We start from the raw sequence: 51,615 nt of genomic DNA, 5'->3' as shown, positions 1-51,615 counted from the left end.
GACCATCGAAAATAAGTTCATTCATCTGATACCTTTCTGCTATTGCCCATCGGGCATTGATAAGCCGGCACGTGGCCGGCTCGAATTCGATATTGCGAATTAAGAAAGCGTTGTGTCTTGCAAAAGAATCGTCGAGCGACCGGCGCCGGTACCGGCAGCATTCGGGCCGGCCGTGTAGTCGTATTGACGGATGATTTCCTTGTCGCCCGACTCGCCGCCGCCGAACACTTTCACGTATGGCATGGCGATGACGAACGCACCGCCGATACCGTCGTCGAGGCGGTTAATCAACGAGATCGACTGCTCCTGGTCGAAGTAGTCATCCATCTCGCCGTTCTCGTAGTACACGCTGATCTGGCCGGTGACGTCGATCATGTCCATGAACACGTCCGGCGTCACATTGGAGCCGACGACCTTGCCCACCGACGCGTTGCCGTTGATGTCGAGCGTGAAGTTCGTGCAGACCTTGGTGGCTTTGCCGTTGATGATGGCCAGGCCCGAAGGCGTTACCAGCATGTCGCCACCACCAGGCGCGGCCGGGTTGGTGAAGTATGCGGCGGTCGCCTTTTGGCGGTCCTGGCCCATGTAGGCGATCTCGGCAGACACCTTGTCGTCGGCTGCCAGGCCGATGTTCACCGAGGCCACGCGCTGGCCAGTGAAGCGGTACGACTCGCCCACCGCGCTGTACCATTTCTCGATGGTGTAGCTGTCGTTGGTATGACCGCTCTCGGGGATGAAGGTAACTTTGCCGGGCACGGTCAGGCCGATCGATGCGGAACTGGCGGCCGCCACGACGGTTTCGGCGACAGTGATCTCGGTAGCGGTGAGCGCGATGATCGTGTACAGCTTGCCGTTATTCGAAGTGGCGCCAGCGGTGAAGCCGGTGAATTTGACCAGCATGCCGAGGGCCAGGCCGTCGGCGATCCATGAGCCTGCGGATCGCACGAAGTGCGGCGCCGCGGCAGAGGCCGTCACGGTCAGGTTGTTGAGCGGAGCCACCGCCGTCCAGTCGCGGCGCACGACCGACGCCAGCTCGGAATCGATCAGGCCCAGGGCCAGCTCGACGCCGATGTTGCCGTCCACCGTGCGGCCGCCGTGGCGCGCCATCGGGCGCTGCGCATTGGTCTGAATCGCGGCCGACTGGATTTTGTTCTTCTTCAGCGCGATGCTGTCGCTGACCTTACGGAACTCGCGCGCGCCGGCGGCGCCGGGCAATACGCCGAAGGAATTCGGGCCTTCCTTCTTGCGAATCACCTTTGTCAGGACTTGGGTTTGAATAGCCATGGTGTAACCTTTCGGACGAAAAAAAAGCGCCCGAAGGCGCTGGTGGATGTTGCTGTGTACTGGGTTTAGCTGAAATCGTCAGCCGAATATTTGATGGTGATGGGCGTCATCCAGAAGCCATTGCCGTCGGGCCGCGACTGGGCGATAGATGGCGTCTGCATGATGCGCACGTTGAGGCCCTGTTTCGTCAGCACGGTCGGGCAGCGGAACAGCACTTCGATGGCCTTGGCCAGGTCGTCCGCGTCGCCCGTGCCGTCGTTCTCTGGCAGGAACACGCCCACCTGGTACATGCCGTGGTATCGGCGGTGCTGCGCGCCCTGGCTCGGGTCGTGCGTATCGCCCGGCAGCAGGTCGGCGCGCAGGTGGCGCTCGCCCACCGTCGGGGTCTTGCCGCGATTCTCAAGGAATACGGGGATAGGCGGCACCTGCGCAGCGGCCCAGCCCTTGAGGCGGCCTTCGAGCGCGGACCGGATAATTTTGTTGCTCATTGCAGGCCTCGTACGTAGTTTTCCAGCGCCGCTGGCAGGTTGGCCAGCGTGACGCGGACCATGCCGCTTGGCGCCTGCTGGCTGTAGCCGTATTCCAGTTTGCCGGCATAAGGCAGGTTGTTGACGACCCACACCTCCCCGCCGGGTTTTATTCCAACGGTCTGGCCAGCGATGCGCGCGATAGCAGCGGCGCCGGAAGTGTCGAGCGTGGGCAATACGCCCTGCGGCAGCACCTTGCCAAATTGCCAGTTGCCGCGGAAGCGGCCCGTGTCAACGGGGCTGCCCATCACCACGCCCTGCGCCACCAGGACAACGGCCATGCGGTGCGCCTTGTCGATGTTGCCGCCGGCGTGGCGAATGAAGCTAGTCAGGTCAGCGCTGAATGATCCGGCCATCAGTTACCTCGCAGCTGCAGGGTGAACAGAATCGCTATGTCGATCGGCTCGAGCTTGGCGACGTTGTGGATGGCGTAGCGGACCCCACCAATCAGAACCAGGTCGCCGGCAGTCGGTTCCGGCAGCGGCTGGCCGTTCAGCTGCAGCGGCGAGAGCAGCAGCTCCTGGTCGCCGGACTGGATCAGCGTGCCATCGATGCGGTCAGCGCTGTAGTTCAGCTTGACGCCGAAGGCCGTATATTCCGTGATCGTCTGCTCGGGCTTGCCGGTGTCCGGGTCGTCGTCACCAAGCACGATCCGGCGCAGTGTGACCGTGCCACCCTTCTTGCGCAGCTTGACGTCTGTCTCGCGTGCCTTCTTGGCGTAGCCGTTCATCCCCGCACCAGCTTGATCATGCCAGCGCCGCCAGACGCGCCGAAAAACGGCGCCAGCGCGGCGTCGACGGCGACGAACCGGAATGCGGCATCGGTGTTGTTTTCGAAGTATTCGGTTTCTAAGGGGCCGGTCTTGTCCCGCTTGACCTGGTTGTTGCCGACTTCGAGGTCAGGCAGCAGCTGCTCGCCGCGCCCTGCTCGCGCCGCCAGGTCAATGCACGCGCTCACGACTTCGCGTGGCACAACATCGCTGCGCACCGGCCATTCGTCAACGCACACACCGTAGCGCGGCCAATCCAGCGCCTGCGCTTGATGCACGCGGCGGCCGGCCCAGCGCAGCCGGTAGTTTGCGGCCATGAAGCGCGTCGCGTTGCGCAGCGCGATTTCCTTCGCGGCCTGGTCCAGTGGCGACCAGTCGGCCACACCAAGAGCTTCGAGCTGTCGATCAGCCTGCTCCACGCTGGCGTAGCTGTCAGCATCCGGCAGGCCGGCGCCGGTTTCAAGATTAAGCATGACCGTCCCTATTTCGTCGCCGCCAGATACTCGGCCTCTGTGATTTTCTTTAACGTTGCCCTCAACACTCCGCCCGCCCCCGGAAACTTCCATGCCACCAACTCCATCCAGCCGCCGGGAGGCCACGTGAACGCTACCGGCGCGCCATCGAGTGGAACGATTACGAGATCGGGCGCCACGCCGCCGCCGGCCTTCTGGCCGTGGACAACCATCTTGAGGCGCGCGCCGCAGTCGGAAGCCGTGGCGAGCTGCAGGTAATCGCCAGCCTGCGGCTTGTAGCGCTGGACGCGCAGGCCGGTACCGTCGCTGTTCTTGACGCTGACCAGCGTCGTATTGGCATCAAACCGCAGGCCCTGCGCCAGGGTGTCGTACAGCCCGCGTGCCACGGCGCCGGTCTTCTCGTGCTTCCACGGACCGCGCAGCGAAAGGATGCTATCCTCCGCCACCCCGTCCTCTTCGCCGGCGATGAACCCGTCCTGCGACATCACCTGGCGCAGATGCGCACGGATCAGTTCCAGCTCGTTGGCCATGTCGGTATCCCATGCGAGCGGCGACATCTTCCAGCCCGAGCCATTCTCCACGTAGATCACGAAGGGCGTGAATTCGTTGCGGTCGACGACACGGGCGCCGAAGACCTTGAGCGTCTCGGCCACCTTCTGGAGCAGCGGCCAGCGCGCCAGGCGCGCGGTGTCGTAGCTGGCCGGCAGCATGATCAGCGCGCCTTCGGGGATCTGGCCGGTATTGACTTGCGGGTTATAGTCCGACGAGGTGGCTGGCGGGATGAACGCCGGCGACGCGGACAGGCCAGTCTGGTCCAGCGAGCAAGCCAGCGCGTGCTCGAACATCGCTTTGCCATCGTTCACTTCGTGCGTGCGAATCATGCCAGCCGAGGCCGGCACGCCGGTTGCGCGGGCGCCTTGCGAGTAGTGTGCGGCGTCTCCGAAGCCAGTACCCTGCAGGGGCGCCCAGCCATACTGGCGCGCCGTGAAGCGCCCGGTGCTGTCGCTCTTGAGCTGCCAGAACGAATGGATCACACCGGCCTCCTCGTCGATGATGTCGCAGTGGCCATCCGAGCCGGTAGCGCCGACGGCGCCCGCCGGCCAATGCGGGATGGTGATCGCTGACTTCCACTCATCGGCGTCCGAGTCGAACACACCAGCTTGCCCGGACTGCGGGTAGACGGTCTGCGCCGGGTCGGTCGGCAGGGCCTGGTACACCCCGCTCGACCAGGCGCCGGCGGCGACCGAGGGATAGCATTTTGCAGTGCTACCCCTGGGCTTGAAGCACGGCGGGATCACCCACGTGTCCAGCACCGGATTGATGGGCCGGCTGTTCCACAGCGAATCAGCCGCAAACGGCCGGAAGAAAGTCCCGTATTTGCGCATATCCCCCCCCGGTCAGTAGTCAATAACAATGTCGTAGGTCTGCGAGGCGGCCAGAATTCCCGGGGCAATGTGAATGGCGCCCGGCTGGCACAGCATCACCCGGGCCTGCAACGATTGCACGCCACCGATCGAGGTGTTTGCGCTGACCGGCTCCATGCCGTCGGTCCAATCGAAATAATCGCCGTTGTCGCGGCGTGTGATTCGCACATGCTTCGGGCGCGCCGTGATGGCGATCCGGTTCCAGCGGGCCACGGCGGCGCCGGATGGGGCTGTGGTTTTGATCGCGAATCCGGGAATGGTTACGCGCGTAGCCGCGTTCACGCCCGACACGCCCAGCGCCGTCACCTGAATGTTCGCGTCGGCGCCGTTCAAGCCCGCGCCGGCCAGCGTCAGGTAGTCGGCGGCCGACTCGAAGCCGGCGGTAGTGACGACCGTCAGCGCGGTCTGGTTCGCGGTAGCGTCCGCAGTGGTGGTGGTCGTCACTTCCGGGTTGGCGTCGGTCGTGAATGAGCCCGACACGCTGCTGGCCTTGCCGACCAGCGCCGAAATACTGATGGTTGCTATTGGCATGTTTTACGCTCCGAGTTGGATGGCTGGCAGGCAGCGAGAGGTCATGTAGGGGATGCCGGCCGTGGCGTTCGGGTGCGTGTTGTCGCTGTTCGCGGTCACGATCATGCTGGCGTTGTCCCAGCCGTTTTCGATCTCGATCAGGTTGAACAGCGCGCCAGTTTTGCCAGCTTCAGCGCGTACCCAGTCGTTGATTTTTCGAATCGCGGCGGTCGCTGTCGAGTTGCCTGCATAGCGGGTGGTTTTGGCGGCGTAGCTAGTCCAGATGTACAGACGCTTGTTATAGACTCGGCACAGCTCAATGGCATCCTGCAGGCCGGCGATAAATCCATCGGCCAGCGTGCTGGTCATCGCTTGCACTTCGTTCGGCGAAAACGACGGAATCAAAATGTCGGTGAAGTAGTTTTCCTCACGCAACTGAGACTTGAGCAATTCCAGGTACTGCGCGGCGCGGTTGGTGCTGCAGCCAAAATTCACCACGTAAGCCGGCGCTTTCTGCGTGCTGAGCGCGTAGACCGCGTTCTGCCACCAGGAGTAGCCCTCTGTGATCGAGTCGCCGAACCCGGCAACCACCCGCGTCGGGATGCCATGCTCGGCGCAGAATGCGATGTTCTGCCAGATGCCGGTGTTGTACTGCGTCGGGTCGTACATCGTGGCGCCAGCGCGCGACAACGTCGGATCGGCCACGTGATCGCCAGCGCCTACGCTCGGTGCGACGAGAAAGCGCCCGGTCGCGGTGCCGTTGATGTAGGCGTTGTACATGGCGCCCAGCGTGCCCTGGTTGGCGTTCGAGCCGACGTCGCCGGCGTTGGCCAGGCCGTTGTAGCGGAAGACAACCATCGGCAGTTTGTTGTTGAGCGGCGTCACGCTGGCGCAGTCCACCCAGTCGGAGATCGCCGTGCTCATATGCGTGACGTAGCCCTGGCCTGGCGAGCTGACGCCTGCTGGCGCTTGGATCGGCGAGCGTGGCTGGCCGCCCCAAGGGACGCGGGCAAAGCCATACTGCGAGTTTGCCCGCAGCACACTGTACGCGACGCCGCCGACGATCGGGTCAACAGCATTCGAAATGCTCGACGCGCTGTCGGTCTCGGTCGAGGCAACCGAAATCGCGAATCCACGAGTAGGTGCCGCCTCGCGCTGGTAGCGCACCACACGCAGCTTCGTGAAGGGCGCTTCCATCTGGCATTTGCCGCCGCGCGAGCCGCTGGGGGCTGTCGTCGTGGTGGTGTCCATGCCGCCGGAGGTGAACGAGCTGACCACGCCGAGTGGTTTGCTCATGCCCACTGTATTGAGCGCGCGCGTGCCGCTCTGGCCGTTGTACGTCACGTCGGCACCGGTCCAGTTCCCGGCAGGATGCGCGGCGGTGAATGTGTACAGGCCACCGGCATACGTGACCTGCTGGCCAGCGGGAAATGCCACCGTGCTGTCGAACGGCACGACGGTCGGCATCGAGATGGGCGTGACGGGATCGGCCTGCGCAGATGCTGGCCCAGCGCCCTGAGCATTTACCGTGGACACCGTGCCGGTGTACGGCGTTCCGGCCGGCGCCGTGATCGTTTGCGGATTAGTGGTCAGCTGCGTGACGTTGCCGTTGATGTCGGTCCAGATGTTCCCGGTGGTAGCCGTGCTGCCGGCGGCGCCCGGCGTCCAGGCCAGGCTCACGGCGCCCGCCATAGCAGTCAGGACCGGTTTTGCCGGCTGGCCTGGCGTGGTTGGCGTCGGGGTCGGCGTTGGTGTCGGCGTTGTCGAGACAGAGATCGTCAGCACCGCATCTTTGACAGTCGCCGCGATCGAGCCGGCCGAGCACGTCACATGGATCAGCTGCGTGTTTTCGTACGGGCCAATGGCAGCCAGCGCTCCGGCGCCGATGACCCACGACCGCAGTGAATTGGTGCCGCCGAGCGCCTGGTCCAGCAAGTAGGCCACGCCGGCAGCGCCGGTCGAGCCTGTGAGAACCAGCGCCTGCCCCTCGGGCAGCGAAATGGTCTTGGCGGACTCGCCTACTTTAATCTTGGTGGTTGTGGACATTAGCTATCTCGGTGGCGGAATTGAAAAAGCCCGCACGCGGCGGGCTGTTTGTGGTGCTGGAGGTAGTGCTTACGACTTGTTCGCGTCGGCTGCAGCTTTGTCGGCGGCCTTCTTGGTAGCCTTGTCGGCAGCGTCGGAAGCAGTCTTCGCCTTTTCGGCAGCGGAGCGCTCGTCGGCCAGGCGCTGGGCCTCGACCTCGTTGGCTCGCGCCTGTTCGGTGAGGCTCTGCTCGAGGTCGGCGAGTTGGCGCTCGCGCGCGATCAGCTGGTCGCGGGCGGCCAACAGCTCGGCCATGGTCGGCGCGCGCTCTACGTCGCCCATGCCTTGGTCGGAGCCGTCGTCGTAAAGTTCGTGGAAATCTGGGTTGAAGTCGCCCTTTTCGATAATGACGAAAGGACCTTGGGTAGCAGGGTCGCTGGACTTGATTTTGATGGTTGGCATTGCGTTCTCGCAGGTTGCCCGGCGCCGTCCTGGCCGCCGGGTGGTGTTGATGGATTAGCCCAGCAGGATGCCGATGTGCTCGTCCTTGGCAGCGCCGACGCCCCACACCAGTGCGATCTCGTACTGGACCTGGCGGTACTGCATGTACATGCTCACCTCGAACGACAGGCCCGACACAGGGTCGGTGATGATGGTGCGGTCGGCGGCTGAGTCGCCCTGCGCTGGCAGCGCCGGAACGCGAGTTGCCAGCACGATTGCCGAGCGGGCGAAGAACATATTGCGGAAGCCGACGTTGGCGACGGTGATCGCGGTCGCAGCGGGCGGGATTGCTTGCAGCAGACCTGGCGCAGCGATGGTGATGGTGCCGCCATCCGCCGTGCTAGCGTCGCCGGACGAGACGACATATTTGTTTTCGGGATCGCCGGCGAAAGCGATTACGTCGCCCGCTATGAACGAACCGGTACCGGCGGCGGCCAGCGTGATGACTGTGGCACCGAATGCATAGCCGTTTGCGTTAGTGGTCGCGCCGGCGGCGGTGCCCTTCGCTGGGCGCTTGATCTGCGCAGACTGGCGCAGCGCCAGGCCTTGCAGACGGTCGGTGATGCCGTCGCGAAGCATGTCCTCGCGACCAGCCTTCTCGACGTTGAACAAGCCCGATTGCTTGCCCCGCATGTTCTGCATCGCGGCCGAGCCCAGCACCATCTGGAAGTCGAGGCCTTGGGCGCCGTTGTCTTCCAGGATGCGCAGGGCGCCGGCGGTGTCGCCGAGATCGTTGGCAATGCTGAAAGGCGCAGTGCCCGGGGTGCCGTAGGCGCGGGAGGCCTTGACGTGCAGCGCAGTCAGGTCCGATTCGACTTCATTGCACAGCGTGCGCATCGCCTGGGCGAACTGGTCTCGCAGGATGATGTTGTAGCTGTTACCGCTGTTGTCCAGAGCCAGCTTCTCTTCGCCGTTCCAGCGGATCGGCACACGGCGTGCCTTGGTCAGGGTTACCGACTTGTTGCCGATGTTCTGGTCGCCGTCATTCGGTGGCGTCACGGCCGGCGTGATGTCGGTCGCGGTTGCCGCTGGCGCGACTGGCGAAGTCACAACTTGGCCGACGGCAGCGCGGGCGAATGTCATGTCTGCGGACACGGCCGGGATCATACCCACCTGCTCGCGTGATACCACATCCATCGCGTTGTACAGCGTGGTGATCAGGCCGGTCAGGTTGTTCGAGCCCAGTGCCAGGCCGGTTTTGGTAGCGTAGTTCCAGATGTGGGCCTGGACCATTTCGCAGACGACCTTGGTACCGAATGCCATCTTGTCGGCGCAGGTGCTGACGGCCTGGGCCGTGGAGGTCAGTGCCATCGCAGCCAGGGCGACGATGGAAATCATCATTTTCTTCATGTTGGAATTGCCTTTAATTGGTGGTTTGAGGTTTTGAACAGAGAGGCCATCCAGCCCAAAAGCACCGACTTGCCCATCCAGGCGCCGGCAAAGCACTGCGGTACTGCGAAAACGAAGAAGCCCGCATGTAGCGGGCCTCGTGTGTGGAGCGAGCGGGATCAATCAACGATCGCGGCACCTTCTTTCATTGCGCCGGCGCGGGCCATGGGATCCATGGCGTCGTACTCGGCGCGCGTAATCTGCTTCTTGCCGCCTGGCGTCTTCCCGCCGTTGCCTTGGGCGCCACCACCGGATGCGCCCGAGCTTGCCAGAATCTGCTCCTTGAACGGGCAGGCGGCGACGAGCTGAGCCAGGCCTTCATCGAAGTCGGCAATCTCACCAGGGCGTGTCGGCGAAAAAATCTTATTACCAGCGGCGTCGTAAGGAACCATCTTGCCGTCTTCGACCTTGAAGTTGCCGCCGAAGTAGGCGCGCGCCATCTCAGGCGGGATTGCCAGCTGGCTTGGATGCTTCGCTTCTTTGTTGAACAGCTTGGAGCCAGTAAAGCCACCGCCGATCATGTGGTTGTTCAATTCATTGGTGCGCTTTTCCAGCGTCGCGGTCAGTTCCTGCAACTGCTGGGCGCTGGCTTTGGCCTGGGCGGCTACTTGCTCCTGCGCGGTCTTGGCGGCGGCATCCTGGATTTCTTTCACCTGGGCGGCAGTCTTCAGCTCACCGGAGCTCAGGCTCTTCACGGTGTTCAGGGCCGCCAGTGCCGCCACGCCGTCTTCGATGCCGTCGAACGACTTCAGCTTGGTCTCGGCCGCTTCCTTCGCTTCGCGATGCGCCTTCGCTTCACCGTTCAAGCGGGAGATGGTTCCGAGCGTGGCCTCGGCGTCAAATGCCGCCTCGGTGCCGTTCGAATGGATGAAGATCGGCAGCTTCTTGTCGTCCAGAGCGATCGTGCCGTCGGCGTTGTATTTGAATGGCATGGTATGACTTTCCGGGCATCCGCCCTATCGATGGCCTTCCGGCCGTGCACCGCGTCGCGTCCGCTTGCGGCATAAAAAAACCGCTCGAAGGCGGCTTGGTGAAATTCAGGTTGGTCTTACATTCGTTCCAGGCGCTCGGCCCGGGATATGTCGTCAGGGTGACTCGACAGCTTTCGGAGCGCGCTGGCCATGTGGCGGCCGTGCCCGTGAGCGACGGCGTAGTCGTCGGCTTCGATCTCCTGTCGGCGCCGGCAGCGCGCGCCCGGGGTCAGGAGCAGGCAGCGCAGCGCGAGGTTGGTCCAGACGTGCAGATGGTATCGGTGACCATGCTCGTGCGAAACCACCGCGGCAATCTCGTCGCTGGTTAGCAGTTCAGGCAACCAGGACGGCAACCGAGCGCGGAACCCGTCAAAGTGCGCTTGGTGGACTGGCAGCACTGTGGCGGCCAGAGCGACCATGAGCAGGTTGAACGCGACCCAGCAGCCCCACAGCCAGCAGATGATGTTGATGGCTATGTGCATATGGCCCAGGCATAAAAAAAGCCGCCAGGTTGCCCGGGCGGCCTTTAGAATAATTTTTGGAATATTTGTGGTCGATTTATGCGACGACCACGCGCTCACCATTCAGCATGCAGCCGAAGCAGACGATCTGCCGGGTGCCGCCCTTGAGCTTGCGCGCCTGCACCATGGCGCCAATCACCGTCTCGATGAACTCCCGGCCTTGGCAGCGCGGGCATTGCAGCATGTCGGCCGGCTTGCTGGCGCGGGCGCTACGCAGCTTCGGCTTCTCAGGTGCCGGAGTGTCAGGGACCAGGTGCAGCATCAGTCCGCCACACGAGGGTCATCAGGCTCGAGCACGTCAGACAGATCGCCATCGTAGAAGCAACGCCCGTCGTCCGGCCGAACGTCAGCACGGGTGCACCAGACTGGATGCCCCTTGCGCTCGACAATGACGTCGCCGATGTGCTTCTCCGGCCACTTTTGCGGTTCCATCTACGAATTCTCCCTGGTGTACTGCATGCCGAGTCGTTTCGCCACGCGCTCCCACAGGATGTGGGCAGTTTCGGCGGCCTTGAACTTCGCCTGCAGTTCGCCGCCCGTGACGCGATTGTGCACGTCCAGCTGGGCGTGCTTCAACTCAGCATTATAAGCCTTCTGGATGGTGCCAGGATCAGGCCAGGCCTTGCCCGGCATCATGCTGAACCGCTGCAGCGGTGTCACGGCTCGCAACTCAGCCAGGTTGAGATCTGCCGCATGGGCCACGTCGGCCAGCGAGAACGACGTGCCGCCTGGGTGGTTGTGCGTGAACACCGCGCCGGCCACGCCATCGAAATCCGACCCTTTGAAGGTTACCCGATCTGGCTGCCCCTGGCGCTGCGCCAGCACCTTGCCATCAGGCGCCACGAAAGCGCCTGTCTCCAGCGTGTCGTCTCGGATGCGCTCCTCGATTGCTACAGCTTGCTGGCGTGCCGGCGTCGAGGTGTCGGGCAGCGTGCGCGGATAGGTCGAATCGTACACAGTGAAGTCGCCGGGCGGCTGCCGGAAGGCGGCGCCGTCGCGCGCGCGCAATTCCTTTAGCGAGGCCATCCGGCCCTTGTCGTTCGTGAAGTCTTTGACGTCAAACTTGCCGGCGCGGTAGAGGTCGCCCCGCGCCGGGCCGATGACCTGGTCCTGCACGTCAGCGGTCTGCTGCTTGAACCAGTCCGAGTAGGCCAGGTTCGCATCGACCGAACCGCCAGCGGACGCACGCGCGCCCGTCAGCGACTTCTGGCCTTTCAGCAGCGCGATCGAGGACGAGCGGCAGCACCAGTGGATGCGGCCAGGGCCGGCGCGCCATGGTAGGTCGTGACCGACCGGCTGATGGTCGCCCCTGGTGTACAGCAGGTGGTCGCGGGCGCGGCACTCCGGGCTGGTGCGGCCGTCCAGGGTGCTGACCCACATCTCGTCGCCGAGGATGTCATCGTTTTCTTTCGTGAAGCGCGTGCGCGTGACCTGGGCCGTGTGGCTCAGCGCAGTGCGCACCACCGCGTCCACCTCCCGGCGGCTCGTGTCGAGCAAGCCGTCGGCGTAGTTCAGGGCTTTCGTGCCGCGAATCTCACGCACGATGTCGCTGGTCGTCTTGCCTTGGGTATAGCCCACGGCGATGGTGTCTTTGACGCGCTGCAGCCGGCTGGCCGACAGGTTGGCCGCCCAGTCCTTGAGCAGGCGGCCCTGCATCGGCTGCGCCATCGCGGCGGCGTAGACCTGCTCCGGTACCACACTGGAAATGCTGAACGTCGCCGGAACCACCTGCTTGTACAGGTCGTACTGGAACTGGCCTTCGTACTCCACGTAGGCCTGGAGCTCGTCGGCCATGGCGCCGTACAGCTTCGCGTAAGCCTGGGCATTCACTTCCCGCACGCTGGCCAGCAGCTTGTCCAGGCGCTGGACCTTGAAGGAGTCCGCGTCGACCTCCTCCAGCGCCGCGTTCAGGGCGCCGATCAGGTCAGCATCGGTAAGGTTCAGCACCCGGATCATTTTCGCCAGTACGTAATTGCCGTATTGGGCCATGTTCACCTGGTGGCGGACGGTATGGTCGAGCAGCGGATCGATCATGTTGCTTTAGGCTTGGCCTTCGGTTGCGGTGCCGGCGGCGCGTCAGGATCGGGCAGGTTTGCCAGTGCCGGCCCCTGCGCATCGATGCGCTCTTGCTCTTCCGCCCATGTGGCGTCGGGCCGGACGATGCCGCGCCGCTGCAACTCGCCATACAGCGATTCGTTGGACAGTCGGCCGGCCTGATTGACCTTCAGCAGCAGCTCGGCACTGGCCTCGGCCAGGGTTGCGGCGCCGAAGTCCTTGAACACGGTGATGTGGCCGCCTTGCGCCTCACCCACCCACTCAGCCATGAACTGCAGCGCCTGGTCGCCCGAGTCCTCGATGTTCTCGGCCACCTTCTGCAGCGCGCAAGCGCCCTGCTCGTTGTCGGCCAGCGTCTGGCTCTCGGTGACGTTGCCGGGCTTGATCACCAGCAGCTCGGCGCCGGCCTGGCGCATGCGGTCTTCAAGGTCGAGGATCGACAGGCGGCCGGCATCGATTGCCTTGCCGCTGTGCTCCACGAATTTAAGGTCAGCGTCTGGATGTTCAGCCTTTACCGCCGTGCCAGCACCAACCGAGATCTGGCTCTCGCCCAATCCCTTCCCGAACAGGATCGGCACGCGAGCGACGTGCAGGATGTTCTGCTGATCGCTCTTGCTCTGCCAGTGCTCGACGTTGGCATAGGCCAGCTCGAGCAGCGCCGGCCGAGCACGCATGAAGCCCAGGCGGTTGCCGTAGACGGGAACGAACGGGATGCCCTTGATGGTGGTCACACCACGTTCATGAATCTGCCAGTCGTCCTGCTTGTTGCCGCCCTCGACCTTGCGCCACGTCGCCCAGGCGCCGCGCGTCAGCACGCGCACCTGCTCGACTTCCTTCGTTGCGAATTCGCCGTCCTCCTCGGTGGCCGTTTCCAGCAAGCGCAGCTGCTTGAGGCCATTCCTGTCGGTCAGCCAGCCCAGGATGTTCTTGGGGTGAATCTGCACGAAGTACGGCCGTACCGCAGCGGCCTGCTCGTCCGCCTTGGTGACGTAGAGTTGCTTGCCGTCCTTGTCCTGCGTCGGCGGGTAGTCCACCAGGATGCCCGAGAAACCATAGCCCAGCGCCTCCTGGCCCACCTCAGCGAGGAAAGCATGCAGGTTGCGTCCCTGGCGATCGACGTCTTCGAGCCACGGCTGCAGCTTCGCGGGCACGTCCTTGCCCAGCGTGACCGGCTTGCTGAACGGCTTGGCGCCCAGCACCTCGATCGTGCGCTGGTAGGCCGGGAACAACGTTGCCACGGCCAGGCGCGTTTTGTGCGAATCCGAATCCTCTGCCGGCCAGCGCGGCAGGTACTGCTCGCCGGCGGCGCGCATGGCCTTCGTACCGCCCAGCAGCGCGTCGATCAGCGCGCAGTGCTCGTTGAGCGCTGTGGCCTCGTCGGATTGTTTGCGTACTGGGTGAACCATGGGAATTCCTTGTGATTACAGACGCAGCGACGACACCGAGGTCTCGCGCTTTACTATCGGGTACCGCTTGACGATGAAGTAGCCGTTGGCGTCGTTCGGGTGGTCGTGCCCAGACTTCTTATCTGGCTGGCCGTCCGCGCCCCACACCTGCTGTTCGAGCGCTTCGGTGGTGGTCGGGCACAGGTCAGTGTTGATCTTCCACTGCCGTTCGCCTGCTGCGTTTAGGATCATCGCGTTGTAGGCGTTGACACGGTCCTTCACCGCAGGGTTGGTGTGGTTCACCTCCAGTTGGAAGCCGGCCGCGCGCAGGATCGACAGATCCGATTCGCTGGCATTCTTGCTGCTGGTGTTCTGGCCGGAGGCATCCGGGTAAATCTTGATCTGGTGGCCCTTATTGGCGAAGTCCTCTTTCAGGATTCGGGCCATGGCCGGCGTGTCCCGCACCTTCACGCGCTCGGCCAGCGTCAACGGCATTCCCTCGCGGACCACGTTGATGCAGGCAGTCATGTTCTGCACGTTGAAGTCCAGGCCCACCTGCAGCGGCTCGCCCGGCAGGATGATCGCCGTGCTGCGGTTCTTGATCCGGTCGAAGTCCGGGTACACGCTACCGCTGGTCAAGTTGGTGAACTTGCCGCGCAGGTAGGCGTCGATCAGCGCCGGCGGGTAGCTGGCCAGCAGCGACGGGATATAGTCCGCCGGCAGATTGAGCTCGTTGTCGAACGTGCTCGCCTGGATCAGGCCGTACAGCGCCGCCAGCTCTGGCTTGTCTCGCACCGCCTTCACAAACTGCGCGTAGACGAACTTGAAGCCCTCCGGCGTGGTGGTCACGTCGATGCCGTTCAGCAGCCCTGGCACGTTGTAGCGCATCCGCGCGATGATCTTGCGCCAGGCCGTCTCAGCCTTCTTCATCGGCATCACATCGAGCTCGTCGATCAGTGCATGGCCGATCTTGAAGCCCACGATCGTTTCCGGCTTCTCCATCGAGCGGCAGATGACCGTGCCGCGGTAGAGCCGGCCCTCGTACACCTCGACTTCGTGGTCGCCCTGCTTGACCTTGATCTTCAAGCCCATCGCGTGGGCCACCTCCTCCATCGTGGGATAGAAGATGTCGCGAATCTGCGGATAGGTCGGTGCGAAGTAGCCCTGGCTGATGCCCGGCCACTGCCAGAAGTGCATGCAGATGCCCACGCAGCCGACGAATGTCTTGCCGGAGCCGAAGCCGGCCACGTAGGCCTTGTACTTGTGCGGCAGGTTTAGAAAGTTAGCCTGCGGGATGTTCAGTTCGAGGTTGGGTGTCGTCATGCCGCGCAGCGTCCTTAACGCCGATCACGATCTGCACAGGCGTCGGCTTGTCGTCCTCGGGCTTGATGTCCTTCGTAGCCTTGATCAGGTCCAGACCGATCTCAGCGGCGCCGTTGGCGAGCCGTGTCAGCGCGCCGATGTCGGACAGAGCGACCCGGCTTTCATCGTCCATCGGCTTGGCGTCATCGATCTCGGCAACCTTGGCGTGGGCAATGCCCGACAGGCGGTGCGCGGTGGCAGCGCCGAAGCGTGCGGCGCCAGCCAGGTGCATCGAGATCTCCTTGAGCTCATCGGCCAAGGTACGCGCTTGAATTTGCGCACTAATCGGAAGTGCGCGGAAGGCTGTCTCTGCTGCAACTAATTGATTTGCAACATCTTTTACTTGTTTCGTCTGCGCACCACAGCGCTTGCGTATGGCGGCTTCGGAGATGTCGAACTCGCGGGCGAGGGCTCTGCCCTTCTCCCCTGCGAGGAGGCGGCGCTCGATCTCCGACCACTGCTTTTCTGTCAGGGATGATTTACGCCCCATTTGTCCCTCGTATAGTCCTGCGGATAAAGCTAAATGCGCTTAGAATGGGTAACCCCCACCGAGTCAGAGGCTGTAAATGTTGCGAACCGAAGAATTTGTGGGGAATCTTGAAGCTGTTAGCGACGAAGGTGTTGTCTACGAGGTGCACATATTCCAGTCATACGTCGATGCCTGCGCGCAGTCCCAAGCCTCGACGGGCGGAAGGTTGCGGCGCTACACGCTGACCACTGGCGAAGAGGTGATTCCTATCTCCGACACCGAATTTCAAATCATCTGGACGCACGGGCGAGACACGCAGCGTATTACGCGCATTTAAGTCCTACGCGGGATCTACCGCGAGCATGACCGGCGGCATAGTCGAGCCAATCACCCACAGAGCGATAGAACCGCCTCCGGCCAGAATAGCCAGCTCGTTCTGTGAGGGTTTCCAGTAACTCACCACGGCGGGGATGCCGTCGCACTCGGTGCGGGTGATCGGTAAGGCGCTGCATGGCAGCTGTGCCTGGCTCCAGCCGAGCGGAGCGCCCAGCACGTCGTTGTTGCTGTGGTGCTGGTGCTTGTTCATAGTGTTCCTTGGCGTCGCCGCCCGCTCCAGGCTGGGACCGCAGGGCGCGCTGATCTGCGCCCGGCGGCCGGACCCACCCGGTCTTGTTTCGTCGGCGAACTGCACCCGCTTTTGCAAGCCCTGCCGCTGGAGTGCGATGGCAGGTACGCCCGTGTTCTAAATGCGCAGAGGGCTCAGGATGTTGCAGCGTGCAGCAGCGGCTTGAGCCAGCTCCACACGTGCGGCCAGGCCAGCACCACAGCGCCGGCAATGACGCCAACGAACGCGGCGCCGAGCAGCACGCCCACGATGAAGATGCCGCGGAAGTCGATACTGGGCATGGCCACCTCAAATAAAAAAGCCGCCAGCGCAGTGATGCGGCCGGCGGCAAAGGCGCTACAGGAGACATATGAGCCGCCCCACAGTCTCATCCTCTGCCGAAGCCTCGGGATTAATGCGGGTGCGGCGAATCGTTACACGAATGGCACCTGCTGCGCTGGCCGGGGACTCCCGACTGCAGATGCCATGCGTGTAGCGCCTCTTGCGAGGGATGCCGAGTTACAGCGTCTCGGCGGCCGGTTTGGCACGCAGCCCGTAGGCGGCGTCCGGCTGGGGGGGGGTTGGCCTTGCGACCCAAGCTGTCAGGTTTGCCTACTTCATATCGCACCTCCTGGGCGGCCAGCGTGCTGTGGCCTGCACTTTCAATCTCGTTCGTCGCGGTCCGGTTGGCAAATCGTCGGCAGTAGATGCCAGCCCAACTGGCGCCGGATCTCGTCAGGCGTCGGCGGCGGCTCCAGCGGCGCGTGCGTGCGGCGCTCCAGGTACTCGCGGACGAGTTCCTTCGGCGGGCGGGTCGTGTCAGGCATGGCCGCCTCGCGTTTCGAATGCGGAATTAGAAAAGCCACCGCACGGGTGGCTTGGGGTGCTCCAGCGCTATCTGCGAAGTGAGCGGGAGACACACGCGAGCGGAGGCACATCGGCTGGTCTACTCGCAAATTCATGCTATCGGTGCCGCAGAAGCGATCATTACGAGTGCAGGAAGTGTGTAGCCGCAAGTTAACATAGAAATTTTATTGTGCGCAATAGGGCTTTTGCAGATTCTGCAATTTGAGCTACATCAAGTGCCCATGGTCGCGTCGGCTGTATTGTAGGCACATGAAAAAACAACTACGCCTTTGCTTCGCTGCCCGCGCGCTAGCGGCCACCCACGGCATCCCGTTCGCCGCAGCGCTACTGCATGAAAACGGGGTGCCCTTCGACATGGCCATAAAATATCTGACGAGACCGCTCGCCGCGCTATCCTGTCGCTGCTTTTCCACCATTCGAACGGAGCGACGCGATGACCAGCATGCATGGATTACCGAGCGAGATACCATTACGTCGCGCTGCGGCTTATGTCAGGATGTCTACGGAAAAACAGACATACTCTACAGCGAATCAGATGCAGCGCATCAAAGAGTATGCAGCGGAGCATGACATAACCATAGTCGCGGTGTACGAAGATTCGGGCAAGAGCGGACTCACTATGCGGGGAAGGCCTGGGCTTCAGCAGCTGCTGGCGGATGTACAGACGAAGGACGACTTCACCTCGATCCTGGTCTACGATGTGAGCCGATGGGGAAGGTTTCAGGATGTCGATGAAAGCGCCCACTACGAATACATCTGCCGGCTGAATGGGGTCCAGGTCACTTACTGCACCGAATCGTTCTCCAACGACGATTCACCATATACATCGATCATCAAAGCGATGAAGCGCATAGCCGCCGCGGACTACAGTCGCGAGCTATCTTCGAAAGTGTTCGTTGCTCAGTGCCGAATTATCCGGATGGGATACAAATTGGGCGGGATGGCTGGATATGGGTTGCGCCGAGCGTTGCTTGACGCTGATGGAAAATTTTTACGACTTATGGAAAAAGGCGAGTGGAAGGCCGTTCAGACACATCGCGTGGTGCTAGTTCCAGGCCCGAAAGAGGAAATTGAAGTCGTCAATCTAATATTTAAATGGTATGCTGCCGACCAAATTGGTGACCGGCGCATCGCGGCGGTCCTCAACGAACAAAATGTCGCGTCAGAGTCTGGGAGGCCTTGGACGGGCGCGTTAATTCGCGGGATGCTACGCAACGAAAAATACATCGGAAATCTTGTGTTCAACAAGGGATCGTACAAGCTGAAAAAAACGGCAGTTCGCAATCCACCGCACTTATGGGTTCGCTGCGACGGCGCGTTTCCTCCGATAGTCCCGCTCGAGCTTTTCCACGCGGCCCGCGCGGAACGGTGCGACAGGAACTACCGGTACACCACCGAAGAGCTGATGGCCACCTTGCAAAGAATCTACCGCGAGCACGGTCGCATCACGAGCGGATTGATAGATCGTGATTCTGAAGCGCCGGCCTGCCAGCTTTTTAATCGTCGCTTTGGTAGCCTTTACAAAGCCTACGAGTTGGCAGGGATACCTGGAGATTTCAACGGTCAAGCACTCGCCACCCGAATCAGAACACTGTCGCTAAAGGCGATCATCGTTGACCAGGTAAAGGCGGCAATTGCTCTAGCAGGAGCAAGTTGGACAGAAACTGAAATTCCCCATACATTGCGGATCAACGATTCAGTAACAGTTTCAATCCGCGTCATCAGATGCGCGGTAGACAAAAGATGGGGCTATGTTCGATGGAGGATCAACAAACGGCTTGCGACGGGGTTCGATTTCCTGTTTGGCGCCGTGCTCGACGAGCGGAACGAGAAAATCGAGCGGTACATGCTGCTTTCTGCAGCCGACTTCCAAGACCGGGATATTTCATTTACTGATCTCACCCGGGAATCCATGCCACAAATATTCCGACCAAAACTAGAAGATTTTTTTCAGCCGGTAGCGCACTAGCGTAGAAGTACTGCTGAGCGAGCGTTGTGCGACTGGAGCAGTCCCTCCAGCTCGCTAACCATGTCAAGCGCCTTTTCGCGCTCGAAGCCGCCGCCACCGATCTCGCCTCGGCCACTGCCTTTGCATGGCGAACACAGCATGCGGTTTGCCGTACCGGTACCGTGGCAGGTGCCGCATTTCCCGTCGAGCCAGTAAGCCAGCGAGCGCTCGGCGACGCGGCGATACAAGGTCAGGGCGGCACGGACGTCCCACTCGGTGCCCTCCTTCACCCACTTGCGTTCGCGGCCCTTCTGGGTAACGCGCTCGGTCCAGATGCGTAGCAGTTGCGCTAGGTTTTGCGTGCCCGATTCGAAAGTTTTGCTGATCGATCCATCGGCGTACTTCACGCGGGTCAGCAGCGCACCGAACCCCGCGCCAGTCAGGTCGGCTAGAGCTGCGGCGGCCAACGGCTCGGCCGCGTGATGCTGCGCGTCGTCCTGCAACGTGCTGGCGCCCAAACTCATTACAAACCGATCTGCATAACCCATGTGCGTTCTCCCGTGGCGACGGCAGGACGTTAACACACGGAAATCCCAGAAACAATGGGCAGATTGGCAAAGTGTTGCAATTTCTGACGAACGGTTTCCTGCTGGCCGCAGTTTCAGCCGCGCAACTGCTCCAGCGCCTTGACGTGGGCCGCCGCGAGCGCTCCTACCTCGACCCTGGACAGCGCCCGGACGTAGTACGCGATCGACAGGCGAATCGCCGCGTACTCGCCAGTGGTGAGGTCGAGAAGCGCCGTCGGGCGCGCGCAGGCCTTGCGCAGCGCCTCCCAGGCCAACACCGACTTTTCGTACAGTCGCCGATTGCCTTGCTGCGACCACAGCGCCGCGCTGGTCAGCAGGTGCTCGGTGAGCGTGTTGGCCAGCGACGCCGGCGCTGCGCCGCGCTTGGCCGCGTCCAGCGCGATCAGCACCAGCAGCGCGATGCGATCGACGTCCTCCGGCTCGATCAGGCGCTTGGCGGCCAGGACGTCGAGCGGGTTGGCGACGAAGGTGTGGCGCGCGCCCATCAGGCAGCCCGCCGCGACCGGTACGATTCCCAGTCGCACACCACAAGCTGGCCGCCGCCCTCGCGCAACCGGTCGAACGCGCGCGCGCCGAGGTATTCCTCGAGCAGTTTGATCGCCAAGTTGCTGATGACGATCGTAGGGCGGCCAGCTTCGTATCGGCCATTGATGATCTCGAACAGCACCAGCTTCTCGGTGTCGCTGCCGTGCTGTACGCCCACCTCGTCGAGGATCAGCAGGTCCGGCTCGACTAGGTCGGCGATCGCCTGCGCTTCGGTCTTCGGGTTGCCCTTGGCATAGGTTTCCTTCACGGACCTGACCGCGCGCATCACCGAAGTGAAGACGGCCTGGCCGCCCTGCTCCAGCACCACGTGCGCCACGCCGACGGCCAGGTGGGTCTTCCCGGTACCGACGTCACCGCACAGGATCAGGCAGGCGCCGGCCTTGCGCACGGCGGCGAAATTGTCCGCATACCGAGTGACCATGCGCAGCGCCTTCTCGGCCTCCTCGCACGTCGGCACGTAGGTGCCCAGCCGGCGGTCGGAGAAGCGCTCAGGGATCGCCGCGCGGCCCAGCCGCGCCTCCCAAGCTCGGTTGCGAAGTTCGGCCTGCCACAAGGCCTGTGCGGCTGCCGTAGCCGCCGCCTCGGCCGCGTGCTCGCACTTCACGCAGGCAGACCAGCCGCCGGTCAGCAGCAGCGAGGTATATTCGCCGTGCTGCTGGCAGGTTTCGAGGATCGCGCTCATGAAGCGCGGGCGGCGCTCAGAATTTGCCATCAGCGCTAACCCCGGCCCGGTAATCCTGCGAAGCGAAGTTTCCATGTTTCGTGCCTTTCTGCGGCGTGCCGCGTTTGATCGTCAGTTGGTCCCACTTCTCGCGCAGCTTGGCGGGCGACAGCATGTTGGCTTTCCAGAAGTCGTCGTCCTGCGCCCAGCCGAACAGCTCGCAGATCTCGCGGTGGGACCGGTGGTCGCGCTCGCGCATCAGGCGCACCTCGTCGGCCCATACTTCGAAGTTCGGCGCCTTATGGCCGGGGTTGTTCGTCAGGATGCGGCCGTAGAGCCAGCGCGCGCACGTCTCGTCTTCAGGCGTGCTGCGGCGCTGCTTGCGGCGCTCCCTGCCCTCGTCGTCAATCTGCTCGTCGCTCGCGTTCGGCGCGTCGGGGCTCTGCGCCGACAAGGTTTTATTCTTATGGTTATTGGTTAATGGTTTATGGTTAGTTGACGGACGTTGAACGTCCGTTGAACGTCCGTTCAAATCTTGTTCAACGCCCGTTGGCTTTTTTGTTGTACGACTGGCAGCAGAAGCTCTACCTGCAGCCGAAGCTTTCTCAGCCTTCTCGTGAAACGCTCGAATTTCACTGTCGCAGCGCTCGTGGACGTACCCATCTGTTGTCTTTTGGAACTTAAATTTCAACAGACGTTCAACGGCCGTTCGCTCCTGTTCAACGGTCGTTCCAAGGATGTAGAACAGCTCTTCATGGTCCAAAGGCAGCGGTTTTTCGGTGTCGTAGTACATGTCCATCATGTCGCGGTATAGCCAGCGCTCCAGACGCCCCATGGTGAAAGTACCGGCGCGGAAGTCGCCAATGTGGTGCTGGTAATAGTTCATGGTCGGGACTCCACGGTGCTACCAAACATTGCAGCGACGAGCGGGTCGCGCGCAGCCTTGCGCTTGCGCGCCCGGCACTTAGCGAGGTGGAACTCGTACCGCTCAGCGTCTGCCCGCAGCTTCGCTTTAGCGCGCGCCTGGCGCTGCTGCCCGGTCCGACGTGCGGGCTTCTTCGCGTCCGCGCCGCCGCCCAGGGCATATGCGGCAACGCGGGTTGCGCGAGGCGTGCAACGCAGTGGCCATTTCGCGATGTGGGCCAGGCCTTGGGCCTGCATGAACTGCAGGTAACGGCGCGCCTGCTCAAAGCATAAAAATACTTTCGGCGCCAGGTCGTGCGCGCACAGCGGGCCGGCTTGGAGTGCTGCCGTGATGGCGGCGATTCGGCGTGCGGTGAGTGGGTGATCGGCCTTCACTTTTCATTCTCCAAGTCCAGGGCTTCGAAATCGAACAGCGTCGGCACCGACAGCTCGCGCTCCATAGTGCGGCAGTAGTGCACTTGGTCGGCGAAGTACGCCGGATTCAGTTCCGAGCCAGCGCCGCGCCGGCCCAGCTTCATCGCGCGCACAGGCACCGTGCCCAGGCCGCAGAAGGGGTCGTACACAACCTCGCCCGGGTTGGTATAACGGCTAACCAGCCGGTCCACAATGTCGATCTGGAAGGGGCATACGTGTTTCTCTACCGCGCGGGCTGACTGCTCGCCGTTTAGCGTCCTCATGCGCACGATGTCGTGCCACACCATCGGATCGTTGCTGCCCGGGGCCAGGCTCATATAGTCAGCCGGCAAAGCCTTGTTCGCCAGCATCGCCTCGGCCACGTCCACGTGGTACTCATAGTTGTAGACATTGGTTAGTGACAGCTCGGTGAACAACTTGGCCAACTTGGCCGGACCGTAGCTGGCCAGCTCCTGGGCGCTCAGCAGCCGGTCGCCACTGGTTTTCCAGTACGCATGCGCATCAAGCTGCCAGCGGCCAACGCTGTAGCCTGAGCCCGGGATCGGCGCCAGCTTGCGGTCGAAAGGTACGGCGGCGCCCTGCTCATCCAGACACATCGGCTTGGCCTTGGTGACCGGCACGTCGGCATAGCCACGGCTACGGTCGGTCTGCGGCTTGTGGAACAGCAGGATGTATTCTGGTGATCCGACGCCCATCTTCGTGCCGTCCTTGCAAACCTCGGAATAACCCAGGCGGTAGGTCTGATTATTTTCGCGCACGACGTCGGTTGTGACCGTGATCATGCCGATGTAGTCGAAGCCGTGCTTGATGCCATGGAACAGCGCCTCGGCGTGGAACGGGCTGACCGTGGGCACGCCGGCGCCGGTGACGTTGCCGAAATTGATGCGGTCCTTCACGTGGCAAGCGTAGATACGGCCCGGCTGCAAGATGCGCAGCAGCTGCGGCGTCAGGAAATCCATCTGGCGCCAAAAGTGGTCGTTGTTCTGCGTGTGGCCGAAGTCGTTGTAGCTCGGCGTGTATTCGTAATGGTTGGCGAACGGGATGCTGGTGATGATCATGCCCACCGAGTTGTCGGGCTGCTCGAGCGCTTCGAGCACGCAGTCGTTGTTTGCCACCTCGAAGCGGTCGCCGGCGACGACCTGGCGCTGCACGCCGATCGTGCGCGCCAGCGAATCCTGCATCGACAGTTGGTCGAGCCCGTAGGTGCGGATGATCTCGCCCATCTTGGCCTGCATTTCCTCGTGCTGTCGCCACTTCACCTGCAGGTCGGCCAGCACCTTGCGCTCGACCTCGGTATGCACGATGTCGATGATGACCGGGTGCGCCTGCTGGAAGCGCTGCACGCGGTGGACGGCCTGGATGAAATCGTTGAACTTGAATCCGATCCCCGCGAAAATCTCGCGGTGGCAGTGCTGCTGGAAATTGCAGCCGCTGCCGGCAATGATGGGTTTGGTGGACAGGATCTGCACCTTGCCGTCGCTGAAGTCAGCGATCCGCTGCTCGCGCTCGTCGATCTGCTGCGTACCCCACACGCTCACGGCAGACGGAATCGCCGCCTGGATTGCGTGGCGCTCATCCTCAAGATCGTGCCATACAAGAAAGTGATCAGCGGGATCGGCCGCGATGATCTCGGCCACCTTCGCCACGCGCGCGCCCATGCTGTCGCGCTTCTCGCCGGCGGCGGCGGACAGGCCCATGGCCACATTAGGGATCAGCAGGCCCTGGCCGTTCTTCTCGGCGCCGGCTGTGTCGTAGTTGCTGGGCACCTCGTGGTACCGGACCTCGATCGGCGGCAGGTCGTAGCCTTCGTCCGAGTGGCCCAGGTCGCTGGGCTTTTGGATGAAGACTGCCCAGCTGGCTACCCACAGCCAGAATTCATGCTCCTTGTGCGGGTAGAGTGTGAGATTGCCCGCCTTCTCGCTATCGCGCTGGAAGAAGCGCGTCAGGGCCTGGCCAGTGTCCATCACGCCCAGGTAGCCGGCGTAATGGATCAGTTCTTTGAACCGGTTGGGACTCGGCGTGGCGGTGTACACGAATTTGAACTCCACCGGCGCGAACATCGGCAGGAATTCTTGGTAGGTCTTGCTGCCGTAGCTGCGCAACACGCTGGCTTCGTCAAGGCCCGAGGCCTGCCACTTCGTCACGTCCACCTTGGCCTCGCGCACAGACTCGTAATTGGTCATGTAAATCGTGGCCGGGTCGTCTATTTCAGCGTCCGAGCGGATGAAGCGCAGGTCGATGGCCTGGTCGCCAGTGAAGCGTTTCGCCACCTCGCGCGAGAACTCCTGGCGCACGCCCAGCGGCGCGACTATGCCACGGATCCCGCCGGGCCGGTGGATGCCGATCTGGCGCATCACCTCAAGATTAGTGCTGGTCTTGTGCAGGCCAAATGAAGCGAAGACGGCGCGCTGGCCGCCGGCGAGTGCCCAGCGCACGATGTCGCGAGTGTGCGGCTTCAAGCCCGGGTGGATTTGCTCGAGCGGTACGTCGAAGCCTTTAGACGGCGCCAGCTTGATTTTGTCGCGGAGGAACTGGCCGTATTCGGCCTGGATCAGCAGTTTCTGTTCTTCGTGGCTAAATGCGCTCATGGTAATTTCCGTTGGTGATGTTGACGACGGCCGTCAGGCCGCCGCCTTGAGTTCTTTTAAAAGTTTTCGGTAGTGCGCGGTCATGGCGATCAGCTGGTCGGCCGTGTAGTGGCGCGGTTCGTTGTCGGCCTCCAGCGCCTCCACAGCTGCCTGGCCAATGCGTTTGATCAGGCCGATGCGGTAGTCGACCGCGCGGCCGGCGCCGTAGCGGTTGCAGTGCACCAGCTGGCGGTGCACGTTGTCCGGATGGAAGCGCAGGTGTGGAGCGCTGCCGACGCTGCGATAGTGGCCGGCATCCCAGCCGTGGGCGCCCAGGCCATCCACGCCGGTCAGGGCGCGGCCGCAGCAGATGCACGGCAGCAGCCGATCGCGAAAACGCACCCAGGCGTTGAAAGCCTTCTGGCAGTCGGCCACGTGGTCAGCCTTGCGCTTGAACTTGGCCAGCTTCTCCTGGCGGTCCTTGCGCTCGGCCTTGGCCGTGGCCTGGCGTTGCTTGTCGAGCTTCGCCAGCGCCACCACCGTGCCGCACTCAGGCGAGCACCAGGTCACGAACGGCTGCGGTCGAACGAACTCGGCGCGGCACGACTTGACCACGCACTTGTGCTTCTTCTCGCGCGCAGCCTTGGTGATGGTCTTCGTAACCTCACGCGCTTCGATACGCTCAGTGCGCGCGAAGGCCTGGCGCTTCATTGGGGAGGAGCCAGTTTTCATGGGTGTGCGGCGCATCATGCTACGATCCGCAATTTCACTGGGATAGCGAAATGTCCAAACTTAAAGCTGCAGTTCGCACGACGACGAATATTGTGGCCATCGCCTTTATGTTGGGGATATTTGCCTCGATGTTGTTTGCGCTTCGGCTTGTCATGCAGGATCCGAAAAAGGGATTGGCGTCGAGTGAGGCGGCTGGTTGGGTTCAAGCTATAGGCTCGGTAATCGCCATCGCTTCTGGTTTTGCGCTTGCAAATCGACAAGCTCAGAGTGCCGCAGCGCTCGCAAAAAGGGAAAGACTTGAGGAGGACGTTGAGCGACTCCTCTCCGCGTTTGCCGTGGTCGCACATGCCAAAGAAATTATCGACGAAGCATTCACCAATATGAGCAACAAGGGATCCTTCATGGGCTATTTCCTCGTCTCGTCCTATTACCTGGATTTTCACGGAGGGAAAAGGGCCATTGAGTTGATACCTCTGCATGAACTGCGCTCGACTGAAATGATTAAAGGGGTGCTCGGCGTACAAAACTGCCTTGCTTCGGCGTATCGCCTCACCGAATTTGGTCGCGAAAATCCCCATCTGGATAATCAAAACATTGACGAATGGTTCGCTCAGGTCGAAGAATTCCGCCTGGCCAGCGAAGACGCGTTTGAACGCGTGTCCAATGGAGTCGATCGCGCACGGGCTTTGCTGAGCCAAGAAACTTGAGCGCGATTTAGTTTTTATACTGCCGGGCCGAGTTTTAATGCTCATGAAGTAGCTCCAACGCGTGGCGTGCCGCGACTGCGCTCAAACCCGCCAGCTTGCAACCATCACGAGTGGCGTGGAAGTAGCGCAAGTCCAAAAGCATTGTGCCAGCGCGCACGAAGCCGCCAGCCACCAGCCGCTCAAGCGCAAGCAGGTCGCGGCGGTTGGCCAGGTATTCGTTGCGGAAGCCCCAGCGGGACTGCGGGTGGTGCCCGGTGGCGCCCAGCATGTGGTGAAGCACGTCGAGGTCGTCGTCTTGCAGCGTCGCGACGCGCGCGGCGAACAGGCAGGCGACGCAGTGCTGATGCTGGACTAGCTGCTTGGCCGGCGCGGCCTTGCCGCAGGCGCAGCGCTGGGGCCTGAGCACAGGCGCCGGCTTTTCGTTGGCGATGGCGCGGTGACGGCGCTCTTCGCGGGACAAGTCGTATATCATGATACGATTCCTTTTGGATAACTTTTGAGGTTTAAATGGACGCTGCAACCGTGGTAGAGCCCTACCGAGAGTTTGAGATCGAGATAAAAACAACCCCCATGCAGGACCACTCTTGGACCGCTCACGTAACAGTGAGATATCAAGGAAAACAAGTTGGGATGCCGAAGCTGGAGGGAAATTTCGCAAGCCAGAAAGAGGCTGCAAAGATGGCTCTTCTCTTGGGTCGCAACTTTGCAGAGACTTGGCGTGCAAAAAAATCTGCGGAACAAAGCACGACTGGCACAATAGTGCTTGTCGGTACCTTCTTCTACCAATTCCCGTCGGCTGAAGAAGCCAAAGCAGCGTTGCGATGGCTGTTTGATAGCAATGCCACAGCGGAAGAATTCGACGTTAGATTTGCCGAATTTCGGTACATGGCTATGAGTCTCGGCAACACATTCACGATCTAGTGCAAAAATATTCACGCTGCCACCCAACCCACGTCACGCTCATGCATAAAGTTTGCTTGTATCAGCGCGCGCGCCATTGGCGGGCAAACGCTGTTGCCGCACATGCGCACCTGTGCTGACTTCGTGAGCGAAATGCGCGGCAGATCCAGCGGGCTGCCTTCTACCTGGCTGCCGTCCTTGAATAGCAGCGCTGGATCCGGGATTTCGCGGATCACGTAGTCGGCTGGAAAGCCCTGAGCACGGTAAAGCTCGGCCGGGTCGAGCATGCGCAGACCGATATCCACGATCTGGTAGTCCACGCCTTGGATGGTGACCAGGCCATAGCGGTCTTTGGTGGTCACGGTGTGCAGCGGCTCCTCGAGGCGAGGATGCTGGTCGGTGCCGTAGTACTTGAGCAGGAAGGCTCGCACCTCGGCGTGATGCTGGCCGCCGGCGCTGATGGTGTGTAGCGGCTCCTCGACGCTCGCGGTGCTGCTGGTGCCGCGCAATTTCACCAGACTGCTGGTAACGACGCCAGCCGTGGCGCCGCTCGCGGTGATGGTGTTGATCGGCTGCTCGACATCACGGATTCCGTGGCTGAAACGTTTGCCGCCTTCCTTGCCTTCCCCATGGCCCATATGAATCAAGTTCGCCGTCACGACGCCCAGCGCGTGCGGCGCGCCGGCCGGGTTTTCTTTCGGGCCGGCCGTGATCGTCGGTACCGGCTCCATCATGTCGCTGCCAGTGGCGCCGGTGCGAAACTTCGTAATATGCGCGGTGACCATGCTGATGTGGCCGCCCTTCACTTGCGCGCAGATCGTACGCAGCGGCTCGTTCACCGGCATCACGCGCTGGTTGCTCGCGTTGGCGTGTTCGTTCAAGAATGCGCTGACCAACGCCGCCTTGCCGCCTCCGGCGGTGACGGTGCCCAGCGGCTTCTCTATGTCCAGCGCGCGCGGCGCTTGGCCCTCGCGCTCGCCGTAACCAATCTGCACCATCGAGGCCACGGCCAACGCCTTCTCGCCGCGCTGCGCGCCGGTGATCGTGCGAAACGGTTCGCTCACGGACTCGCTCCTGTCGCCGCTCTGATGGGTGACCGGGATGATGGTAGGCAGGACTACGGCGCGGTGGTTTTCGGTCGTGAGGGTGCCGAATGGCTGCCCGACAGACACTGGCTTGCCGGAATAGATCGGGCCGCCCTGCCCCACGATGAATGGCGCGGGCGCTTCCACCACGTAGCGCATGATGCCCTTGGCGATGCGACGCAGCGTTGCCGGCGCCAGCGGGCGCTTGCGCTCGAAAATCGACGGACACGGAATTGACCAGTCGATGCATTCGGCCGCCGTGCGGTGCGGCAGCAGCTTGCCCGCCAGCACGCCCGGCGAGGTCGGCGCACCATGCGTGGCCGCCGGCCAGCGGATCGGCAGGCCGTCGCGGCGCGCCACGAGGAAGAAGCGTTTGCGAATGGTCGGGGTGTCGTGGTCGCTGGCGCGCAGCTCGCGGTGGTCCACCGTGTAACCGTGCGCGCGCAGCTGGCGCAGAAAGCTCTCGAAGGTTTTGCCCTTCTTCGCCGGATCCGGCCGGAAGTTACCCTCTGCGTCCACCAGCAGCGGCCCCCAAGTCTTAAATTCTTCGACGTTCTCGAGCATGATCACGCGCGGCTTGCACTTCGCCGCCCAGCGCAGCGTCACCCAGGCCAGCCCGCGAATATTCTTTGCCACCGGAGTGCCGCCCTTGGCCTTGCTGAAATGCTTGCAGTCCGGCGACAGCCAGACCAGGCCCACCGGCTGGTTGTTCGTGACCTTGATCGGGTCCACGTCCCACACACTTTCGCACAGGTGCTTCGTGTGTGGGTGGTTCATGGCGTGCATTGCCAGCGCTTCGGGGTCGTGGTTGATGGCGATATCGACCGGGCGGCCGAAGGCTTCTTCCAGGCCGGTGCTGGTGCCGCCGCCTCCGGCGAAGTTGTCAATGATCAGCTCGTGGCCCAGGTCCAGCGACATGGTGAAGTCGTCGCGCTTCATGCTCGCGCTCCTGCAGCACGGCGAACGATGCGCACCGGTGCGTGATAGGGCGTCCCGCGGTATGCTGGACCAGCGACCTGGCCGGCAGCTGGCAGATCGCGAGACAGATCGGTCAAGCGGTAGAGCAGACCGTCAAAACTGACGTTGCGCCCGATCATATTGCTGACCATGTCGCGAACGGCATTTTCATCGGAGTTTTTTTCGATGTTCACGTTGGCGCGCTCGCAGAGCTGGTAGAACGTGGCGGGGCCTTGCTTCAGTGCGGCGAGCAGCAGCAACGTGCGGCTGCCGTGGTGGGGTGCGCGTTTGTGCGTCATGGCTGGCCACCCTCGCCTTTCAGCAGCTGGTCGGCGCAGGCGCGCAGCTTCTGCTCGTTGTGGCGGTGCTTCGTGCGTGCGCGGTCCTTCTCGGCCGGCGGCGCGGCGATCTTCGCCTTGTCAGTAACGCGCCAGTCCTTGACGGCGGCCAGGGCTTTGCTCTCGGCGTAGTTGATCGAGGTCGTCATGGTTCTGACCTCCGGGTGTAACGTGTTATCATGGTGCCCTCTGTAGTTGATTTGCTAAGCCGGCCTGGACGCCGGCTTTTCTATTTCCGCAATCGGGCCGTACTGTCCGGACCTCTCGCGGATCTCTTGAACGCCCATGCCGAAGTACTCATGGATGAACAGGATCTGCTTTGCCGAGAGGCGCTGTCGGCCGCTCACCAGGCGGCTGATCGTGGCGCCCGTCTCGCCCATTTCCCGGGCCAACTCGGCGTAATTTTTTAAACGGTGTTCGGTGATCAGGTAATCCAGCAGTTCGCGCACGCTGGGCGGCACGGGGCCTGCTGTCATGGGGGTGCTCCGGCCGAAGTCGAGTAGCTCATGGTTCGCACAGCTCCAGCGCCTGCTGCTCGGTAAAGCCTTCGGCCACCAACGCCAAATACTTAGCGCGGCTGATCTTCGCGCTGAGTTGCGCTATCTCGATGTGAGCGACCAGGTTCTCGCGCATTTCGCGAACCAGCACGGCCAGCTTGACGCGGCCTTTGTCTTCGTCGTGGTGACTCACAGTCCACCTTCTTTCTTTGGCGCCATGGTTGGCGGCAGGTACACCGCCTGCGCGTCAGCGCTTTGCTTCGTGGCCCACAGCGTGGTGCGGCACTGGCCGATGCACGGAATTTCCTGCGGCTCGACGTAGCCGGCCAGCTGCGGCGCGGCGCCGGGCTCAGGCTGTGCCGGCGCCGTGGTCATCGCCAGGTGCAGCGCGCCGGCGGAGGCCGGCGACAGCGTGATCGAGCGGTCCATTACCTTGGCCGTTGCCAAGTGGTCGCGCAGCTCGGGCAAGCCGATATCAGCTACGGCGGGCGCGAGAGCAGCATGCGGCAGCATCTTCACAATGTCGAAGGCGATGCGGCCAGCCGTGAAACCGTCGAGCACTGTAGTGGCGGCCAAATGCAGTCCAATACGGCGCTCGAGGTCCATTTCAGCAGCGATGTCCTCGATTCCTATCGCCGCTGCGCGCGGCTGATTGTTCGCTGGGCTATTCACAGGGCCACCTCCGCGAGTACCGAATCCTTCCACTTCACCTGCTGGATCGGCGTGCCATTGCCGTGGGCCTTGCCGGTGTCGAGCACGACGGCGTGCTGGCGCCCCTTCTCAGTCGGCACCCAATGGCCGGCGATGCTCTCTTGCAGGCCGGCGTCGAGCAGGCGCTGGTTGAAGCGGATGGCGCTCTGGCAAAAGCGCTTACCGAGCTCGGTGGGCGTGAAGCAAATTTTCTGGTCTGGCGTCGGCATGTGCTGCTGGCCGGCGAGCGCTAGAAGGTTCACGCCGGTCTGCGCGGTGATGATCTGGTTGGCGCCGATGGCGGCCGCATTTTTGTCGATGCCGAACGAGCGCAGCGCGCGTACAACCGTCGGCGCCATGCTGGCGGCAACCATCAAGGGCGACTTCGCAGGTACCGCGCGCGCAGGCTTTGCTGCTGGCGCCGGGAGCGCGCCGGTGACCAATGCATCAAACGTACGGATTACTTCCAGGTGGAACTTGGCGCTGATCCACATCGCGTAGGCGTAGACCAGTTCCTTGCCGGCGTAGGTGCCCTGGTTCAGGCCGCCCTTGATACTGACGACCGATGCAGGAATTCCTGCATCGCCTGCTTCGGCAGCGAGCTGCGCGACCAGGTCCTGGGCCTGCTGGTTTTCGAGCCAAAGCGGCGGGCGGTGGCGCGGTGCGGCGCCGGCTGCCTTATGCAGGTCGTTCAGCGAGTAGCGGCCGAGGTCGTCGGAGCGGATTGGTACGTTGGCAATGATCAGCTGGTTCACGGCTCTTCCTTTGGTTGCGCCCGGCGGGTGCGGGACTTGGTGGCGATTCAGGAACGCATCGGGCGCAGCGCGCCTCGCGATACCCGGCGCACGCCCTGGGCGTGGCCGGGGAACGAGAAGGCCCGGCGCAGGCCTGCATCAGGGCCTTCACGGCGGCCAGGCAGGCGCGTAACCTGCTGGTGTGCGGTTGCGATGCGCATGCCGGCCTTGCGCAGGAAGGCGCTCACGCCGATGTCAGCGGCGTGGCAGTGGCTCTGTAAGGCGGCATGCTCTTCGTCGCCGACATAGACCTTGATGACGTTCAAGCGGGGGCTTGGCTTATGGTTGGTGCTGCTCATGGTGTTGCTCCTATAGTGATGCGGACTTCAGGATGGAACCGGCAAGGTCTGAGCCGGCGATTTGCGAAATTGTTTGCGTCGGTCGCCGTCAGCCGGGAAGGCCGGATGCAGCGGCGCCAGTGGCGGGCTCGACTTGGGATGCGCGGTCGCCCTGCTTGGCCAGAACTTCCAGCAGCGTGGTGGCGCGGCGAAGTTCGGCAAGGATCGGGGCCTGAGAATCGTCAGCCACCAACACGGACTCGATGAACTCGCCGGCCTGCGCCATCAGCGCATCGTTGATAGCAGCTTCGGCACGACGCGCAGCCTCGGCAGCCTGGTCGAGCTTCGCTATCGCGGTGTCCAGCGGTGCGCTGTCGATCTCGAAGTCGAGTTCCATCGTGATGACGCTCGGCGCGAGCTTGGCCGGCGCCGGCACGTAGCCGAGCAGCGCAGCGATCCGGTTGAGTGCGGCTTTCATGCGGGTTCTCCGGCGCGGTTGAGCGAGGTCACGTCTGTAGGAGCGGCAGCGGCGCACGATGGCGCCAGCTCTGGCCAGATGTTCTGCCAATCGTCCGGGCGAAGGTCCTGACGCGTAACCTGGCCCTCGGTAGCACGCTCGATAGCGAGGCAGTGACGAATGGCAACCGGTCGAATTCCTTCGATCCACTGGTGTAGCAGCGCTGGCGAAACGCCGACGGAGCGAGCTAATTTCGCTTTCTTCACTTCCGCCTGTGCCGAGTATGTTTTGAGGTTCATGTGCGAACTATAGCGCCGCTACAGTTTAAACACAAGCCCTGCTACATTCTTTTTTAGATAGCATTGCTATATGAAGATATTGACTATCGAGGAAGAGGCCGCGCGCCTCAAGGAACGATTCGCGGGGGTGAATCGTGCGGAGTTCGCGCGTGTGCACGAGATCAAGGGCGGCCAGTCCATGATCTATCAGAACATCACTGGCCGGAGGCCCATAAGCATGGAGGCAGCAATGGCTTATGCGCGGGGGTTTGGCTGTACCTTGGAGGATATAAGCCCAAGGCTGGCCAAGGAGGCGCAAGCAGCTGCGAGCCATTTGGAACTGGTGCCACCAGCGAGTGAGTTACCGAAGGGCGCGATGAGAGTGGTAATCGATGACCCAGAAGATCAAAATTTCTACCATATCAAGAAAGTAAAACTTCAGTTGCGCGCCGGGGTAACTGGCTTTCAGACGGTGCCCGATATCTATGATGGTGACACGATAAGTTTGAGGAAAAACTGGGTAGATCGCAAAGGCATTCACCCTAGCACCCTACTCGCTCTTTCCGTAACGGGAGAGAGCATGGAACCAAGTCTTTACGATGGCGATGTTGTGGTGGTAGATACTGCCGACAGGATAATGAAAGACGGCGAGGTGTATGCCTTCAATTACGATGGCGAGTCGGTGATAAAGCGCTTGGTGAAGGAGCGCGGCGAGTGGTGGCTATTTTCCGATAATCCTGATCAGGCTCGCCACAGGCCGAAAGGATGTCGTAGTCGGGACTGCGGCATCATAGGAAGGGTTGTGCGGCGAGAAACAGATCACATTTAAATAATGGAATATTGGTCAATGCGATGAATAAACCGTCATCAACTTCTAAACGCGTCGCACTCCTGGTAGTGGTAGCAGCCGCCATCAGCTGCGCGATTTTTTGGCTTAAATATGAAAGCTGGGTGACGCTACCCAAGGCACGCGAGTTGGTCGCCGAGCGTGTAATAGACCCTACCACCATACTTTTCCGAAACGATCGACTCGTTGACTTCAACTGGCATTGCGGAGAGTTTAATTCCAAGAACAGAATGGGCGCCTACACCGGTTTTGAAAAATTTATTTCCGGCCGCCAGACCAAAACCGTGTATATCGAGAGTGAGGGTATGCTTGGCGAAGAGTCGCCCGAGGAGTTTTTGCTTGTATTGACCAAAGTTAATGAACGACTCGATCGGATTGCAAATTTAAGAAAGCAGTTCCCTAACATCCCAACGCCAAACGACTCTGTAGATACTCAGTACGAGCTCGCTCGGCGTGAGGTTTTTAAAGACCACTGGAAAGAAATCTGCGAAGCGAGTAGCCCGCCCGCATAGGACTCTCCACTGTCTCTTAACCAGCCCGCACATGCGGGCTTTTTTTCGTCTAAAGCTTTCCGATCGGTTCTTCGGGCTCCGAGCCTGACAGAATGGCCATCGTACAAATGAACGGCAGCCAAGTACCCATGGGGCTGCTGCGCGCCCCCGACCACCCGGTGAAAGCACCTTTTCTGTAGCAATGCTGCACATCATGCAAAAATAATTTTGAAGAACTGTAGCGCTGCTATTGCAAGTGAAATATAGCTGCGCTATAGTTCATCCATCGAAGCAAACACAGCGATGGAGAACGAAATGTCACCAGCCGAACTTGCAGCACTTGCCGAAGCCGCCCTCCGCGGTGAGGTCGCATACGCCGCCCAGCAGGTGGCGAAGTGATCGCCCTGATCGTTGGCGCGCCATCTGGCAGCGCCTTCCACTTCACCGAATTGGCTGCTGACCTGGCGCCGCGCGCGCCGCGCTTGAGCCTGGTCGCAGCAGCACCGGCAGACGGTCGCCAGACCGTTGCGCAGTTCTGTGCCGCACGCGGCATGACCCGTACCAACACCGAAATGAGCCGGATCGGTCGCCGCGCTGCGGCGCTGAGCCGCGCCGCAGGCCACCTGATCGGCCGCGTGTTTGAGGCGTACGGCGAGGTCAACACGTACGAGCCGGCAGTGCTGACCCAGGCCTTCGAAGCTGCCGAGGCTGCGTAATGAATGCTCCGATCAACTTCGCGCTGCTCCAGCGTGCCAGCGCGCCGGCCGTGCCAGCACAGCAGCCGACCGTGACACCCGGTACCCGCGTGCTGGTAGTGGGCTACGAACATGACGGCGTGCTGCTCGACCTGCACGGAACGCTCGACGCGGCCGGCTACGAAGTAACGGACGTGACGCTGACCGGCCACGACGTGGCGCTGACCGCATTCTTCAGGCGCCCCGTATTGCTCGAATTCGACGACTGGTGCAACCGCACGCTGCCGAGCGCGCACGAGCTGCGCCAAGTGTCGGCCGAAGATGCGCGCATCGAGCGCATGGAGTGGGAGCGCAACTTCAACGTGGAGCGCCCACCGATGTGACACGCGACAGGAAGTGAAGTCCTGCCCCATCCACCAATTTTAGGAGTTCATCGTGAAAAAAGTCATCGTTGTTGCCGCGCTGCTGATCGCCTCCACCCTGCAGGCCGCACCAGTTGAAAAGCAGTGCGCTGCACTGCAGAAGGTAGCTGATGTCGTCGTGCTGCTCAAGGCGCAAGGCGCGCCGGAAGCCGAGGTGCACAAGGAACTGAATGGCGAGCGGCCGAATACACAAGTCGCCCAGGCCATCCGCGCCGTGTACGCCGGCGCCAGCGCCGCACAGGTCAAAGCTGAATGCCTGGCTGATGCCGCGCCCGGCCCGCTCCGTCCTGGCCGCACAAGCACCGACCCGAACGGCGCGCAGTCGATCGGCGACGTGCTGGTCACGCACTAATCCGAATGCGGTCGCTGGGTGCTGCTACCACCTGGCTAGTCCTGGCCAGGCGACGAAATCGCGCCCAGTGGGATCTGGAATGCCCGCGTCGCACTCGCACCGTGCCGCCGGCCGGCGTATCCGGCCACCACCAACCATAGAAAGGCATCACATGAGTTCGTTCAAGAAAAATCAGGCAGTCACCGTCGTGGGCACCAAGGCAGCGCCAGAACGTCGCCCTGGCAAATACATCGCTACCCATCCGTCTTTGCGCGGCGACTTCATCGAGGTCCTGCTCGAAGGCTCGACGGCTACGACGAAATTCCGCGCGTCGCAGGTGGCAGCGGCCTGATCCTTTGGTGGCCGCCTGGCCGCCAGCAGCACCCGTCCCGCGCCGGGCAAGCGCGGGAACCACATCGAAGCTGTCGTCTAGCGGCTAAGGGCACCTATTCCGAGCGCGACGGTAACGGGGAACGCTGGTTCGAATCCAGCCGGCTTCGATGTGGTGAGCAACCCCATGACGATGGGCGAGAAACACGGTGGAAAGGCGCTGCAAGCTCAGCTATTCGCATCACGCCAAGCGGGTTCGAATCCCGCCATCACACGCAGCGACCGGCGAACGCGGTCCCCAACAACGAAACGAACAGGGAGAGCGACATGAGCATCACGAACAACGGCGGTCCGGCGTTCCCGAGTCTGGAGGCTACGGTAACCGGCATCGACAGCGACGGCCAGGAGCGGATCGACACCGAGGCATATGGCGGGATGTCGATGCGCGACTACTTCGCGGTGCGAGCGTTGGCGCCGATGATCGAAAACAAGACCAAAGGTAGTTGCGAATATAGGAACGAGCAGGAGATCGCCACCCGTGCGTATGCGTTCGCCGATGCCATGCTTGCGGAGCGTGCGAAGTGATCGCCCGCCACATCACCGCCGGCCGCGCCTCGCGCCTCGCCGTATCGAGCGCCCTCGCCTTCGACTACCAGGATAGCGGCTTCGAGGACGCGCTGACCAGCGGCAACCTCGACGCAGCTGAGCAAGTGCCCGCCGGCAGCTGCTGCAGCGCGCCGGCCACCGCTGGCCGCAACGCGATCCGTCTGCAGCTGACCTACCGCGAGGGAGCCGCATCGTGAAATATCGCTTCCTCCGCGCCATCCTGGTTGGGTCCGTCGCCGGCTTCGTGATGGGTAGTGCGGCCGCCGGCGCCCTCTGGTTCGGCGCTCTCAAATCGGTGGTGTTGCCATGATCTACCAGCTCACCATCAAGCACGAGGACGGCCGCATCGAGCACCGGACTGCCATCGGCGCCCTGGGCGCGATCTGCGACGCGCTGTACGACGCTGGCGCGCTGGGCGTAACCGCCATGGTGCGCACGTGAGCGCGCTGGAGACGGGCCTGATCGCCCAGTTGCCCAGGACGCCGTGGACGCCACATGAGCGTGCGCTGCGCCGCATCGTCAGCCTGTACACCGGCAACTCGATGATGACGGGCCACGAGCTGCGCGTGCTAAAAATTGCGCTGGAGGGTTTGGGCGTGCCGAGTTGGAAGAGACGCCAGGCTGTGCAAGCAGCGATCCAGCTCAAGCGCGACCGTGTCATGGCTGAGCGCGCAACGCCCCACGGAGGCACCGATGAATCTGCGTGAATTTCTGACCATCGCAGCGCTGCTGATCTTGATCGCGGCGACCTATGGACACATGCAGCAAGCCGATGCGCGCGCCGCGCAGCGGGAGCAAGAAATCTGGATCGGCAAAGGCGACAAGTAGCTGGCGCCCCAACACCGCGAAAATACCTGCCACCGGCGGCAACAACGAAGTTAAACAGGAGAGAAGCATGAACGCAGTCACCCGAGAAGCGCAATCCGCCATGCAGCTGTCGAGCGCCCCAATGGCGCCGGCCAGCACCGCCTCACTCGTCCTCGATGTCAGCAGCATGGAAAGCATCATGCGCCTGGCCGACATCATGGCCAAGGGGCGCGCGACGATCCCCGACCACCTCAAGAGCAGTGCCTCGGATTGCGCGGCCGTGATCATGCAGGCAATGCAGTGGCAGATGAACCCTTTTGCGGTTGCGCAGAAGACACACGTGGTCAACGGCGCCCTTGGCTACGAAGGTCAGCTTGTGAATGCGGCCATCGTATCGAGCGGCGTGACGCAAGACCGCTTCAACTATGAGTGGTTCGGCCCATGGGAGCGCATCATCGGCAAGACCAAGGTGGTCAGCGTGCCCGAACGCGGCAAAAAGGGCGACAAGGATTACCGCAAGGCCTATCAGTTCCATGCGCCCGACTACGACTTGAACGCCGAGATCGGCCTGGGCATCCGTATCTCGGCCACGCTGCGCGGCGAGACACAGCCGCGCACCCTCGAACTGCTGCTGGTGCAGGCCAGCGTGCGCAACTCCCCGCTGTGGGCCACCGATCCCAAACAGCAGCTGGCATACCTCGCCGTGAAGCGTTGGGCGCGCCTGTATGCGCCGGACGTGATCCTGGGTGTCTACACCCCTGACGAGCTCGACGAGTCGAGCCGCGAAATTCGCGACATCACCCCGGCGCCGCACCAGGCTGCCGCTGAGCCGCACACCATCGACCAGCTGCCGGAATGCACGGATGAGCTGTTTGCCGAGAAAACGCCGGTGTGGCGCGAAATGGTCTTGAGCAAGAAGAAGACGCCGGCGCAGCTGATCGCGATGTTGAGTACTCGCGCCACGTTCACCGAGGCCCAAAAACTGACCATCGACAGTTGGGCCCACGAGCAAGAGTAATCCGCAGCAGCACCACCGACCACACCCCGAAAACTACCAGGACAGAACATGCAACGCGAGACCACCCTCACCCGTGAAATCCACAACCTGCTGCAGGGCAGCGACGACTGGCACGCCTTCCGCTTCGCGCACCACGGCGCCAGCGAGGCGGCTGCCATGCTGGGCCTGTCAAAAAAGGTCACCCGATCAGAGCTGGTGCGCATGAAGGCAACCGGCCTCGCGGAAGAATTCAGCGAGTGGGTGCAGGAACACATCCTGGACTACGGCCACCAGGTCGAGGCCACGGCCCGCCCGAACGCCGAGAAAATCTTGGGCGACGACCTGTACCCGGTGACACTGTCGCTGGGGCGCGAGAGCGCATCCTGCGACGGCCTGACCATGGACGAGACCATCGGCTTCGAGCACAAGCAGTGGAACGAAGAGCTGGCCGCCGCCGTGGCCGGCAACGAGCTGCCCGACGACCACAAGCCACAGGTCCAACAGCAGCTGATGGTCACCGGTGCAGAGAAATGGATGTTCATGGTGTCCGACGGCACCGAGGAAAACATGGTCTGGATGTGGGTGTATCCGGACGCCGCCTGGTTCGACCGCATCCGCGCTGGCTGGGAGCAATTCGACGCCGATGTTGCCAGCTACAAGCAGGTGGACCATGCAGTGAAGCCGGAAGCCGCGCCGGCCGCCGCGCTGCCCGCGCTGGTCGTGCAGACCGAGGGCAAAGTGGTCAGCAGCAACCTTATGGCCTACCAGAAGGCTGCCGAGAAGTTCCTCGGCACTATCAAGACCGACCTGCAGGATGACCAGGACTTCGCGGACGCCGAATACAACGTGAAGTTCTGCGGTGAGGCCGAGGACAAGCTCGATCTGGCCAAGGCGGCCGCGCTGGCGCAGACCTCGACCATCGACGAGGTGATGCGCACGGTCGACCACATCAAGGCCCAGTTCCGCGCAAAGCGCCTGGAACTGGAAAAGCTGGTCAAGACCCGCAAAGAACAGATCAAGGAAACGATCCTCAACGAAGGCAAGCGCGATTACGCAGACCACATCGCAGGGCTGGAAAAGGAAATTGCACCGCTGCGCCTGGCTCTGCTGCCGCCCGACTTCGCTGGCGCCATGAAAAACAAGCGCACGCTGGCCAGCCTGCACGATGCCGTGAACACTACGTTGGCGAATGCCAAGATCGAAGCCAACCAGAAGGCCGGCGATTACCGCCTCAAGCAGGCATGGTGCAAAGAAAACGCCACCGGGTACGGCGCCCTGTTCATGGATATGGCGCAGATCATCGGCAAGCCGATGGACGACTTCCAGCTGGTGGTGCGCACCCGCATCGCTGATCACGAGCGCGCCGAGGCCGCCAAGCAGGAAGCGCTGCGCGCCAAGATCGCGGCCGAGGAAAAGGCCAAGGCCGAAGCTGCTGCGGCTGCCGAGCTGGCCGCCCAGCGCCGCGCCGATGCCGAGCGTCAAGCCGCAGCCGACCAGGCAGAGCGCGAGCGCGTCGCCGCTGCCACGAAGGCGCAGATGGAACAGCAGGCCGCCGCGCTCGCCGAACAGCGCGCCAGCCAGGCAGCAGCCGACCGCGCCGCCCAGGACGCGCAGCCAACCCGCGAAAGCGCCCTTGCAGCTGCACACGCCAGCATCGCGCGAGACCAGGCTGCAGCACTGGCCGAACAGGGCCGGCTGAGCGACCTCGCCAACTCGCAGGCAGGCACTGCTGAGGCAGATCTGTTCTCGACCGGCGCCGCGGTGAACGCGCAAACACCGCCGGCGCTGCGCCTAGGCCAGATCAGCGAACGCCTCGGCATCACGCTGACCGCTGACTTTCTGACCGCGTTGGGCTTTGCGCCGGCGGCCACCGACCGCGCCGCCAAGTTGTATCACGAAGCTGATTTCCCGCGCATGTGCGCTGCTCTGACCCGCCACATCGCCGCCGTGCAGACGAAGTACGCCGCATAACCCCATCACCACCAGGAGTCATCCATGAACGCAAATAGCATCGCCCTCACCCCGGTCAAATCCAGCAAGCTCGCGGCCATCGGTCACGACGCCGCCAGCCAGACTCTGGCCATCCAGTTCTTTGCCAAGGGCGCGCCCGGCAACGTGTACCACTACGCCAATTTCACGGCCCAGGAGTTCGCTGCCTTCGCCACTGCCGAATCGATCGGCAAGCACTTCATTGCGCACATCCAGCCGCACAAGGACAAGCACCCGTACACCAACATGGGTGTGCCGGCGGCGGCGCCGGTCGCGGCACCGAAGCTGAGCAAGGAACTGCTGGCCGTGACGCTGGACGGCCGCGAATACCCATTCGACATGACGAAGGAAGAGCAAGCCCAGGCGGCTGCCGCCGGCCTGGTGGTGATCTTCGGCGCCAGCGACGACCTGATGGAACTGCGCGGCGCCATCGATGATGAATTCGGCTGCTACGACGGTGGCACGGCGCTGATTGATGTGCAGGGCATGCTGCCTGGGCGCGAGAACATTGAAGACGACGTCGAGCTCAAGGACTACTTCTCGCGCGAACCGCTGGCGCGCAAGGTCGAAGCCCTGTGGTGCGCGGAAGATGACACCAGCTGGACCTACCGCACCGACGTGCCGCACGCGACCTTCGACATCATGGAAGACGGCATCGTGTACTGCCGTGGCATCGTCATCGACGTGGTCGACCTGGGCGTAGCGCCATGACGATGACCAAGGGCCGCATCGAGCGCGTAGGCGCCATCGGCTTCGGTGACGCCTACGTGTACATTCGAGAGGAAGGAATCTCGGCAGCGCGCGCCGCTGGCGGATGGCCGGCAGAAAAGGCATGGGAGCGACAGTTTAAGCGCGATGTGTTTGCACGGATTGTGCAAACCCTGCGCCGAATCGGATGGAGCGTCTTGCCTTGGGATGAGTCGGACCAATACAAGGCAATTGCGCTCAACCACCGCACCTGCTCTAAGGGCGACCTAAAGGGACAGCTCGAGATGTCGGGCCGCTGCATCAAATTCGAGATGTGGCAGGACGTCACGCTGTCTGAGAACCGCAACGGTGGGCGCTACGACTTCGGTAAGGAGGCGCGCATGCCATACCTGTTGCGCATCGAAATGGAACGAGCAAGGCTCCGCATACGGGACTACCTGCTGAACGCCTTCACCGGCTATGTGTTCGAGCCATCGGCCCCGAAGATCGGCTTGAACGGCGCAACTGCGCTGGAATATGCCAAGCATAGTCAGCGATCCTCGGGCCACTACGTCGAGCATCTTGGGCGCGCTTCTTTCAACAGCCCAAGCAACGGCTTCACACGCGACGGCGTTGCCATCGAAGATGGGGCAAAAGTCTATGCGATCACCCGCAAAGGGCGCGTGGTCTACGGCGCTGCGTACTACAGCCTGAATGGCCGCTGGATGGTCGTCACGGGTAAACATGGCGTTGAGTGGGCAGATCACCGGGAGCTTTACGCGGCATGCCCGGGCGACCCGCGCGTAAAGCGCAACGCGCGCCAGCGCCGCCAGCGGATCGAGGGTGAAATGGCGAGTGCGATCAAGGCGATGAAGTTCGAGCGCGCCGCCGTGCTGCGCGACATTCTGTTCCCAGGGAAGCCAGCACTGTTTGCCATATGGAACGAGCAGAACAGCCTGTACCACCGCGCCGGCACGTGCGGTTACACCAGCGACCTGTCGGAAGCCGGCAAGTTCACGGAGGACGAAGTTCGCGGCTGGGACCGGGCGCCGAACAAGGTCATCGCCCTCAGCTCCGAGGCGGTGCCAGCATGACGGCGCGCTGGTCGGCGGGAGCACCGCCATGACGCGCCCGAAGTTCGAGCAGCGCAAGCTGCTGCTTCGCGGCCAAGAGCATGTCGACCGCGCCATCGCCCTGCTCCGCAACCTGCCACTCGACGCGGAGAAGCCGCTGGAGGTGCTGGTGCGGGAGGAAGTGAAAGCCCGAAAGCTGGATCAGAACGCTCGCATGTGGGCCGGGCCCCTTAAGGATATAGCAGAGCAGTGCTGGAGCGACCAGCGCCAGTACAGCGCTGAAATCTGGCACGAGTACTTCAAGCAGCAGTTTCTGCCGGAGGAATACGACCCAGAGCTGTGCAAGGAAGAAAGCTACCGCAAATGGGATTTCGATCCGGGCGGACAGCCGGTTCTGGTGGGTAGCAGCACCGACCTTACGGTCAAGGGATTCGCCCAGTACATGGAGCAAATACACGCTTTCGGCGGCCAGATGGGCGTCGAATTTCACGAAGCGCCGCCGCGCGGCTATTAAAGGATTGATGATGTTTAAAAATTTACAGGTTTATCGGCTGCCGGCGCACTGGGCAATGACCGCCGAAGCGCTGGCCGAAGCGCTCGCTTCCAACGCCTTCGCGCCGGCCAGCAGCACCGAGCTGATCCGCCAGGGCTGGGACTCGCCCCGCAAGGACGGCGCGCTGGTACACGCAGTCAACAAGCAGATGCTGATCCGCCTGCGCGGCGAGAAGAAGCTGCTGCCGGCCACCGTCATCAACCAGGTGACGAAGGCGCGCGCCGCCGAAATGGAAGAGGCCCAGGGCTTCGCGCCGGGCAAGAAGGCCATGAAGGAATTGAAGGAGCGCGTCACCGACGAGCTGCTGCCACGCGCTTTCAGTATCGAGTCAAACACCTGGACCTGGATCGATCCGGTCAACGGCTGGCTGGTGGTGGACGCGGCCAGCCCGGCGAAGGCCGACGAAGTCATCAAGCTGCTGCTCAAGGCGGTCGACAAGATACCGCTGGAAAGCTTGCGCGTACAGCGCTCGCCGGTGGGCGTGATGACCGAGTGGCTGCAGTCCGACGAAGCGCCGGCCGGCTTCACCATCGACCAGGACGCCATCATGCGCGCCACTGGCGAGAGCAAAGCTCAGGTCGCGTATAAGCGCCACACCCTCGAGCCGGACGACGTGCGCCGCCACATTGCAGCCGGCAAGCAGTGCACTCGCCTGGCGATGACCTGGGACAGCAAGATTTCGTTCGTGCTGGACGAGACGTTGGCCATCAAGAGCGTCAAGCCGCTCGACGTGCTGACAGAAGAAACGCGCGGCACCAGCCGCAACGACGACGAACGCTTCGACGGCGACTTCATGCTGATGACGGGCGAGCTGGCCAAGCTGCTGGCCGATATCGTGGAAGCGCTGGGCGGTGAAGCGACGGTGGGCGCGCCGGGCGTTGAGAAGCGCCCGCAAGCCGGCACGCAGCAGAACGTCGAGCGCGCCATCCGCCTCACGGCCGAAATGTACAAGACGCGCGATATGCACCGCGCCGTGCTGAACGAACTCTATGAAAAAACGATCCAGCCCGTGATCGAAAGCGTGCGCGAACACATGGCCGAAAAGAGCTTGGGCGCCGTAGAGGCAGCGCTGGCCATGGCTAAGGCTCTGCCAGCCGGCTCGCAGTCTCAGCAACTGCTGCTCGTCGCTGCCATCGAAATTGTCGAGCCAACCCAGGCACCCGCCAAAGGCGACGAGCCAGTGCGCGAGCAGCGCGTGGTGACGAACCTGGCCGCTGACGTGCCGGCCGGCGACGGCAGTGCCGTCGATCCGCTGTACGAGCAGGCCGTGGCAGTGGTGCGCACCAACCAGCGCGCGTCGATCTCGCCGGTCCAGCGCCACCTGTTGATCGGCTACAACCGGGCAGCGCGCCTGCTGGAGGCGATGGAGGGATCGGTCGTTGGCCCGATGCAGTCGAACGGCAACCGCGAGCTGCTGGCGCACGGCGGTGCCGCATGAGCGCAAACACGGAAACGGAACTGGCTGCAGTAAAAATCAGCCTGGCCAGCGCCGAGCAGCAGCTGGCCGAACGCGACAAACGTGTCGCTCAACTGCATGCGCAGGTAGGCAACTGGCATAAAGCCTGCCGTGGCCTGCAAGACCTCGTGAACGATATCGGCCTCCTTCTCGGTGGCGACTTGCCGCGCCAGCAGGTGACTCAGGTTGCCCGGGAGCGCATGGAGCGCATCGCCGCGCTGGAGCGTCGCATCCACTCCGACGCCAAGATCATGCATGACGTGCTGGTCGGCAACCAGGCCGCTTGGATCGAGTGGCGGCGCGGCGCCGGCGCCGAGGCGGCAATGACCTGGGTGCAGAACAGCCTCATGGGTGTTGGCGTACCGGATGAGGCCGCGCCGTGGGCGAGTGAGCCGCAGGCCTGGTACAGCGCCAACAAGGCTGATCCGTTTCCGACCTGCTTCTGCGGCCGCCCGTCGAATACCCTCTGGATGGGCCGAGGGTTTTGCAGTGATGCGCACTACGAACAAGGCCGCGCCAAGGCTGATGCGGATGCGGCTGGCAAGACTGGGCTGCCGCTCTTCGACGGCACGTCGCCTGACACCGAGGGAGGCAGCTGTGACTGAACGCCCCATCCTCATGAACGGCGCCATGGTGCGCGCCACGCTGGACGGCACCAAGTCGCAGACGCGGCGGGTGATGAAGCGGCAGCCGGAATACCCGATTGTCATCGCTGGCGACCCACACACGAACCGCTACCAGATGGAAGGCCGCGAGGCAGTCACGCTGGCCAGCTTGCTGCGTGAATGCCCATACGGCCAGCCGGGCGACCGCCTGTGGGTGCGCGAGACGTGGCGCTCCACAGGCGATGGCGGCCGCGCCGACTACCTGGCGCCGAGCGACATGCAGCCGCATCCGGTCTGGTATGACGCCGACGGCGCCGCGCCAGCCGAGCGGTGCGTCGGCAAGACACGCGTCAGCATTCACATGCCGCGCTGGGCCAGCCGGATCCTGTTGGCGATCGTCAGCGTGCGGGTGGAGCGGCTGAACGACTGCAGCGAGGCGGACGCGCGTGCCGAGGGCATCACCCTGGAGGATCGGCACATGCGCGGCTACTGCGCCGGCGAGTATCTACCCCCAGCGATTCGTGCGTATAGCGAGCTGTGGGACGAGATCAACGGCGCCGGCAGCTGGGCGGCGAATCCGTGGGTGTGGGTGGTCGAGTTCAAGCGGGTGACACCATGAATCCGCGTATCTACAAGAAGCAGGCGAAGCGCGCGGTGGAGCTGCTGCGCAGCTGCGGCGGCTGGCCAGACGTTCCTGACGTTGCCAAGGTGGACCGCTGGAGCCATCCTCAAGCCTTTGGCCTGGAGAAAAACGGTATCGGGATTGACGGCTGCCCCGTCTTCTGGCGCTCATGCTACACGGATTGCGGCACGGAGTGGGATATGCATTGCCCACGCAGCGAGTGGATCGATTGCCACTATTGGGGACTGGTTCCCGACGGCCACTTCAGGAATGGGGATGAAGCATATCCGCTTCTGACGCAAGCGCAGCGGCGGGAACGCTTTAAGCGCAACCAGATCGCACCAGGCTGGCGGTGGCGCGGCGGCCGTGCTGTGAAGGTGGCGCCGTGAGCGCCAGCGTCATCCGCCGCGTCGCCTGCATTGGCGCCCTGAAGCTGTACGGCCTGGCCCTGGCCGCCCTGCTCTGCGACTGGATGTCGAGGTGAGCGCGCGCGACCAGGCGCCGGCGCCGACGGCACAGGACCAGGCCGACCAGCACGACCTGCGCATCCACCGCGCGAAGCAGCTCGCGCGCCCGGTGATGCATGCAGGAGTAAAGAAATTCATCGCCGGCTTCTGTTGGCACAAGGGCGACCGGGAAATGGTCGTCTACATGGAGGGCAGCGCCGAACCGGTGCGGCCCGCTGACATTACGATTTTGGAGCAACCGACATGACTGACATTTATAAAAATGAGGCAGCACCGCGTCAACCAGCGGCTGAGCCAACGCACAAATTTGTGGATGTGCGTGATAGCTACTACTCGCCAGCGGTGTCAGCGTTATCCGGCCCCGGCGGCTTTACGCCGGAGCAATGGGCCGCGATCCGGACCCTCGAAAGCCAGGCTGCCGCGCAGCCAGTGCAGCAGCCTGCGCCAGTGGCGGGGCAGTCGAACCCGCATGCGGCCACGTACCCGGAAGAAATCTGGCTGAATCCGGGCGAGGCCAATGCTGACGAGTGCATCCCATATACAGACGGCCTTGAACTGACGTGGTGCTGGGAACGCATCGACAGCATGGACGTACGGTATGTGCGCGCCGACTTGGCTGCCCACGTTCCTGCTCACGTTCCTGCCGCCAGAGTGCAGCCTGGCCCATTCCCCGAGCGTGACCAATCCCAGCCCGCCGGGCAGCAAGGCTTGTTCCACAAGTTCGAGGTGCGCCGCGTGAACGGAAGCGATGCGCCAGGCGGCAAGCATCGCGGCTGCCGCTACTTCGTTCTGGATATGGATCACGACCAGCACGCCGGGCCTGCACTGGCCGCGTATGCTACGTCCTGCGCGGCGACGCATCCGGCCCTGGCTGCCGAACTGACGGCACAGTTTGGGAAGCCGGATGGCGGGCACGACGTGGTGCTGGCTTTTGAGCAGGCCGCGCAGGCATGTGATCAGCAGGCGGATGGCACTAATGGCCCCTATCGCTCGGCGTGCCTGCAATGCGCCGACGCCGTGCGCGAGCTACGTGGCGCCGCTGCAGCGAAAGGCGGTGCGTGATGGGTGACACCATGTTCTACGGCGTGCTGCGCATGCCCTACGAGCTGGCCATGGCCGACGAGATCAGCCGGCGGCAGTTCCACAGCCGCGCGCTGGAGGCGGCCGACCGGGTCCAGCGCGCGGAGCGCGAGAATGCTGAGCTGCGCGCACAACTGGCCGCACACGCCCCGGCGCTGGCCGCACCCGCAGGCTACACGCTGGTACCGGTGCATGCCGGCGCCGACGAGATCGTGAGCGCGCTGTATCGCCGCTTCAGGGCCTGGTGTGGCCGCGGCTTCGGTCCTGACGACGTGACCTGGTGCGAGGTGAAGGCGGATGTACTTGCGCTGATCGCCGCCACCCCGCCGACGGCGCCGCCCGGCTGGCAGCTCGTCCCGACGGAACCCACGCCCGAGATCATCGCCGGCGCCGCAGTCGCCATCTGGCCAACTGCCAAGCCCGCCGACATCGAGCTGGCGCGCCGCGCCGCGCTGCTGGTGCTTATGCAAATGGATGCGGCGCCAGGCGTAACAGCGGACCTGCTGGCGGCGACGCTGGCTACCATGGCGCCAGCCTACCGGGCGATGATCGCTGCCGCGCCTCGCCACACTTCGCAACCTACGCTGGAGACGCCACCATGATGATGAACGAGAACGAGCTCAAGCGAATCGCAGAGCTTGTTGCAAGTCAAACAGCTGGCGGGCTAAATCGCCAGCAGCTCTGCGCTGCGCTCGGGGTCAGTGAATCAACAGTGCGACGACTCGAGCAAAACGGATTACCTTATACGCCAGTCGGCAAGCGTTCGAAGCGCTACGACTTGGCGGAATGCAAAACTTGGTTAAAGGAAAATCAGCAATGTCCATCTGGGACGATAAACATGGCAGGAAGCACGTCGGTATCATGGTCGACGGCAAGAGAGTTCACCGAAAGTTGCCGGAAGGTGCAACTGCGAGTGATGCCAAGCGAGTAGAGGCCGAGCTGCGCTCCGCCGTGGCGCGGGCGCCCAAGAAGAAGCAGGTGGTCATTCCTGGCGACCCGCCTATGGCGGCCATTCTGGCCCTCTACATCGAACATTCCGAGGGCCTGCGCAGCGCCGAAACATCGAAACACCACGCCAAGCGGCTCGGGTTGTGGGCTGAGAAATACAAAGCGAGCCAGGCGCAAGAGTTTGCGGACCACGTGATTCGCGATATGAGCAAGCGCATCCCCAACAGAAAGACTGGCGAGCTGGAACCGGCGTACGCGCCAGCCACGATCAATCGATCGCTGGCGTGTGCAAAGAAGGGCCTTACGCTGGCCTGGCGTCACCGAATGACGCCGGAAAACTACGGCTTGAGGATCGAAAGCGTGCCGGTGAACAACAAGCGGGAGGTTTTTCTCACCATTGCCCAGGTACAGCGAATTGCCTCACACTGCAGCATCGTGGCGCAGGCGGCGATTTGGGGTGCGCTTCTTACCGGCGCCCGCAGGGGGGAGCTCTTCAAAATCGAGAAACAACACATCGGAAAGGATTCGATCACCTTCCCATCGAGCAATACCAAAACTGCGAAGATGCGCGTGGTCCCAATTATCCCGGCACTGCGGCCATGGCTGTACCATTACCCCCTGCGTATGACCCTATACGGCGTGCAGTCCGCTTGGCGCCGAGCTCGCGTGAAGGCTGGCTTGCCGCACGCGAATTTCCACGACCTGCGGCACTCGTGCGCGAGCATCCTGCTGGCCCTGGGGGCGGATCTGTACACCATCGGTAAAATCCTGGGCCACGCGAATGTGCAAACGACTCAGCGCTATGCCCACTTGCAGGTCGAGGCCCAGCGCGAGGCGCTGGATCGTTTATCGGACTTGATCGTGAAGTAAATTACACCCAAAAATTACACCCAAGAAAAAAGCCGGCCTGTTTAAAGGTCGGCTTTTTGGTTAAGTGATTGATTTCACTTTGTATTCTTGGTGGGAAGTGCAAGTTTCGAACTTGCGACCCCTGCAGTGTGAATGCAGTGCTCTACCCCTGAGCTAACCTCCCGAAGCGAGGCGAATTATACGCTACGTGCCCGGCAAAATGGAAGGGCAAATGTGAAAATTATTCGCCATGGCGTCAGGCCGGCAGTTGCGGTGCCATGGCGGCGGTCCAGATGCACTGTCCTTTGACTGCCTTGTCCAGTCCGGCCAGCGCTTCGACGTGGGCTGCCAGTTCCTCTTCCGTTGCCGGCAGGAAGATGATGTCGGCCATGGCAACCGGCGCCAGCAGTTCGCCGCCGGTCGGCTTGGCTTCTTCCACGTCCATGCCGAGGCTGTTCTGGCCGCGTGTCATCGCCAGGTAGACGTCGGCGAGCAATTCCGAGTCGAGCAGCGCGCCGTGCAGCTTGCGGTGGGCGTTGGAGATGCCGTAGCGGTCGCACAATGCGTCGAGCGAGTTGCGCTTGCCCGGATGAAGTTCCTTGGCTTGTACCAGGGTGTCGATCACGCTGCCGACGTGGCTGGAGAAATCCGGCAAGTTCAGCAGCTTGAATTCGTGGTTCAGAAAACCGAGGTCGAACGGCGCGTTGTGGATGATGACTTCCGCGCCCTGAATGTAGTTGCGCAGATCATCGACGATTTCGTGGAAGCGCGGCTTGTCGCTCAAAAACTCCGTGGTCAGGCCGTGGACATTGAGCGCGCCCTCCTCCGAATCGCGGTCTGGATTGATGTAGACGTGGAAATTATTCCCCGTCAGCATGCGGTTGACCAGTTCGACGCAGCCGATTTCGATGATGCGGTTGCCGAGCTTGGGATTGATGCCGGTGGTTTCGGTATCGAGTACGATTTGGCGCATAGTGTTTCAGTGAGTGCTACAAACAAGCGGCCTAGTATAACAGGCCGCCCCGCCTCGCATTTGCGCTTATTTCTTGGCCCGCGCCACGTCCACGCCACGGTTGGCCAGCATGTCGGCGCGTTCGTTGCCAGGGTGGCCGTTATGGCCGCGCACCCAGCGCCATTCCACCGTGTGCAGCGACTGGGCGATGTCGAGCGCCTTCCACAAGTCCTCGTTTTTTACGGGTTCCTTGGACGCGGTTTTCCAGCCGCGCGCTTTCCAGCCGTGGATCCACTCGCTGATACCTTTCTGCACGTACTGGCTGTCCGTGTGCAGTACCACGTTGCACGGGCGCTTGAGGATGCTCAGCGCCTCGATCACGGCCTGCAGCTCCATGCGGTTATTCGTGGTGTCGCGCGTGCCGCCGCAGATTTCCTTTTCCGCGTCGCCTGCGACCAGGAATGCTCCCCAGCCGCCGATGCCGGGATTGCCCTTGCATGCGCCGTCCGTAAAAATTTCAACCTTATCCATCCTGCTGTTCCCGTCGTTTATTCGTTGCCGGCACCACCGCCGGGGCGGTTGCCGATTTCCTGGCCCATGCCGGGCCGATCAGATGCATGCCTTTCACGCGCTTGATGGCCTGGATCACATACACGCCACCGAGAAACGGCCACCAGCGCGGACCGGCATTATCCATGAATGCATAGCGTTGCAGCCATTTTTCTGTGCGGCACGCCGGCGCGTAGCAGCCGAGATAGCTGTGACTGGCGCCCATGTTCAGCAGTTTCAGCCAGTCGCGCATGCGCGGCATGGTAATCAGCGCTTCGGTCGGCGGCAGAAACGAGGCGCCACCTACGCGCCGCAGCACATGGCGCGCCCCCCACAGGCTGGTGGGATTGAAGCCGCAAATGATGACCTGCCCTTCCGGTATCAGCACCCGCTCGACTTCACGCAGCACCTGGTGCGGGTCGGTGGAAAATTCGAGCACATGGGGCAGTACCACCAGATCCAGGCTGTGCGAGGCAAATGGCAGTTCGGTGAAATCGCAGGTGACGGCGACCGGCCGGCGCGCGGGCGCTGCGGTCACGGTCGCGCTACTGTCTGCAGGCGCAGCGAGCGCTGCGGGCACAATGTTCTCCGGACGCACCTTACGGTCCACCAGCCACCGGTTCGGCATGCGGTTGGCAGCCAGCGCATCGATTTGTGGCAAGCCGATCTGCACGGCGTTGTACCCAAAAATATCTGCCGTCAAGTTATCGAGGCAGGTTTGTTCCCACGCACGCATGTACACGCCGGCCGGCGTTTGCAGCCAGCCTTCCAGCGCTATAATGGATTGCTCAGAACCTGCTTTATCCATGTCCAGCCTTTAGCGATCCAATGACCATATCTTCTCAACAAGCTCTCAGTGTTCTTACGATTCCAGCGTTCAAAGACAACTACCTGTGGCTGATCCATGACGGCATCAACGCCGCTGTCGTCGATCCTGGCGAAGCCAAACCGGTCCTGGCGGCGCTCAAGGCGCACGGCCTGCGGTTGACCGCTATTCTACTGACCCACCATCATGCTGACCATACGGGCGGCGTCCCCGAATTATTACAGCATTACCAGGTCCCCGTTTTCGGGCCGCGCAACGAGAGCATCGCGGTCGTTACGCTGCCGGTCGGCGAAGGCAAGCAGATCGACGTGCCGGGTCTGGCGCTGCGCGTGGGCGTGCTCGACGTGCCCGGCCACACCATGGGCCATATCGCCTACGTGCGGGCGCCGTCCGAGAACGAGCCTGCCTGGCTGTTCTGTGGCGACACGCTGTTTGCCGGCGGCTGCGGGCGCTTGTTCGAGGGCACACCGGCGCAGATGATCAGCTCGCTCGGCAAGCTGGCGGCGCTGCCCGACGACACCCGCGTGTATTGCGCCCATGAATATACCCTATCCAACCTGCGCTTCGCGCGCGTGGTCGAGCCCGATAATATCGCGCTGCAGGAACGGGTCAAGGTGGAAACCGATAAACGCGAACACAACTTGCCGACCGTGCCCAGCACCATCGGCATCGAGAAGGCCACCAATCCCTTCCTGCGCTACCGCGAACCGGCGATCGCGCGCGAACTGGTCAAGGCTGGCAAGCTCGACGGCATGGAGACGCCACTGGCGGTATTTACGGCAATGCGCTTGTGGAAGAATGATTTCTGATGTGATGCAGTGAAGCCGGCAGGACGCCGGCATCGAGGGAGGTCGAAGGCGCGGCGCATCACTCCTGCTTGGGCAGGAAATTATGCGCCGCAAGGCATGAGTCGTCAGATTTCTTCGTACAGCGGCAG

Annotated in this window: 73 protein-coding genes, 2 tRNA genes and 1 pseudogene (2 of these 76 only partly in view); 31 read left to right on the top strand and 45 right to left on the bottom strand. The window is 62.5% G+C overall.

Annotated elements, in window-relative coordinates:
• The 19 genes from ASF61_RS11000 to ASF61_RS10915 all read right to left on the bottom strand — a co-directional run.
• Positions 1-25, bottom strand: partial view of a BRO family protein gene (locus ASF61_RS11000; protein ID WP_056155266.1) — the 5' portion only. 473 nt of this gene lie to the left of the window's left edge; the window shows 25 of its 498 coding nt (coding positions 1-25); it begins with the start codon at positions 23-25; its stop codon lies beyond the left edge, outside the window.
• Positions 26-99: 74 nt separating this feature from the next.
• Positions 100-1,284, bottom strand: coding sequence for a phage tail tube protein (locus tag ASF61_RS10995; RefSeq protein ID WP_156369529.1), 1,185 nt, complete (start codon positions 1,282-1,284; stop codon positions 100-102).
• 65 nt (positions 1,285-1,349) lie between these two features.
• The gene (locus ASF61_RS10990) at positions 1,350-1,772 is read right to left on the bottom strand and encodes a DUF4128 domain-containing protein (protein WP_056155260.1); all 423 of its coding nucleotides are present in this window, start codon (positions 1,770-1,772) and stop codon (positions 1,350-1,352) included.
• Positions 1,769-2,167, bottom strand: coding sequence for a hypothetical protein (locus ASF61_RS10985; protein WP_056155258.1), 399 nt, complete (start codon positions 2,165-2,167; stop codon positions 1,769-1,771). The genes ASF61_RS10990 and ASF61_RS10985 overlap by 4 nt, the downstream gene beginning before the upstream one ends.
• The gene (locus ASF61_RS10980) at positions 2,167-2,541 is read right to left on the bottom strand and encodes a hypothetical protein (RefSeq protein WP_056155255.1); all 375 of its coding nucleotides are present in this window, start codon (positions 2,539-2,541) and stop codon (positions 2,167-2,169) included. Before ASF61_RS10980 ends, ASF61_RS10985 begins: the two co-directional genes overlap by 1 nt.
• The gene (locus ASF61_RS10975; RefSeq protein WP_156369528.1) at positions 2,538-3,053 is read right to left on the bottom strand and encodes a DnaT-like ssDNA-binding protein; all 516 of its coding nucleotides are present in this window, start codon (positions 3,051-3,053) and stop codon (positions 2,538-2,540) included. The genes ASF61_RS10980 and ASF61_RS10975 overlap by 4 nt, the downstream gene beginning before the upstream one ends.
• Positions 3,054-3,061: 8 nt before the next feature.
• Positions 3,062-4,438: a hypothetical protein gene (locus ASF61_RS10970; protein ID WP_056155249.1), complete on the bottom strand. Its 1,377-nt coding sequence runs from the start codon at positions 4,436-4,438 to the stop codon at positions 3,062-3,064.
• A gap of 12 nt (positions 4,439-4,450) precedes the next feature.
• Positions 4,451-5,008 (bottom strand): hypothetical protein, encoded by a 558-nt coding sequence (locus ASF61_RS10965; protein WP_056155245.1) that lies wholly within the window; start codon positions 5,006-5,008, stop codon positions 4,451-4,453.
• A gap of 3 nt (positions 5,009-5,011) precedes the next feature.
• Positions 5,012-7,033 carry an SGNH/GDSL hydrolase family protein gene (locus ASF61_RS10960; RefSeq protein ID WP_056155242.1) on the bottom strand — a complete coding sequence of 674 codons (2,022 nt, stop codon included), beginning with the start codon at positions 7,031-7,033 and terminating at the stop codon, positions 5,012-5,014.
• A 69-nt stretch (positions 7,034-7,102) separates the two neighbouring features.
• Positions 7,103-7,474, bottom strand: a complete 372-nt coding sequence (locus ASF61_RS10955; protein ID WP_056155239.1) for a hypothetical protein — start codon at positions 7,472-7,474, stop codon at positions 7,103-7,105.
• A 54-nt stretch (positions 7,475-7,528) separates the two neighbouring features.
• The gene (locus ASF61_RS10950) at positions 7,529-8,863 is read right to left on the bottom strand and encodes a P22 phage major capsid protein family protein (protein WP_082491449.1); all 1,335 of its coding nucleotides are present in this window, start codon (positions 8,861-8,863) and stop codon (positions 7,529-7,531) included.
• Positions 8,864-9,021: 158 nt separating this feature from the next.
• Positions 9,022-9,834 carry a DUF6651 domain-containing protein gene (locus ASF61_RS10945; protein WP_056155237.1) on the bottom strand — a complete coding sequence of 271 codons (813 nt, stop codon included), beginning with the start codon at positions 9,832-9,834 and terminating at the stop codon, positions 9,022-9,024.
• A gap of 116 nt (positions 9,835-9,950) precedes the next feature.
• Positions 9,951-10,355, bottom strand: a complete 405-nt coding sequence (locus ASF61_RS10940; RefSeq protein ID WP_056155234.1) for a hypothetical protein — start codon at positions 10,353-10,355, stop codon at positions 9,951-9,953.
• A gap of 76 nt (positions 10,356-10,431) precedes the next feature.
• Positions 10,432-10,656 (bottom strand): hypothetical protein, encoded by a 225-nt coding sequence (locus ASF61_RS10935; protein ID WP_229205796.1) that lies wholly within the window; start codon positions 10,654-10,656, stop codon positions 10,432-10,434.
• Positions 10,656-10,826 carry a hypothetical protein gene (locus ASF61_RS23265; RefSeq protein WP_156369527.1) on the bottom strand — a complete coding sequence of 57 codons (171 nt, stop codon included), beginning with the start codon at positions 10,824-10,826 and terminating at the stop codon, positions 10,656-10,658. Before ASF61_RS23265 ends, ASF61_RS10935 begins: the two co-directional genes overlap by 1 nt.
• Positions 10,827-12,428 (bottom strand): hypothetical protein, encoded by a 1,602-nt coding sequence (locus ASF61_RS10930; RefSeq protein ID WP_200919834.1) that lies wholly within the window; start codon positions 12,426-12,428, stop codon positions 10,827-10,829.
• Positions 12,425-13,855, bottom strand: coding sequence for a DUF4055 domain-containing protein (locus ASF61_RS10925; protein WP_056155226.1), 1,431 nt, complete (start codon positions 13,853-13,855; stop codon positions 12,425-12,427). The genes ASF61_RS10930 and ASF61_RS10925 overlap by 4 nt, the downstream gene beginning before the upstream one ends.
• 15 nt (positions 13,856-13,870) lie before the next feature.
• Positions 13,871-15,157 (bottom strand): terminase large subunit domain-containing protein, encoded by a 1,287-nt coding sequence (locus ASF61_RS10920; protein WP_056155223.1) that lies wholly within the window; start codon positions 15,155-15,157, stop codon positions 13,871-13,873.
• Positions 15,117-15,686, bottom strand: coding sequence for a hypothetical protein (locus ASF61_RS10915; protein WP_056155220.1), 570 nt, complete (start codon positions 15,684-15,686; stop codon positions 15,117-15,119). Before ASF61_RS10915 ends, ASF61_RS10920 begins: the two co-directional genes overlap by 41 nt.
• Positions 15,687-15,762: 76 nt before the next feature.
• Between ASF61_RS10915 and ASF61_RS10910 the strand changes: the two genes are divergently transcribed.
• Positions 15,763-16,002, top strand: a complete 240-nt coding sequence (locus tag ASF61_RS10910) for a hypothetical protein (protein WP_056155217.1) — start codon at positions 15,763-15,765, stop codon at positions 16,000-16,002.
• A gap of 3 nt (positions 16,003-16,005) precedes the next feature.
• On the opposite strand, the gene ASF61_RS10905 is transcribed toward ASF61_RS10910, so the two are convergent.
• The 3 genes from ASF61_RS10905 to ASF61_RS23740 all read right to left on the bottom strand — a co-directional run bounded on the left by ASF61_RS10905 (position 16,006) and on the right by ASF61_RS23740 (position 17,096).
• Positions 16,006-16,251, bottom strand: coding sequence for a hypothetical protein (locus tag ASF61_RS10905; protein ID WP_056155214.1), 246 nt, complete (start codon positions 16,249-16,251; stop codon positions 16,006-16,008).
• Positions 16,252-16,424: 173 nt separating this feature from the next.
• On the bottom strand, positions 16,425-16,571 hold the full coding sequence (locus tag ASF61_RS23260) for a hypothetical protein (protein WP_156369526.1): 147 nt from the start codon (positions 16,569-16,571) through the stop codon (positions 16,425-16,427).
• Between the two features lie 360 nt (positions 16,572-16,931).
• Positions 16,932-17,096: a hypothetical protein gene (locus ASF61_RS23740; protein WP_200919833.1), complete on the bottom strand. Its 165-nt coding sequence runs from the start codon at positions 17,094-17,096 to the stop codon at positions 16,932-16,934.
• 473 nt (positions 17,097-17,569) lie between these two features.
• Here ASF61_RS23740 and ASF61_RS10900 point away from each other — a divergent pair, with 473 nt between their 5' ends.
• Positions 17,570-19,105 carry a recombinase family protein gene (locus tag ASF61_RS10900; protein ID WP_082491447.1) on the top strand — a complete coding sequence of 512 codons (1,536 nt, stop codon included), beginning with the start codon at positions 17,570-17,572 and terminating at the stop codon, positions 19,103-19,105.
• On the opposite strand, the gene ASF61_RS10895 is transcribed toward ASF61_RS10900, so the two are convergent.
• From ASF61_RS10895 to ASF61_RS10865, 7 genes are all read right to left on the bottom strand, one after another.
• Positions 19,102-19,632, bottom strand: a complete 531-nt coding sequence (locus ASF61_RS10895; RefSeq protein ID WP_229205795.1) for a hypothetical protein — start codon at positions 19,630-19,632, stop codon at positions 19,102-19,104. The two genes, ASF61_RS10900 and ASF61_RS10895, sit on opposite strands and share 4 nt — an antisense overlap.
• A 113-nt stretch (positions 19,633-19,745) precedes the next feature.
• Positions 19,746-20,156, bottom strand: a complete 411-nt coding sequence (locus tag ASF61_RS10890; RefSeq protein ID WP_056155208.1) for a hypothetical protein — start codon at positions 20,154-20,156, stop codon at positions 19,746-19,748.
• Positions 20,156-20,899, bottom strand: a complete 744-nt coding sequence (locus tag ASF61_RS10885; protein ID WP_056155207.1) for a gas vesicle protein GvpD — start codon at positions 20,897-20,899, stop codon at positions 20,156-20,158. The genes ASF61_RS10890 and ASF61_RS10885 overlap by 1 nt, the downstream gene beginning before the upstream one ends.
• Positions 20,900-20,915: 16 nt before the next feature.
• Positions 20,916-21,764, bottom strand: a complete 849-nt coding sequence (locus ASF61_RS22725) for a YdaU family protein (protein ID WP_082491445.1) — start codon at positions 21,762-21,764, stop codon at positions 20,916-20,918.
• Positions 21,761-22,177, bottom strand: coding sequence for a hypothetical protein (locus tag ASF61_RS10875; RefSeq protein ID WP_056155201.1), 417 nt, complete (start codon positions 22,175-22,177; stop codon positions 21,761-21,763). Before ASF61_RS10875 ends, ASF61_RS22725 begins: the two co-directional genes overlap by 4 nt.
• Positions 22,174-24,804 (bottom strand): DNA methyltransferase, encoded by a 2,631-nt coding sequence (locus ASF61_RS10870; protein WP_056155198.1) that lies wholly within the window; start codon positions 24,802-24,804, stop codon positions 22,174-22,176. The genes ASF61_RS10875 and ASF61_RS10870 overlap by 4 nt, the downstream gene beginning before the upstream one ends.
• Positions 24,805-24,837: 33 nt before the next feature.
• Positions 24,838-25,515 (bottom strand): recombination protein NinG, encoded by a 678-nt coding sequence (locus ASF61_RS10865; protein ID WP_229205794.1) that lies wholly within the window; start codon positions 25,513-25,515, stop codon positions 24,838-24,840.
• 50 nt (positions 25,516-25,565) lie between these two features.
• Between ASF61_RS10865 and ASF61_RS10860 the strand changes: the two genes are divergently transcribed.
• On the top strand, positions 25,566-26,222 hold the full coding sequence (locus tag ASF61_RS10860; RefSeq protein ID WP_056155188.1) for a hypothetical protein: 657 nt from the start codon (positions 25,566-25,568) through the stop codon (positions 26,220-26,222).
• Between the two features lie 34 nt (positions 26,223-26,256).
• Here the strand turns inward: ASF61_RS10860 and ASF61_RS10855 are convergent, their stop codons facing one another.
• The gene (locus tag ASF61_RS10855; protein ID WP_056155185.1) at positions 26,257-26,694 is read right to left on the bottom strand and encodes a hypothetical protein; all 438 of its coding nucleotides are present in this window, start codon (positions 26,692-26,694) and stop codon (positions 26,257-26,259) included.
• A 35-nt stretch (positions 26,695-26,729) separates the two neighbouring features.
• Between ASF61_RS10855 and ASF61_RS10850 the strand changes: the two genes are divergently transcribed.
• Positions 26,730-27,143, top strand: a complete 414-nt coding sequence (locus tag ASF61_RS10850) for a hypothetical protein (RefSeq protein WP_056155181.1) — start codon at positions 26,730-26,732, stop codon at positions 27,141-27,143.
• A gap of 11 nt (positions 27,144-27,154) precedes the next feature.
• Here ASF61_RS10850 and ASF61_RS10845 read toward each other — a convergent pair whose 3' ends face one another.
• From ASF61_RS10845 to ASF61_RS22720, 10 genes are all read right to left on the bottom strand, one after another.
• On the bottom strand, positions 27,155-29,146 hold the full coding sequence (locus ASF61_RS10845) for a DNA cytosine methyltransferase (protein ID WP_056155178.1): 1,992 nt from the start codon (positions 29,144-29,146) through the stop codon (positions 27,155-27,157).
• A complete protein-coding gene (locus ASF61_RS10840; protein ID WP_056155175.1) occupies positions 29,143-29,463 on the bottom strand; it encodes a hypothetical protein in 321 nt (106 codons plus the stop codon). Before ASF61_RS10840 ends, ASF61_RS10845 begins: the two co-directional genes overlap by 4 nt.
• A complete protein-coding gene (locus tag ASF61_RS10835) occupies positions 29,460-29,651 on the bottom strand; it encodes a hypothetical protein (protein ID WP_056155172.1) in 192 nt (63 codons plus the stop codon). The genes ASF61_RS10840 and ASF61_RS10835 overlap by 4 nt, the downstream gene beginning before the upstream one ends.
• Before the next feature lie 54 nt (positions 29,652-29,705).
• Positions 29,706-29,978 carry a helix-turn-helix transcriptional regulator gene (locus ASF61_RS10830; protein WP_056155167.1) on the bottom strand — a complete coding sequence of 91 codons (273 nt, stop codon included), beginning with the start codon at positions 29,976-29,978 and terminating at the stop codon, positions 29,706-29,708.
• Positions 29,979-30,006: 28 nt separating this feature from the next.
• Entirely contained in the window at positions 30,007-30,192 is a 186-nt protein-coding gene (locus ASF61_RS10825; protein ID WP_056155165.1) for a hypothetical protein, read from the bottom strand.
• The gene (locus ASF61_RS10820; protein WP_156369525.1) at positions 30,189-30,575 is read right to left on the bottom strand and encodes a hypothetical protein; all 387 of its coding nucleotides are present in this window, start codon (positions 30,573-30,575) and stop codon (positions 30,189-30,191) included. The genes ASF61_RS10825 and ASF61_RS10820 overlap by 4 nt, the downstream gene beginning before the upstream one ends.
• Positions 30,576-30,667: 92 nt before the next feature.
• The gene (locus ASF61_RS10815) at positions 30,668-31,444 is read right to left on the bottom strand and encodes a KilA-N domain-containing protein (protein WP_056155160.1); all 777 of its coding nucleotides are present in this window, start codon (positions 31,442-31,444) and stop codon (positions 30,668-30,670) included.
• A gap of 47 nt (positions 31,445-31,491) precedes the next feature.
• The gene (locus tag ASF61_RS10810) at positions 31,492-31,782 is read right to left on the bottom strand and encodes a hypothetical protein (RefSeq protein WP_156369524.1); all 291 of its coding nucleotides are present in this window, start codon (positions 31,780-31,782) and stop codon (positions 31,492-31,494) included.
• Positions 31,783-31,870: 88 nt separating this feature from the next.
• Complete coding sequence (locus ASF61_RS10805) at positions 31,871-32,239, bottom strand: hypothetical protein (RefSeq protein ID WP_056155154.1); 369 nt, start codon at positions 32,237-32,239, stop codon at positions 31,871-31,873.
• Positions 32,236-32,517, bottom strand: coding sequence for a YdaS family helix-turn-helix protein (locus tag ASF61_RS22720; protein WP_082491443.1), 282 nt, complete (start codon positions 32,515-32,517; stop codon positions 32,236-32,238). Before ASF61_RS22720 ends, ASF61_RS10805 begins: the two co-directional genes overlap by 4 nt.
• A 70-nt stretch (positions 32,518-32,587) precedes the next feature.
• On the opposite strand from ASF61_RS22720, the gene ASF61_RS10800 reads away from it, so the two are divergent.
• From ASF61_RS10800 to ASF61_RS10695, 26 genes and pseudogenes are all read left to right on the top strand, one after another.
• The gene (locus tag ASF61_RS10800; RefSeq protein WP_056155152.1) at positions 32,588-33,325 is read left to right on the top strand and encodes an XRE family transcriptional regulator; all 738 of its coding nucleotides are present in this window, start codon (positions 32,588-32,590) and stop codon (positions 33,323-33,325) included.
• A 23-nt stretch (positions 33,326-33,348) separates the two neighbouring features.
• Positions 33,349-33,855, top strand: coding sequence for a hypothetical protein (locus tag ASF61_RS23255; protein ID WP_156369523.1), 507 nt, complete (start codon positions 33,349-33,351; stop codon positions 33,853-33,855).
• Between the two features lie 374 nt (positions 33,856-34,229).
• Positions 34,230-34,550, top strand: coding sequence for a hypothetical protein (locus tag ASF61_RS10795; protein ID WP_056155149.1), 321 nt, complete (start codon positions 34,230-34,232; stop codon positions 34,548-34,550).
• Positions 34,550-34,912 (top strand): hypothetical protein, encoded by a 363-nt coding sequence (locus ASF61_RS10790; protein ID WP_056155145.1) that lies wholly within the window; start codon positions 34,550-34,552, stop codon positions 34,910-34,912. Before ASF61_RS10795 ends, ASF61_RS10790 begins: the two co-directional genes overlap by 1 nt.
• 52 nt (positions 34,913-34,964) lie before the next feature.
• Complete coding sequence (locus ASF61_RS10785) at positions 34,965-35,303, top strand: hypothetical protein (protein WP_056155142.1); 339 nt, start codon at positions 34,965-34,967, stop codon at positions 35,301-35,303.
• 151 nt (positions 35,304-35,454) lie between these two features.
• A complete protein-coding gene (locus tag ASF61_RS10780) occupies positions 35,455-35,634 on the top strand; it encodes a hypothetical protein (protein ID WP_056155139.1) in 180 nt (59 codons plus the stop codon).
• Positions 35,635-35,700: 66 nt separating this feature from the next.
• Positions 35,701-35,782: transfer RNA gene (locus tag ASF61_RS23250), tRNA-OTHER, on the top strand.
• Positions 35,783-35,939: 157 nt separating this feature from the next.
• Positions 35,940-36,197, top strand: a complete 258-nt coding sequence (locus tag ASF61_RS10775; protein WP_056155136.1) for a hypothetical protein — start codon at positions 35,940-35,942, stop codon at positions 36,195-36,197.
• Positions 36,194-36,415: a hypothetical protein gene (locus tag ASF61_RS10770; protein ID WP_056155133.1), complete on the top strand. Its 222-nt coding sequence runs from the start codon at positions 36,194-36,196 to the stop codon at positions 36,413-36,415. The genes ASF61_RS10775 and ASF61_RS10770 overlap by 4 nt, the downstream gene beginning before the upstream one ends.
• Before the next feature lie 109 nt (positions 36,416-36,524).
• A complete protein-coding gene (locus tag ASF61_RS24320) occupies positions 36,525-36,659 on the top strand; it encodes a hypothetical protein (protein ID WP_255354556.1) in 135 nt (44 codons plus the stop codon).
• Positions 36,656-36,925 carry a hypothetical protein gene (locus ASF61_RS10765; RefSeq protein ID WP_056155127.1) on the top strand — a complete coding sequence of 90 codons (270 nt, stop codon included), beginning with the start codon at positions 36,656-36,658 and terminating at the stop codon, positions 36,923-36,925. The genes ASF61_RS24320 and ASF61_RS10765 overlap by 4 nt, the downstream gene beginning before the upstream one ends.
• Entirely contained in the window at positions 36,912-37,046 is a 135-nt protein-coding gene (locus tag ASF61_RS24315; RefSeq protein ID WP_255354555.1) for a hypothetical protein, read from the top strand. Before ASF61_RS10765 ends, ASF61_RS24315 begins: the two co-directional genes overlap by 14 nt.
• 67 nt (positions 37,047-37,113) lie before the next feature.
• Positions 37,114-38,043, top strand: a complete 930-nt coding sequence (locus ASF61_RS10760) for a RecT family recombinase (protein ID WP_229205793.1) — start codon at positions 37,114-37,116, stop codon at positions 38,041-38,043.
• 48 nt (positions 38,044-38,091) lie between these two features.
• On the top strand, positions 38,092-39,993 hold the full coding sequence (locus ASF61_RS10755) for a YqaJ viral recombinase family protein (RefSeq protein WP_056155121.1): 1,902 nt from the start codon (positions 38,092-38,094) through the stop codon (positions 39,991-39,993).
• A gap of 24 nt (positions 39,994-40,017) precedes the next feature.
• Complete coding sequence (locus tag ASF61_RS24455; RefSeq protein WP_307155904.1) at positions 40,018-40,722, top strand: KTSC domain-containing protein; 705 nt, start codon at positions 40,018-40,020, stop codon at positions 40,720-40,722.
• Entirely contained in the window at positions 40,719-41,792 is a 1,074-nt protein-coding gene (locus ASF61_RS10740) for a hypothetical protein (protein ID WP_056155117.1), read from the top strand. The genes ASF61_RS24455 and ASF61_RS10740 overlap by 4 nt, the downstream gene beginning before the upstream one ends.
• A gap of 28 nt (positions 41,793-41,820) precedes the next feature.
• On the top strand, positions 41,821-42,285 hold the full coding sequence (locus ASF61_RS10735) for a recombination protein NinB (RefSeq protein WP_056155114.1): 465 nt from the start codon (positions 41,821-41,823) through the stop codon (positions 42,283-42,285).
• A 7-nt stretch (positions 42,286-42,292) separates the two neighbouring features.
• A pseudogene (locus tag ASF61_RS23735) lies at positions 42,293-43,183 on the top strand (recombination-associated protein RdgC); the annotation flags it as partial.
• Positions 43,184-43,267: 84 nt separating this feature from the next.
• A complete protein-coding gene (locus tag ASF61_RS24380) occupies positions 43,268-43,762 on the top strand; it encodes a DNA translocase FtsK (protein WP_307155911.1) in 495 nt (164 codons plus the stop codon).
• Positions 43,759-44,385 carry a hypothetical protein gene (locus ASF61_RS10725; protein ID WP_056155111.1) on the top strand — a complete coding sequence of 209 codons (627 nt, stop codon included), beginning with the start codon at positions 43,759-43,761 and terminating at the stop codon, positions 44,383-44,385. The genes ASF61_RS24380 and ASF61_RS10725 overlap by 4 nt, the downstream gene beginning before the upstream one ends.
• Positions 44,378-45,004, top strand: coding sequence for a hypothetical protein (locus tag ASF61_RS10720; protein ID WP_082491439.1), 627 nt, complete (start codon positions 44,378-44,380; stop codon positions 45,002-45,004). Before ASF61_RS10725 ends, ASF61_RS10720 begins: the two co-directional genes overlap by 8 nt.
• Positions 45,001-45,396, top strand: coding sequence for a hypothetical protein (locus tag ASF61_RS10715; protein WP_056155106.1), 396 nt, complete (start codon positions 45,001-45,003; stop codon positions 45,394-45,396). Before ASF61_RS10720 ends, ASF61_RS10715 begins: the two co-directional genes overlap by 4 nt.
• A gap of 91 nt (positions 45,397-45,487) precedes the next feature.
• Positions 45,488-45,721 (top strand): hypothetical protein, encoded by a 234-nt coding sequence (locus ASF61_RS10710; RefSeq protein ID WP_056155103.1) that lies wholly within the window; start codon positions 45,488-45,490, stop codon positions 45,719-45,721.
• On the top strand, positions 45,718-46,536 hold the full coding sequence (locus ASF61_RS10705; protein WP_056155098.1) for a hypothetical protein: 819 nt from the start codon (positions 45,718-45,720) through the stop codon (positions 46,534-46,536). The genes ASF61_RS10710 and ASF61_RS10705 overlap by 4 nt, the downstream gene beginning before the upstream one ends.
• Positions 46,533-47,156: a hypothetical protein gene (locus tag ASF61_RS10700; protein WP_229205792.1), complete on the top strand. Its 624-nt coding sequence runs from the start codon at positions 46,533-46,535 to the stop codon at positions 47,154-47,156. The genes ASF61_RS10705 and ASF61_RS10700 overlap by 4 nt, the downstream gene beginning before the upstream one ends.
• 214 nt (positions 47,157-47,370) lie before the next feature.
• The gene (locus tag ASF61_RS10695; protein ID WP_056155090.1) at positions 47,371-48,372 is read left to right on the top strand and encodes a site-specific integrase; all 1,002 of its coding nucleotides are present in this window, start codon (positions 47,371-47,373) and stop codon (positions 48,370-48,372) included.
• A gap of 88 nt (positions 48,373-48,460) precedes the next feature.
• Here ASF61_RS10695 and ASF61_RS10690 read toward each other — a convergent pair.
• The 4 genes from ASF61_RS10690 to ASF61_RS10675 all read right to left on the bottom strand — a co-directional run bounded on the left by ASF61_RS10690 (position 48,461) and on the right by ASF61_RS10675 (position 50,660).
• Positions 48,461-48,535: transfer RNA gene (locus tag ASF61_RS10690), tRNA-Val, on the bottom strand.
• A 72-nt stretch (positions 48,536-48,607) separates the two neighbouring features.
• Positions 48,608-49,324, bottom strand: a complete 717-nt coding sequence (dnaQ, locus tag ASF61_RS10685) for a DNA polymerase III subunit epsilon (protein WP_056155087.1) — start codon at positions 49,322-49,324, stop codon at positions 48,608-48,610.
• A gap of 66 nt (positions 49,325-49,390) precedes the next feature.
• Entirely contained in the window at positions 49,391-49,834 is a 444-nt protein-coding gene (gene rnhA, locus ASF61_RS10680; protein WP_056155084.1) for a ribonuclease HI, read from the bottom strand.
• Positions 49,827-50,660: a class I SAM-dependent methyltransferase gene (locus ASF61_RS10675; protein ID WP_056155081.1), complete on the bottom strand. Its 834-nt coding sequence runs from the start codon at positions 50,658-50,660 to the stop codon at positions 49,827-49,829. The genes rnhA and ASF61_RS10675 overlap by 8 nt, the downstream gene beginning before the upstream one ends.
• Positions 50,661-50,680: 20 nt before the next feature.
• On the opposite strand from ASF61_RS10675, the gene gloB reads away from it, so the two are divergent.
• Positions 50,681-51,487: a hydroxyacylglutathione hydrolase gene (gene gloB, locus ASF61_RS10670; RefSeq protein WP_056155078.1), complete on the top strand. Its 807-nt coding sequence runs from the start codon at positions 50,681-50,683 to the stop codon at positions 51,485-51,487.
• 104 nt (positions 51,488-51,591) lie between these two features.
• On the opposite strand, the gene aceB is transcribed toward gloB, so the two are convergent.
• A protein-coding gene (gene aceB / locus ASF61_RS10665; RefSeq protein WP_056155075.1) for a malate synthase A crosses the window boundary here: on the bottom strand, positions 51,592-51,615 show its 3' end. The gene runs 1,572 nt beyond the window's last position; 24 of the gene's 1,596 nt are visible here — the last part of the coding sequence; the start codon falls outside the window, past its right edge; its stop codon occupies positions 51,592-51,594.

It is taken from the genome of Duganella sp. Leaf126, from assembly GCF_001423125.1.
Lineage (GTDB): Bacteria > Pseudomonadota > Gammaproteobacteria > Burkholderiales > Burkholderiaceae_D > Rugamonas.
Note: the sequence above shows the minus strand (reverse complement) of the source record. Positions and strands in the feature narration are given on the sequence as shown.

What these genes read in the sequence shown, in the direction of transcription:
- ASF61_RS10995 (WP_156369529.1), bottom strand. Translation starts at nt 1,284, where the DNA reads ATGGCTATTCAAACCCAAGTCCTGACAAAGGTGATTCGCAAGAAGGAA.
- ASF61_RS10990 (WP_056155260.1), bottom strand. Translation starts at nt 1,772, where the DNA reads ATGAGCAACAAAATTATCCGGTCCGCGCTCGAAGGCCGCCTCAAGGGC.
- ASF61_RS10985 (WP_056155258.1), bottom strand. Translation starts at nt 2,167, where the DNA reads ATGGCCGGATCATTCAGCGCTGACCTGACTAGCTTCATTCGCCACGCC.
- ASF61_RS10980 (WP_056155255.1), bottom strand. Translation starts at nt 2,541, where the DNA reads ATGAACGGCTACGCCAAGAAGGCACGCGAGACAGACGTCAAGCTGCGC.
- ASF61_RS10975 (WP_156369528.1), bottom strand. Translation starts at nt 3,053, where the DNA reads ATGCTTAATCTTGAAACCGGCGCCGGCCTGCCGGATGCTGACAGCTAC.
- ASF61_RS10970 (WP_056155249.1), bottom strand. Translation starts at nt 4,438, where the DNA reads ATGCGCAAATACGGGACTTTCTTCCGGCCGTTTGCGGCTGATTCGCTG.
- ASF61_RS10965 (WP_056155245.1), bottom strand. Translation starts at nt 5,008, where the DNA reads ATGCCAATAGCAACCATCAGTATTTCGGCGCTGGTCGGCAAGGCCAGC.
- ASF61_RS10960 (WP_056155242.1), bottom strand. Translation starts at nt 7,033, where the DNA reads ATGTCCACAACCACCAAGATTAAAGTAGGCGAGTCCGCCAAGACCATT.
- ASF61_RS10955 (WP_056155239.1), bottom strand. Translation starts at nt 7,474, where the DNA reads ATGCCAACCATCAAAATCAAGTCCAGCGACCCTGCTACCCAAGGTCCT.
- ASF61_RS10950 (WP_082491449.1), bottom strand. Translation starts at nt 8,863, where the DNA reads ATGAAGAAAATGATGATTTCCATCGTCGCCCTGGCTGCGATGGCACTG.
- ASF61_RS10945 (WP_056155237.1), bottom strand. Translation starts at nt 9,834, where the DNA reads ATGCCATTCAAATACAACGCCGACGGCACGATCGCTCTGGACGACAAG.
- ASF61_RS10940 (WP_056155234.1), bottom strand. Translation starts at nt 10,355, where the DNA reads ATGCACATAGCCATCAACATCATCTGCTGGCTGTGGGGCTGCTGGGTC.
- ASF61_RS10935 (WP_229205796.1), bottom strand. Translation starts at nt 10,656, where the DNA reads ATGCTGCACCTGGTCCCTGACACTCCGGCACCTGAGAAGCCGAAGCTG.
- ASF61_RS23265 (WP_156369527.1), bottom strand. Translation starts at nt 10,826, where the DNA reads ATGGAACCGCAAAAGTGGCCGGAGAAGCACATCGGCGACGTCATTGTC.
- ASF61_RS10930 (WP_200919834.1), bottom strand. Translation starts at nt 12,428, where the DNA reads ATGATCGATCCGCTGCTCGACCATACCGTCCGCCACCAGGTGAACATG.
- ASF61_RS10925 (WP_056155226.1), bottom strand. Translation starts at nt 13,855, where the DNA reads ATGGTTCACCCAGTACGCAAACAATCCGACGAGGCCACAGCGCTCAAC.
- ASF61_RS10920 (WP_056155223.1), bottom strand. Translation starts at nt 15,157, where the DNA reads ATGACGACACCCAACCTCGAACTGAACATCCCGCAGGCTAACTTTCTA.
- ASF61_RS10915 (WP_056155220.1), bottom strand. Translation starts at nt 15,686, where the DNA reads ATGGGGCGTAAATCATCCCTGACAGAAAAGCAGTGGTCGGAGATCGAG.
- ASF61_RS10910 (WP_056155217.1), top strand. Translation starts at nt 15,763, where the DNA reads ATGTTGCGAACCGAAGAATTTGTGGGGAATCTTGAAGCTGTTAGCGAC.
- ASF61_RS10905 (WP_056155214.1), bottom strand. Translation starts at nt 16,251, where the DNA reads ATGAACAAGCACCAGCACCACAGCAACAACGACGTGCTGGGCGCTCCG.
- ASF61_RS23260 (WP_156369526.1), bottom strand. Translation starts at nt 16,571, where the DNA reads ATGCCCAGTATCGACTTCCGCGGCATCTTCATCGTGGGCGTGCTGCTC.
- ASF61_RS23740 (WP_200919833.1), bottom strand. Translation starts at nt 17,096, where the DNA reads ATGCCTGACACGACCCGCCCGCCGAAGGAACTCGTCCGCGAGTACCTG.
- ASF61_RS10900 (WP_082491447.1), top strand. Translation starts at nt 17,570, where the DNA reads ATGACCAGCATGCATGGATTACCGAGCGAGATACCATTACGTCGCGCT.
- ASF61_RS10895 (WP_229205795.1), bottom strand. Translation starts at nt 19,632, where the DNA reads ATGGGTTATGCAGATCGGTTTGTAATGAGTTTGGGCGCCAGCACGTTG.
- ASF61_RS10890 (WP_056155208.1), bottom strand. Translation starts at nt 20,156, where the DNA reads ATGGGCGCGCGCCACACCTTCGTCGCCAACCCGCTCGACGTCCTGGCC.
- ASF61_RS10885 (WP_056155207.1), bottom strand. Translation starts at nt 20,899, where the DNA reads ATGAGCGCGATCCTCGAAACCTGCCAGCAGCACGGCGAATATACCTCG.
- ASF61_RS22725 (WP_082491445.1), bottom strand. Translation starts at nt 21,764, where the DNA reads ATGAACTATTACCAGCACCACATTGGCGACTTCCGCGCCGGTACTTTC.
- ASF61_RS10870 (WP_056155198.1), bottom strand. Translation starts at nt 24,804, where the DNA reads ATGAGCGCATTTAGCCACGAAGAACAGAAACTGCTGATCCAGGCCGAA.
- ASF61_RS10865 (WP_229205794.1), bottom strand. Translation starts at nt 25,515, where the DNA reads ATGAAAACTGGCTCCTCCCCAATGAAGCGCCAGGCCTTCGCGCGCACT.
- ASF61_RS10860 (WP_056155188.1), top strand. Translation starts at nt 25,566, where the DNA reads ATGTCCAAACTTAAAGCTGCAGTTCGCACGACGACGAATATTGTGGCC.
- ASF61_RS10855 (WP_056155185.1), bottom strand. Translation starts at nt 26,694, where the DNA reads ATGATATACGACTTGTCCCGCGAAGAGCGCCGTCACCGCGCCATCGCC.
- ASF61_RS10850 (WP_056155181.1), top strand. Translation starts at nt 26,730, where the DNA reads ATGGACGCTGCAACCGTGGTAGAGCCCTACCGAGAGTTTGAGATCGAG.
- ASF61_RS10845 (WP_056155178.1), bottom strand. Translation starts at nt 29,146, where the DNA reads ATGAAGCGCGACGACTTCACCATGTCGCTGGACCTGGGCCACGAGCTG.
- ASF61_RS10840 (WP_056155175.1), bottom strand. Translation starts at nt 29,463, where the DNA reads ATGACGCACAAACGCGCACCCCACCACGGCAGCCGCACGTTGCTGCTG.
- ASF61_RS10835 (WP_056155172.1), bottom strand. Translation starts at nt 29,651, where the DNA reads ATGACGACCTCGATCAACTACGCCGAGAGCAAAGCCCTGGCCGCCGTC.
- ASF61_RS10830 (WP_056155167.1), bottom strand. Translation starts at nt 29,978, where the DNA reads ATGACAGCAGGCCCCGTGCCGCCCAGCGTGCGCGAACTGCTGGATTAC.
- ASF61_RS10810 (WP_156369524.1), bottom strand. Translation starts at nt 31,782, where the DNA reads ATGAGCAGCACCAACCATAAGCCAAGCCCCCGCTTGAACGTCATCAAG.
- ASF61_RS10805 (WP_056155154.1), bottom strand. Translation starts at nt 32,239, where the DNA reads ATGAAAGCCGCACTCAACCGGATCGCTGCGCTGCTCGGCTACGTGCCG.
- ASF61_RS22720 (WP_082491443.1), bottom strand. Translation starts at nt 32,517, where the DNA reads ATGAACCTCAAAACATACTCGGCACAGGCGGAAGTGAAGAAAGCGAAA.
- ASF61_RS10800 (WP_056155152.1), top strand. Translation starts at nt 32,588, where the DNA reads ATGAAGATATTGACTATCGAGGAAGAGGCCGCGCGCCTCAAGGAACGA.
- ASF61_RS23255 (WP_156369523.1), top strand. Translation starts at nt 33,349, where the DNA reads ATGAATAAACCGTCATCAACTTCTAAACGCGTCGCACTCCTGGTAGTG.
- ASF61_RS10790 (WP_056155145.1), top strand. Translation starts at nt 34,550, where the DNA reads ATGAATGCTCCGATCAACTTCGCGCTGCTCCAGCGTGCCAGCGCGCCG.
- ASF61_RS10780 (WP_056155139.1), top strand. Translation starts at nt 35,455, where the DNA reads ATGAGTTCGTTCAAGAAAAATCAGGCAGTCACCGTCGTGGGCACCAAG.
- ASF61_RS10775 (WP_056155136.1), top strand. Translation starts at nt 35,940, where the DNA reads ATGAGCATCACGAACAACGGCGGTCCGGCGTTCCCGAGTCTGGAGGCT.
- ASF61_RS24320 (WP_255354556.1), top strand. Translation starts at nt 36,525, where the DNA reads ATGATCTACCAGCTCACCATCAAGCACGAGGACGGCCGCATCGAGCAC.
- ASF61_RS24315 (WP_255354555.1), top strand. Translation starts at nt 36,912, where the DNA reads ATGAATCTGCGTGAATTTCTGACCATCGCAGCGCTGCTGATCTTGATC.
- ASF61_RS10760 (WP_229205793.1), top strand. Translation starts at nt 37,114, where the DNA reads ATGAACGCAGTCACCCGAGAAGCGCAATCCGCCATGCAGCTGTCGAGC.
- ASF61_RS10755 (WP_056155121.1), top strand. Translation starts at nt 38,092, where the DNA reads ATGCAACGCGAGACCACCCTCACCCGTGAAATCCACAACCTGCTGCAG.
- ASF61_RS24455 (WP_307155904.1), top strand. Translation starts at nt 40,018, where the DNA reads ATGAACGCAAATAGCATCGCCCTCACCCCGGTCAAATCCAGCAAGCTC.
- ASF61_RS10740 (WP_056155117.1), top strand. Translation starts at nt 40,719, where the DNA reads ATGACGATGACCAAGGGCCGCATCGAGCGCGTAGGCGCCATCGGCTTC.
- ASF61_RS10735 (WP_056155114.1), top strand. Translation starts at nt 41,821, where the DNA reads ATGACGCGCCCGAAGTTCGAGCAGCGCAAGCTGCTGCTTCGCGGCCAA.
- ASF61_RS24380 (WP_307155911.1), top strand. Translation starts at nt 43,268, where the DNA reads ATGTACAAGACGCGCGATATGCACCGCGCCGTGCTGAACGAACTCTAT.
- ASF61_RS10725 (WP_056155111.1), top strand. Translation starts at nt 43,759, where the DNA reads ATGAGCGCAAACACGGAAACGGAACTGGCTGCAGTAAAAATCAGCCTG.
- ASF61_RS10715 (WP_056155106.1), top strand. Translation starts at nt 45,001, where the DNA reads ATGAATCCGCGTATCTACAAGAAGCAGGCGAAGCGCGCGGTGGAGCTG.
- ASF61_RS10705 (WP_056155098.1), top strand. Translation starts at nt 45,718, where the DNA reads ATGACTGACATTTATAAAAATGAGGCAGCACCGCGTCAACCAGCGGCT.
- ASF61_RS10695 (WP_056155090.1), top strand. Translation starts at nt 47,371, where the DNA reads ATGTCCATCTGGGACGATAAACATGGCAGGAAGCACGTCGGTATCATG.
- dnaQ (WP_056155087.1), bottom strand. Translation starts at nt 49,324, where the DNA reads ATGCGCCAAATCGTACTCGATACCGAAACCACCGGCATCAATCCCAAG.
- rnhA (WP_056155084.1), bottom strand. Translation starts at nt 49,834, where the DNA reads ATGGATAAGGTTGAAATTTTTACGGACGGCGCATGCAAGGGCAATCCC.
- ASF61_RS10675 (WP_056155081.1), bottom strand. Translation starts at nt 50,660, where the DNA reads ATGGATAAAGCAGGTTCTGAGCAATCCATTATAGCGCTGGAAGGCTGG.
- gloB (WP_056155078.1), top strand. Translation starts at nt 50,681, where the DNA reads ATGACCATATCTTCTCAACAAGCTCTCAGTGTTCTTACGATTCCAGCG.